The sequence below is a fragment of the uncultured Tateyamaria sp. genome, assembly GCF_947504105.1.
GTDB lineage: Bacteria > Pseudomonadota > Alphaproteobacteria > Rhodobacterales > Rhodobacteraceae > Tateyamaria.
Map to the genome: position 1 here is coordinate 57,672 of NZ_CANNGP010000001.1, position 54,603 is coordinate 112,274.

The following is a 54,603-nucleotide window of genomic DNA, read 5'->3' on the forward strand; positions in this document are numbered from 1 at the left end:
ACAATAACGTAGACAAGGTCAGCCAGCAGAACGAGCCGCAGCGACAGTGCATTTGCGCCCTGGTCAAGCGGTCCAAGAACAAGAAACGTCGCAAGCGCGAGCACCGGCCCCAAGAGCACAAGACCCAAGGTTGCTGCGTTGCGCACCCGTCTGCGTCGCCGCAGACGGCCCAGCGTCAACCACCAGCTGGTGCGTGTTCCGGATGCCACGTGGCCCGCCCTCGATGATGTGGCACCGATGGTGCCGTACCGCCATATCCAGTGATCCGGGGGACAAGTGCGCCCCATCGGCCACGGGTTGTGTGGCAGTATTACATCAATTTGCGGCGGCGTGTCACCTCAATATCCAAATCTGTAATTTTCTTGCGCAACGTATTTCGGTTGATGCCCAGCAGGTCCGCGCATTTCGCTTGGTTTCCACCCGTTGCGTCGAGGGCAATCTCTATCAGCGGAGCTTCGACTTCGCGCAGAATGCGTTGGTACAGGCCGGGGGGCGGAAGCATGTTGCCGTGCAGGTCGAAGTACCGTTTGAGGTGGCGACCGACAGAAGCCCCGAGCTTTTCCGTATCGCCCGCGCTGCGGATCGGTTCGAGTTCGGGCTGGCTGCCCAAGACCTGTTCCACCTCGGAAGCCGAAATTTCGAGCGCGCGGCTGGTCAGCCCAAGCCGCCGAACCGCGTTTTCCAACTGCCGGACGTTTCCAGGCCAGGAATATGTACGGAAAATTTCGGCCGCTGCTTCTGACAACACCCGGCGCGGCTGGCCAGTCTTTTCACCTCGGACCAGGAAGTGGTCGGCCAGAAGCGGGATATCATCGACCCGTTCGCGCAGGGCCGGCACGTTCAGCGTGGCACCGGAAAGGCGGTAGTACAGGTCCTTGCGCACCTGTCCTGCCTCCATCGCCGCGGTCAGGTCCGTTTGCGAGGTGGCGAGGAACCGCGGGACATATTCACCGGGCGTGTCCATCATGCGCACGATACGCGCCTGGATTTCCTCAGGGATATCACCGATTTCATCGATCAGGAGCGTGCCGCCCTTGACCCGCGCCAGAACACGGGCGGGCCCTTCGAGGTCTCGCAGTTCGGCTGCCGTCACAGTGACAAAGGGCAGCGTGCGTCTGTCGGAGAAGTCGTGGATCGCCCGCGCGATCAGCGATTTGCCCGTGCCGCTTTCACCCCAGATCAGCACCGGCAGGTCTGTGTTCATCACCCGCGCCACAACGCGGTAGAGCGCCTGCATGATTGCCGTGCGCCCGACGAGGGGCAATTCGTCCGGGCGGTCCGTGCCCCCTTCGCGCGTCGGGGCATGTGCCTTCTGTTCAAGCGCCTTGGCCGTGCGTTTCATCAGATCAGGCAGGTCGAACGGTTTCGGCAGATAATCGTAGGCTTCCGCCTCGGCCGCCTGAATTGCCGTCATGATGGTGTTTTGCGCGCTGATCACGATCACGGGCAAACCGGGCCTGTCTTCACTGATCTTGGGCAGCATTTCGAGGCCATTGCCGTCGGGCATCATCACGTCCGAAATCACGACGTCGCCCTTGCCCTCGCCCACCCAGCGCATCAGCGTGGTCAGGCTGGAGGTCGCGTGCACCTTGCACCCGGCGCGGGTCAGCGCCTGGGTCAGAACGGTGCGGATCGTGCGGTCGTCATCAGCGACAAGAACGGTGCCATCCATATGCTAGTCCTTTGTTTGGTCAGGGCCCGGTTGGGCAGATTTTGGGGCGCGCGGCAGCGACAGGCGGAACACTGTCTTGCCGGGCACAGAGGTGACTGAAATCCAGCCGCCGTGGTCCGAGATGATCTTGGAGACGAGGGCAAGGCCAAGGCCGGTGCCGTTTTCCTTGCCCGACACGAAGGGGTCGAAGATGTCGGCGGCGATGGCATCAGGCAAGCCCGGGCCGTCGTCGATGATCTCGACCTGCAGGGGCAAGGATTGGCCCGCGCCATCGGCCCGGCGCAAGCGGTAGGAATGTTCGAAATAGCTGTGCAGGCGAATGGTGCCACCGCCGTCTCCTGCTGCCTCTGAGGCGTTTTTCAGCAAGTTCAGGACCACCTGAAGCAACTTGTCCGGATCGCCACAGGCCAATGGCAGCGATGGGTCATAGTCTTCGATGATTTTCATCTGGGCGCCGAAGCCCAGCAGCGCCGAGCGGCGCGCGCGGTCCAGCACGTCGTGTATGTTCACTGCCTTAAGGTCGGGGGGCGAGAGATTGCCGAACTGTTCGACCTGTTCGAGCAGCTTCACGATGCGCCGTCCTTCTTCCACGATCAGATCGGTCAACTCCAGATCCTCGGGCTTGAGGTTCATGCTGAGCAGCTGCGCCGCCCCCGTGATGCCCGCCAGAGGGTTCTTGATTTCATGCGCAAGCATCTCGGCCATCCCGATGGCAGACTTGGCCGCGGACTTGACCGAATGGTTCTGCGTCATCCGGCCCGACAGTTCGCGGGGTGAAATCATCAGGACCATGTGATCCGGTGCACCGATCAGCGGGGCGATTTGCAGCGCGCATTGCAGCGGTGCACGTTGTCCATGGCCGACATCTACATCGTTGACGAACAGCGGTGTGCCGTTCTTGCGGGCGCGGGCAAGGCTTTCTTCAAGCGGCGCATCGACCGCCAATTCATCCCATAGCGGCAGACCTTTCATCGTCTTGACCGACGAATTGAAGAACCCCTCGGCCGCCGAGTTGATGTCTACGATCTCGTCTTGCGGCCCGATGATGATGACCGGCACGGGCAGCGAGGCCCAGAGATCGCCTGCCCCGGTCATGCGGCAGCCATCCCCGTTTCGGCGCACAGCGCACGCGGCAGCAGATCCATCGTGGCCCCCGGTGTCTTGGCCGTCAGAACAGCGCGACGCAGGTCGGCAGATGTGCCAGCGGTGTCCATGAACCAGCCCAGATGCTTGCGCGCCACGCGCAGCCCCAGCAGATCGCCATAAAAGCGCAGCATCTCGTCATAGTGGGCCATCACCATCTCGGCAAAGGCATCCCCCTTGGGCACAGTTGGCGCCGGGGCTCCATAGAGCGCGTGCGCAACTTCAGCCAACAACCAAGGTTTGCCCTGCGCACCGCGCCCGATCATCACACCATGTGCGCCAGACTGATCCAAAGCTTGCTTTGCCGTGGGAGCGTCCACGATATCGCCATTGGCTATCACCGGAATATTCACCGCATCGACCACCGCTCGGATCGCTGCCCAGTTGGCGCAGCCCTTGTAGAACTGGCACCGTGTGCGGCCATGGATCACGATTTGCCGGATGCCTGCGGCCTCGGCCCGTGCAGCAATGTCCGGCGCATTCATCAGCGCATCATCCCAACCCAAACGGGTTTTAAGTGTCACCGGGATATCGACCGCATTCACGACCGCTTCGATCAACGTCAGGGCGTGATCCGGGTCGCGCATCAGGGCAGAGCCGGAATAACCATTCACAACCTTCTTGGCGGGGCAGCCCATGTTGATGTCTATGACACGCGCGCCCTGACCGGCGACCATACGGGCCGCTTCGGCCATCGGGGCCGCCTCTCGTCCCGCGAGCTGCACGGCTGTTCCGTCGGCACCGAGGCCGAGTTCGGCTTTTTCGCGGCTGCCCGGGCGCGCGTTCAGCATATCGTGGCTTGCCACCATCTCGGACACGACCATGCCCGCCCCGAACCGGGCTACGAGAGACCGGAACGGAAGATCGGTGATTCCGGCCATCGGGGCCAGCATCACGGGTGCTGTCATGTCGAGGGGGCCTGTGACCATACGATCTGCCTAATCCTTGTGCGATACTGTGTGGTATCTCAGGCGCAGGGTTTTCTCAATCAACCCAACACTGTTTCGGTCCCACTGCACAGTGGGTTGCCTAAAATTTAAGCAACACCTCTGGTCATGGACAGGCCGCACGTCACCGCCTAGAGATCGGGTATGACGTGGAAAGACAAAGAATGACGCGCGCCGCAGCGGTGATTGTGGCCGCGGGCCGCGGTGTGCGGGCCGGAGGCGATGTGCCCAAGCAATGGCGCAACCTAGCGGGGCGCCCTGTTGTGGCATATACGCTGGGCGCCTTTGTCGAACATCCGGGTATTTCGCAGGTGGTGCTGGTTTTGCATCCCGATGATGCAGACCGAGTGACTGAAGTTGCAGCCGATGACGCAACGGTTGTGTATGGCGGCGCGGACCGTGCCGCATCCGTTGCAAATGGTTTGGCAGCCGTCGCCAATTCAGAGGTCGTATTGATCCACGACGTCGCACGCCCCCTGGTCACAGCTACAACTATTACAGCAGTGCTGGATGCCTTGGAACAAAATGCCGGTGCGGCCCCGGCGCTGCCTGTCACCGATGCCCTATGGACCGGGAACGACGGTTTGGTAACGGGTATGCAGCGCCGCGAAGGTTTGTACCGGGCGCAGACACCACAGGGTTTTCATCTTGAAGCGATCCGCGCTGCACATGCCGCCCACCCCGGCGGCGCAGCGGATGACGTGGAGGTTGCCCGCGCGCACGGTTTGACTGTTGCCATCGTACCCGGCGACGAGGACAATCTGAAAATCACTTTGCCTGCGGATTTCGCGCGGGCGGAACGGATCTTGCGAGGGCGCGATGGACATTAGACTGGGCAACGGATTCGATGTGCATGCCTTTGGCCCCGGCGATCATGTGACGTTGTGCGGCGTTCAGGTCCCACACAATCGGGGGCTTGTCGGTCATTCCGATGCGGATGTGGGCCTGCACACGGTCACCGACGCGATCTATGGCGCGCTGGCGCAGGGTGACATCGGGCAGCATTTCCCCCCATCGGATCCACAATGGAAAGGGGCCGCAAGTGACATATTTCTCAGCCATGCAGTGGGTATGGCGCGCGACATGGGGTTCGATATTTCCAATGTCGACTGCACGCTCATCTGTGAAGCGCCCAAGATCGGGCCACACGCTGCGCAGATGCGGGCCGTGATGGCCAAGATCATGGGGCTGGATGCGAACCGCGTATCGGTCAAGGCAACCACGTCAGAGCGCCTGGGCTTTACCGGGCGGAGCGAAGGCATCGCCTGCATCGCCACAGCCGCATTGGTCAAGCCATGATTGCCCGTATTCTGAGCACTGTCTGTTTCGTGGGATATCTGCGCCCTGCGCCCGGGACATGGGGATCGTTTGTGGCACTACCCCTGGGGTGGGCACTACATCAGCTCGGTGGCTTTCCGGTGCTGGCATTGGCAGCTGGAGCGTATTTCGTCGCAGCTTGGTGGGCCACGGCGCAGATGACTGCGGACGGGAGTGATCACGATCCGTCCGAGATTGTCGCTGACGAGGTTGTGGGCCAGTGGATAGCATTGTTCCCGCTAAGCTATGCGGCGTGGGATCGTGGTTTGGACATTCTGGTCATGTGGCCCGGTTGGATCGCTGCCTTTGTCTTGTTTCGCCTGTTCGATATCTGGAAACCGTGGCTTGTGGGATGGGCTGATCGGCGTGGCGATGCGCTGGGTGTGATGCTTGATGACGTAATCGCCGGAGTGTTCGCCGCAATCGGCGTGCTGGTTCTGGCCGCATTGGCACATGGGGTTCTGATGACATGAGTTTCACATCAGAAGTTATTGATTTAGCTAAAAAACACGAGGTAATGATCGCAACTGCGGAAAGCTGCACGGGGGGCATGGTATCAGCTGCTTTGACAGACATCCCGGGCGCGTCTGCCGTGGTGGAACGGGCTTTCGTCACCTATAGCAACCAAGCGAAGATGGATATGCTAGGCGTGGCGGCTGCCACACTGGAGGCTCATGGCGCCGTCAGCGAGGACGTCGCCGCCGAGATGGCAACAGGTGCGCTAACACGTGCGCCCGTGCAACTGGCCGTGTCGATCACAGGCATCGCCGGACCAGGCGGATCTGAGTTCAAACCCGAGGGACGGGTGTGTTTTGGCGTTGCCGATGCGACGGGCGTGAGTACCGAGACCGTGGACTTTGGTGCGCGGGGCCGCGACAGCGTGCGCGCTGCGGCGCGGGATCACGCACTGACGCTGTTGAAGAGCGCCCTTGATACAGCCTAAGGCTACCTTTTAAATTTGCACATTTTTTATGCGATATGGCCATTGGTGCGCCTAAAAACAGTGCAATGCACCAAATGCCCGCAGAATTGGCGCGCCTGACCAAACACGCCTCTTTTTTTTGCATCACCTGTCAGCCACAGGACCGCGCATATAAAAATTCCGGAGGGGACAATGAACGGAGCCGATACCGCCTGGATCATCGTGGCAACCGCACTGGTGCTGCTGATGACGTTGCCGGGCCTTGCGCTATTCTACGGGGGCCTTGTGCGCGCCCGCAACGTGTTGAGCGTTTTCATGCACTGCTACGCCATTGCGTGCCTGATGAGCATCCTGTGGTTCGTGGCGGGGTATTCCATTGCCTTCGGAGGCGGTGAAAGCGGCCTTTGGGGCGGCTTTGACAAACTGCTGCTGAGCGGTGTGGATGCTGACAGCCTGTCGGACACCTTGCCCGAGGTGTTGTTCTTTGCCTTCCAGATGACTTTTGCCATCATTACACCTGCCCTGATCGTCGGTGCCTATGTGGAACGTATCGGCTTTGGTTTTGTCCTGCTGTTTTCGGCCCTGTGGATGCTCTTGTGCTACGCGCCCGTCGTGCACTGGGTGTGGGGTGGCGGCATGCTGGCTGATGGTGGCATCTTTGGCGACGTTGGGGTCAAGGATTTTGCCGGTGGTATCGTTGTGCACGAAACTGCGGGTATTGCAGCCCTTGTGCTGGCTGTCTTTCTCGGTGCGCGCAAGAACCACACCACACCACCACACAATCCCGGGATGGTGATGATGGGCGCTGCCCTGCTGTGGGTCGGTTGGTTCGGCTTCAATGGCGGATCGCAACTGGCCGCTGACGGTGGCGCCGCCATGGCCCTGACCGTCACCCACATCTCGGCCGCGATGGCATCGCTGACCTGGGCGCTGTGGGAAAGGATCAAGTTCGGCAAGGCGTCCCTTGTTGGTATGGTCACCGGGACCATTGCAGGACTTGCTTCGATCACACCCGCGTCCGGCTTTGTCGGCCCTGTCGAGGCGATGATCATCGGTGCTGTCGCGGGCATTCTGTGTCAGGAAGCCGTGAACCTGATCCGCAATGTGGTCAAGATCGACGACACGCTGGACGTGTTCGCCGTTCACGGTGTTGGCGGCATCTTTGGCACCATCATGATCGCCGTCTTCGGCGCGGGCAGCTGGGCTGCGCAGCTCGGGTCGCTGGTCATTGTCGGTGTCTTCACGCTGGTCGTCACCATTGTGCTGATCTTCGTGGTGCGTGCCATCACACCGCTGCGCGTGGATGAAGAGACTGAGGTGAATGGCCTCGACCTCGCTGTGCATGGCGAGCGGGCTTATGACGTCAGCAGCTGAGCGAAAGCTGACAGGTCATCGTCTTTGATGGCCTGCGCAATCTGATCCGCCCGTGCGCCCACCAGCGCGCGGGCTTTTTCGTGGATGCGGTTGGCGCGGGTCTCAAACGGAAGAGGCGTGTCGAGGTCATGGAAACGCTCCGCCCCATCCACGATCACACGCGCCTGCATTTCGGTCAGGTCATCGACAGGCGACACGGTCACCCGCCCCCGCCACGACACAAGTTGAGGATCTTGCGCACAGGCATCGGTAAAAGCGCTGATGTTGCCCGTATCCATGCCATACGCTGTCATGGCCAGAACATGGGCGTAGGAGAATTTGGCCCCAAGACCGGTATCAGGCGCAGCTTGATTGCAGACGGTCATCCACCTTGGATGGGTATGCACCTCAACCCTCGTCGCATCACGCAGCGGAACGTCACGCACCGCTTCAAGAGTGGCATGCAGCCCATGACAACAGGCGTGGAACTTGTGGCTGACAGCGCCCATGCGCCACGCAAACGGTACCTCTGCCCCTGCCCCGTGATGCGTGTCACCAAAACCAAGCGCGCCTGCCAGACCGTCAGGGGCCGCGGTCATGCCCGCTTGGGCCCACAACGCCGCCTCGACACCCGCACGCGCCGCCAGACCCGCGTTCAGCGGTTTGCCCATTGTCCCGAATTGCGACTTCAGCCCAGACGCCATTGTCGAACATAGCCCGATTGCGTGCCGCATCTTGTCGTTGTCAAGGCCCAGAAGCCGCGCCGCTGCCATCGTCGCACCGAAGGCTCCCGCCGTGGCGGTCTGATGAAAACCGACCTGGTAGTGATCCCTGCCCAGCCATAACCCAACCGCAACAGACGCTTCCGCACCCACGAGCGCCGCATCAACCATGTCTCTTATTGACGCACCTCGCATCTGAGTCACCGCCAGCGCAGCCGGGATCACCGCAACGGACGGGTGTCCAATATGGGCAAAATGCGTGTCATCGTAGTCCAGCGCATGAGATAGCGTACCATTGACCAACGCTGCCTCAGCCACCGCTCCACCACGTCCGTCAAAACGTGTTGCAGGTCCCCCCGTGGCCAGCGTCGCAGCCCAAGCATCAAACGCCCCATCACGATGCCCCGCCATACCGCAGGCGGCCCAGTCCAATAGGGACAAACGCATCACCGCGCGCACATCCTCCGGCGGTTCAGCCTGCGCGTAGGCCAGAAGCAGCGTGGTAATGTCCATACTTCCCTGTTTCAAAAAATCCTCCCCGAAGGGCCGCGTTCAACCGGGTCGGTGCTATCCATAAAGCGCGGCCGCACGCCGCTCGAACGCCCTGACAATGCGCTGCATCGCCTCGTTGAATACAACGCCAATAATCCCTTGCAGAATGGCGTTCCTGAACTCGAAGTCCACGAAAAAGGAAACGTCGCATCCGCCTTCGGCATCTGCGAAAGCCCAATTGGATTTCATGTGGCGAAAGGGACCATCCAGATATTCCGTATCAATCTTCTTATCGTCGGGATGCAGCACGACGCGAGAACCGAACCGCTCGCGGAACACCTTGAAACTAATGACAAGATCCGCCTCCATCACCTGACTGTCCCCTTGCTGCGTGACTGTACGCACGCGCGCTGCGGCACACCACGGGAGGAACTGAGGATATTCGCCCACATCTGCCACCAGATCATACATCTGTTGTGCGGTGTAAGGCAGGAAGCGGGTTTCGGAATGTGTGGGCATTGCGGTAAAGGTGACCTTGGACGAGCGTTGCGCAGGGATGTGTCGCGGTTGTCATGCAAAATCAAGGGGAAGCGCATGTCAGAGCGGCCATATGTCATAGACCGTATGATCTCGGCCAAGGCGATTGCCGCCCGGATCGAGACTCTGTGCGGCGAAATTCAGGACGAGTTTTCAGGCACCGACAAGCTGGTGGTCGTGGGACTGCTGCGGGGCTCATTCGTGTTCATTGCCGATCTTGTGCGCGAACTGGACTTGCCCATCGAGGTGGATTTTCTTGAGGCGTCATCTTATGGAGACGGGATGGAGAGCAGTCGAGAAGTGCGCATTCTCAAGGATTTACGCGGCACAATTGAAGGACGTGATGTGCTTGTGGTCGAGGACATTGTCGACACCGGATACACCATGCAGCACGTGATCCGCCTGCTGAAGGGACGCGAACCGGCAAAGCTGCGCACCATCGCCCTTCTTGACAAGCCCACCCGCCGTGAAGTCGAGGTCAAGGCCGATTGGACAGGTTTCGAAATTCCGGATGAGTTTGTTGTTGGCTACGGCATCGACTATGCGCAGCGCAATCGTAACCTGCCCTTTATCGGCAAGGTGCGGTTCACTTGAACAACCGCACGACGCTTTCGCGTTGAACGTTGCCGTTCAACACCTCTGTCGACAACGCGTATCGTGTCGGCTCATTTCGGGACGTGGCAGAAATCGCGTCAATTGCATCACGCAAATGGGCAATAGCCACCTCTTGGGTGCGCGTATCCAAGCAGGAAATCAGCGCCTCCAGCCTTTGGATAGTTCCAGTTGAGTCTCGCATGGGGCGCACTCCCACGTGTGTGTTAATCCCTTTGATATGTGTGCCAATCCAGAGATGTGTCAAGCGAATTTGACACACGTCCAGGTGGTACGCCGTCCCGACCCCACATCTTGCAACATTCGGGAAAACCAGGTCACATAAATGGGTTGCGTGAGGTGGAGGCCCGACGGCCAACTTTGCTGGCAGATGACCAGAGGGCCTGTGTCATAAACACCTAACGCGACAGGATCAGCCGACGTTACGCCGACCGTCAGGCGAACTTTGCCTGCCGGGCCGCGCGAAGCTGGGCGAAGTCATCGCCTGCGTGATATGACGACCGCGTCAACGGCGTGGCAGACACCATCAGGAAGCCTTTGCCATAAGCGGCCTTTTCGTAGGATGCGAATTCGTCCGGGTGGACAAAGCGATCCACGTGGTGGTGTTTTGGCGTGGGTTGCAGGTACTGGCCGATCGTCAGGAAGTCGATGTCGGCTGCTCGCATGTCTTCCATCACCTGGATCACCGATTGCCGATCTTCCCCAAGCCCCACCATGATCCCTGACTTGGTAAACATGGTCGGATCCAGTTCCTTGACCCGTTGCAGAAGGCGCAGGCTGTGGAAGTAACGGGCGCCGGGACGCACTTCGGGATAGAGGCCCGGTACCGTTTCAAGGTTGTGATTGAACACATCGGGCCGCGCTTCGACCACTGCCTCGAGCACCGAAGGGTCGCATCGGATGAAATCTGGTGTCAGGATTTCGATTGTCGTATCGGGGCTGCGGTGCCGGATGGCCCGGATGGTCTGCGCAAAGTGGTCCGCCCCGCCGTCTTCGATGTCGTCGCGGTCCACTGATGTGATGACCACGTGGTTCAGCCCCAGTTTTTCCACCGCATGGGCCACACGGCCCGGCTCAAACGCATCAAGCGCCTCGGGCGGCTTGCCGGTTGCTATGTTGCAGAATGTGCAGGCGCGGGTGCAGATCTCACCCATGATCATCATGGTTGCGTGACCCTGGCTCCAGCACTCACCCACATTCGGGCAGCCCGCTTCCTCGCACACGGTGACAAGACCATTGTCGCGCATGATCTTGTGCGTGTCCTTATACCCTTGGCTGACCGGAGCCTTGACCCGTATCCAATCCGGTTTTTTAGGCTGCGGATTGTCCGGCCGCCGCGCTTTTTCCGGGTGTCGCTGTTCGGGTATTTTCAGGTCGCGCATGGATCTCTGCCAAATGGTTCAGCGTTAAACTTGTTTCTAACATAGATAATCCACCAAAGAATACCACGTGGCGCATGGCCGCTATGCAGCACACAAGAAAAGTGCCTGGTTCCCCCTGTCCTTGTCGTACTTCAAAACCGATGCCGCAGGCCAAGTACAAAGCCTGTCGAACCAGCATCGACTTCAAACACTCCGTAGCCATCGGAGCGGTGATGCACACGGAGAAAGGCAGTCCTGTCCGGGTCTGGCGTCGCAAATTCAATCTCGGCCATCCAATGGACGAAAAAGCGCTGGGATGCACCATTGCGATCAATCTCGACCTGTGGGACCTGCGAGGCATAGGACAATCCCAGACCCGCTCCAACCGACCTGAGCGGCGCCCCTTGATCCGGCACGTAACGCAGGACGACGGGAACGCTCAGTTCAAGATGATCCTGTCGACCAAAATGTGCCGCCAACTGTGCTTCGATCCCATAGCGAAAGCGACTGGCGCCGATTCGGCGGTCCCACCCCAGCGCGCCTCCGATCATATAGGAGTCAGCAAATTCCACCTGTTGCGGACGCAGCGCGTCGTGCCACCTGTTTTTGGTTAGCGTACCGACAAAACCCGAGACGTATCTCTGCTGCTCGGCTTGCGTGGCGGACACACGACAGATCACAAGGAACAAGACCGCCAGCATTGCGCGGGCGTGCACATAGCGCGCCCTCGGTGATTGATGCATCCAAAACCTCCGTCGCAAGAACGTTCAAAGTTTTTGACGATGCATTCATGCTTCACCGTCTGCAGAAGTTGATCGACCCGTGCACGGGGTCGGTCGAGTCACAGCTGAACTGAAACAAAAAAATGGCGCCGCGGGGAGGAGCGCGGCGCCATTTCGGGAAACAGGGGCGGTTTTCAGCCGATCATGCCGCCACCGGGTCCCATCGTTTCATCATAGTGCTGTTTCAGGCGCATCAGGCCGATGCGCAGCACTATCTTTCCGGAGCGTGCTGACCAGCCCAATTGTTTTTCCGCGCTTTCGAGACCCTCCAGGTAGCAGCAGCAGCGCAGAACGACATCTGAAAGCCCGGGCCCCAGATCGCGCAGGGCCGCCGCGACGCGGCTACGCGCACCTTCCGGACCGTTGCCCACCCCGCTGTCCATCGCAAACCCACCGCGTCCACCGCCGGTCAGAAAACGATCCCAGTTCTGGGCCACGCGAGGGCCCATCTGCGCAAGTTCAAAGTCTTCGCGCAGGCGTTCGCCCGCCGTGACAAGGTCATCCGACAAAAAAGGCTGCCCATCCTTGTCACGGCGCCGCGCCAGCGCCGTAAGCGGCGATTCCGCAAGGTTGTAGCGTACCTTGCGTGGCTGGCCCGTGTCTGTGTCACGCACCGTACGCTCACCCCACTGACGGTGTTGGTCTGCAAAAGGTGTCGCGGCCTCGGCAAAGCCGGGTCGCGCCTCTTCTACCTCTCCCATCATCTCGGACAAGGCCGCGCGGCCACCGGGAGTGATACGGTAGCGCGTGATGCGTCCAGTACTTTCCGCACTGATCCAGTCCTGCAGGGCCATCGCCTCGGCTATCTTGCGGTCGACAACGGCAGTGCGCGTGCTGCTACCTGTCACGCCATCGCGTACGACGACCGCCTTTTCCATATCAACCGCGACCGCCAGTACCGCCCCCGTTTCACACAGCCGCCGCAGAATACGAACGGAATCCTGTGTCATCATGGTGGTGTCTGGACCGTGGTCCCGAGCAAGAGCATTTTGCATTTCCGGATCATCCTTCATGGGCTGAGGTGCAGCCGACGAACGTTTCCGCCCCAGAGAAGCCCCCAATTTGCGCAGCACCGCATCCACCAGGGGATCATCCCGGCGGGTTTCAAACCGCCGGATCTGGCGGAGCACGGTCGAGGCGTGGCAGCCCGATTTGCGCGCCAATTCACGGATTGGCAAACCGGCTTCTGTGTGTGCGAGGTAGTGTACGGCACCGTCTGGAACCCAGGCAGGCAGGTTCAGGTCCGTCGAGCAGAGTGCATCGCTGTGGCGCATGGCAGTTGTACATCCTTCTTCCCGTTTGGGCCCCGGATGTCATTTGTTTGCATCGGGTTATCCACAAAAACATCCACACAACCTAGAGCTGCATTGCTTACTGGATCGTTAACATTCGTCGATATCCGCAGCATTGTTTCCAAAAGATAAACAGTTGCTAAACGAACGTGCGCGCTCCACTTGGCACACGCAACACCCGCTCAGGTTGTGCAATGGTCCTTCTGCTTTCACCCGACGGGGATCGGGTCGACGCCACTCATAGGAGACCGGAAATGCAAGATATTCTGACCATGCTAAGCGCACTTCGCCGTCCACGCCTGTTGATGCGTGCCGCACGAATCGGAGCAGAGGACTACCGTCGCAACGCGCATTTGCCACGTCTTTTGGGGTATGGGCAGTTGCCACGCCACGGGGCCGCTCTCATGTGCCTGATGGAAATTGAAGGTGAGCTGAATGCCCAGCGCGTTAACGACGATTCGTCTTATAGCCTACTGCGTCACATCGACATTCTGATCGCTATTGTGGGCGAAGCGCGCACCTTGCGGGCCGCACAAGGCGAGCCCGCAAGCTGATCACATGAAGCTGTCAGGCTCAGCCGCTTTCTTCTCGGCCACGTAAGCATCCAGCGCCTCGCGTATTGCGGGGTCCATGGCGGGTTGCTGATAATCTGCCAGCAGCTTCTGAACACGAAGCGTGGCCAGCGCGGCTGTATCCCGCGCGCCCTCGTCTTCCCATGTCTCGAACGGCTTGTAGTCCAGCAGGTCCGACTTCCAGAACGCTGACTTGAAGTTCGCCTGTGTGTGGGCACAGCCCAGATAGTGCCCACCTGGGCCCACCTCACGTATGGCATCCATCGCTTGCGCGTTTTCGTCAACCTGAACGCCCGCTGCCAAGTGGTGCAGCGTACCCAGTTGATCCGCATCCATCACGAACTTTTCGTAAGAACTGACAAGTCCGCCCTCGAGCCAACCGCATGAGTGCAGCATGAAGTTCACGCCGGCCAGCAGCCCCATGTTCAGAGAGTTCGCCGTTTCATATGCCGCCTGCGCATCCGGGAGTTTCGAGCCACAGAACGATCCGGCGGACCGGAACGGCAAACCAAGCCGCCGCGCCAGTTGCCCAGCGCCGTACGTGATGTGCGCCGCTTCCGGTGTGCCAAAGGTCGGCGCACCCGAGTTCATGTCGATGGAAGTTACAAAAGCCCCCATGATCACCGGCGCTCCGGCCTTGCACAGCTGCGAATAAGCGATGCCGGCAAGCACCTCGGCGAGTACCTGTGTCAGCGTGCCCGCAACCGAGACCGGTGCCATGGCTCCGCCTACGATGAAGGGCGAAATGATGCAGGCCTGGTTCGCTTGGGCATAGACCTCAAGCGCGCCCATCATCACGTCGTCGAAGGTCATGGGCGAGTTGATGTTGATGAGTGAAGTCATCACCGTGTTGTCCCGGACGAAGTCCTTGCCGAACAGGATTTCGGACATCTCGACCGAATCGCGGGCACGGCTGGGTTCGGTCACCGATCCCATGTAGGGTTTGTCAGACAGCGTCATGTGGGCATACAGCATGTCGAGGTGCCGCTTGTTCACTGCAACGTCCGTTGGCTCACATACCGTACCGCCGGAATGGTGAAGCCACTTTGACATGTAGCCCAGCTTCACGAAGTTGCGGAAATCTTCCATCGTTGCATAGCGCCGACCGCCATCGGCATCGCGGACAAAGGGCGGCCCATAGACAGGGGCCAGAACAAGGTTCCGGCCCCCGACCTCAACCGTCCGGGCCGGGTTTCGCGCGTGCTGGGTGTAGGAGGAAGGCGCCGTTTCGCACAGTTTGCGCGCCAGACCACGCGGGATGCGCACCCGTTCACCGTCTACATCGGCACCTGCATCCCGCCAGCGTTGCAAGGCGGCAGGATTGTCAGGGAAGTTCACACCGATCTCTTCCAGTACTTTTTCCGCGTTGTGCTCGATGATTTCGAGCGCCTCTTCTGTCAGCACTTCGAAGTTGGGAATGTTACGTTCGATGAACTTCGCGGTCTCGAAGGAAACAGCACTGCGTTCCGCCCGCCGCGCGGCTCCGCCGCCGCCGCGCCCTCTTCTGCGTGTCGGTGCCTCTTCCATGCCGCATCCCCTTTCCACGTGAATTGATGCAAAGGTGATTACCTTATCCCACACCCCATCGCGCGCAGTTAGCGGCCCCCAAGGGAAAAAAGCGACATGCCCGCAGCTTCTGACCAAAAATGCCGGGGCGTCCGGTCCGAGGGCAGGTCCAACGCTTGCCACCCAACCGTCACACGCCTATTGCACGCGTATGACCGAACAGACCCACGACCGCCTCCTTATCATCGACTTCGGCAGCCAGGTGACGCAACTGATTGCGCGCCGCCTGCGCGAGCTGGATGTCTATTGTGAAATCCACCCCTACCAGAACGTCAGTTCTGACCTCATTCGGGATATGGCGCCCAAAGCCGTCATCCTGTCTGGTGGGCCAGACAGCGTCACACGCGAAGGATCCCCCCGTGCGCCGGAAGCCCTGTTTGAAATGGGCATCCCAATCCTTGGCATCTGCTACGGCCAGCAGGTGATGATGCAGCAGCTGGGCGGTCTGGTCGAAGGCGGCAAAATCTCGGGTGGCGGCGGCACGGCTGAATTCGGTCGTGCCTTTGTCACGCCAGAGGGGCAGCTTGACCTGCTCGACGATTGGTTCGCGAATGGCAAGGAGCAGGTCTGGATGAGCCATGGCGACCACGTGTCAAGGCTTGCCCCCGGGTTCGAAGTCTACGGCACATCCCCGAATGCACCCTATGCCATCACCGCTGACAACACGCGTCACTTTTATGCGGTGCAGTTCCACCCCGAGGTGCACCACACGCCCAAGGGTGCCAAGCTGTACGAGAACTTTGTAAAGCTGGCAGGGTTTTCCGGCGACTGGACCATGGGGGCCTATCGCGAGGAAGCTGTACAGCGCATCCGCGAGCAGGTTGGCGATAAGAAAGTGATCTGCGGTCTGTCCGGGGGCGTTGACAGTTCTGTTGCCGCCGCGCTAATCCACGAGGCTATCGGCGATCAGCTGACATGTGTCTTCGTCGACCATGGTCTTTTGCGGAAGGACGAAGCCCAAGAGGTCGTGGGCATGTTCCGGGATCATATGAACCTTCAAGTGATCCACGCTGATGAGGCTGAGCTTTTCCTTGGTGAACTGGAAGGACAATCCGACCCCGAAACCAAGCGCAAGATCATCGGGCGCCTGTTCATCGATGTCTTTCAAAAATACGCAAATGACATCGAGGGGGCGGCGTTTCTGGCGCAGGGCACACTCTACCCTGATGTCATTGAGAGCGTCAGCTTTTCTGGCGGCCCCTCTGTCACGATCAAATCGCATCACAACGTGGGCGGTTTGCCGGAAAAGATGGGCCTCAAACTCGTCGAACCGCTGCGCGAACTGTTCAAGGATGAAGTGCGCGCGCTTGGGCGTGAACTTGGCCTTCCCGATCACTTCATTGGGCGCCACCCCTTCCCCGGCCCCGGCCTCGCCATCCGTTGCCCCGGAGAGATCACGCGCGCCAAACTGGATATTCTACGCGAGGCGGATGCCGTCTATATCGACCAGATTCGCAAACACGGGCTGTATGACGAAATCTGGCAAGCCTTCTGTGCCATCCTGCCGGTCCGCACGGTCGGCGTGATGGGCGACGGACGGACCTATGATTATGCTTGTGCACTGCGCGCGGTTACTTCCGTCGATGGGATGACGGCAGACTACTATCCCTTCACGCATGAATTCCTTGGTGAAACGGCGACACGCATCATCAATGAAGTCCCGGGGATCAACCGGGTCACCTATGACATCACGTCGAAACCTCCAGGCACCATTGAATGGGAGTAACACTGGACGGGTTTCTACGCTGTGCATCGGAAGCAGAGGCGACACGTGTGCGCGCCGCGCTGCCAGAGCACGTGCGCCTGACACGGGCCGAACACGGCTGTATCCGGTTTGACGTCTTGCCCACGGACGATCCAATGGTTTGGACCGTGTCCGAAGAGTTTACCGATCCCGCGGCCTTTGACGCGCACCAGTCTCGTGCCTCCAAATCTGTCTGGGCAAAAGAAACAGCAGGTATTGCCCGCGAGTACACAGTCAAAGGCATGCCATGAGCCCGGTCTTCAAGGCGGCGCTTTGGATGACAGGATCCATTGCGTCCTTTTCGACCATGGCCGTGGCCGGTCGCGAGGTTTCCACAAGCCTCGATACGTTCGAGATCATGATGTATCGCAGCGTTGTCGGCGTGGTGGTGGTTTGCGCACTCGCATTGGCGACGGGCGCATGGCGCAGTATCAAGACGGACCGCCTTGGCACACATCTGTTTCGCAACGTGGCGCATTTCACGGGCCAGAACCTCTGGTTCTACGCCGTCACAATCATCCCCCTTGCCCAGGTCTTTGCGCTTGAATTCACGTCGCCCATCTGGGTCATAGTGCTGAGCCCGCTGATCTTGGGTGAACGGTTAACGCGCGTGCGCGCGCTGACTGCCATCATGGGCTTTATCGGCATCTTGATCGTCGCGCGCCCCGACATGGCCGGGATCAATGCAGGGGTAATCACCGCCGCATCCTCGGCCATCTTCTTTGCGCTCACGATCATGCTGACCAAACGCCTGACCCGGCACGAGCGGATCGCATCGATCCTGTTCTGGCTCACATCCATGCAGCTTGTCATGGGAATCACCATGGCGGGTTATGATGGCGACATTGCCTTGCCCGACCTTCAAACCGGGCCATGGGTGTTCCTGATCGGCTGTGCCGGCCTGTTGGCGCATTATTGCCTAACCAACGCACTCTCAATCGCGCCCGCAACAGTGGTGGTTCCGATCGACTTTATCCGCCTGCCAACCATCGCGTTGATCGGAATGCTCGCATATGGCGAAGTCATTGATATTTGGGTATTTGTTGGCGCTGCGGTCATCTTTGCGGGCAATTACGTGAACATTCTGGTCGAATCGCGGCAGTCCAAAACGATGTGACCCGAATGTCACAAACTTATGACGCTCCGTCACGAGGCCCGATCTGCCCTAGCGTCAATATTGACGCACACCCCTTGAAAACGGCTTATACACGACCAAAGCGCACCCACTCGACACCCACATGTGCGCTGTTTTGGGAGGAAATAGTATGAAAACCCGTCTTTTGACGGTTGCGGCGCTTCTGGCGTCCACCGCATCCGCACACGCCGTTGGCCTTGACCGGTCCGCTCGCCCAACGGCCTTCATCTTTGAAGATGGAAACAAACTGCAGTTCTCAGCAGGTTTTGGTAATCCGAGCATCGAGGGAACCGATGCTGCAAACGTTCAAACAGGTAACATCGGTGACGATTTCACTATTTGGGGCGTTGCCGTCAGATACGAGTTGAACGACAAATTGTCATTCGGCCTTATGGTAGACGAACCCTACGGTGCAGATATCCTTTACGGCCCTGAGTCGGCTGTTCTGGGTGGCACTGCGGCAACAGTAGATTCGAACGCAATCACTGCCTTTGCCCGGTACAAGTTCAACGACCGCTTTTCCGTACATGGTGGCCTGGTGTACCAAAGTGTGAACGCAAACGTGACGCTAAGCGGTGCCGGATACGGTGGATTGAGCGGCTACAATGCAAGGTTCAGCAACGACAGCGCACTTGGCTACATGGTTGGTGCAGCCTTCGAAATCCCGGATATCGCGCTGCGCGTCGCTCTGACTTACCACTCCGAGATTGACCATGATCTGGATACCTCTGAAACTGGCCCGGCAGTTTCTGCGCCATTCCCATTTGGCTTGGGTGCGGACAGTGTTGAATCCGTAACGCAGGTGACTACCCCCGAAACCGTTCGTTTGGATTTCCAAAGCGGTGTTGCACCGAATACTTTGGTGTTCGGGCATGTGCGCTTTTCCCACTATAGCGCGACGAGGGTTTCGCCTACCGGCCTGCAACAAATAACCCGCAACCCGGACGCATCTTTGACAGACCTTGAGAATGCGTGGGACGCCGCGATTGGCGTTGGCCGGCGTTTCAACGACAAATGGGCCGGTAGTTTGTCCGTTGGTTGGGAGCAAAAAGGTGAAGATGATCTGGTCTCGCCACTGGGTTCCACAAACGGGGCAGTTTATCTGGCCGTCGGCGCATCATACCAGGCAACCGACCAAGTCGAAATCAGTGGCGGTATTCGTTACACAGACTTCGGAAACGCAACTCCAAATGTTGGAGGCACCCCCGTCGGATCCTTCTCTGGCGATTCCGCTATTTCGGCGGGCCTGAGGATACAATACAGCTTCTAGCAGTTGTTTCTGAGTAAATACCAAACCCCGCCCCTTCGGGCGGGGTTTTTCTTTGCGCAAGTTTTGGGTCGTGGCAACGAGGCGCGTCTGACAGGGTGCCGATATGACAGCACAAAAAACCCTCTCAGGACGCGCGTGGTCAGAACTATTGCTTCTCGGTTTGATCTGGGGCGCGTCCTTTCTGTCCATCCGCATCGCGCTGGACGAAATCGCCCCCCTGACCAGCATAGCACATCGCACATTCTGGGCCATGTGCGCCCTGTGGCTTGTGGTCTGGGCAATGCGCCTGCCTGTGCCACGCAATCCGCGCGTCTGGGTTGCGTTTCTGGGCATGGGTGTTCTGAATAACGTCATCCCCTTCGGCCTCATGGCTTGGGGGCAGCTGTATATTGAAACCGGTCTTACCTCGATCCTGAACGCGGCCACGGCCATTTTTGGGGTGGTTGTAGCTGCGCTTTTCTTCGCGGATGAGCGGATCACGGGGCGCAAGGCCATTGGCGTGGCCCTTGGTTTCTTTGGTGTAGCGACGGCCATTGGGCTCGAAAACTTCAAATCCTTCGATCTGCGCAGCCTGGCTCAATTGGCCATCGTTGCCGGTACAGTCAGCTATGCTTTTGCAGGCGCGTGGGCCCGGCACTTTCTGGGTAGTTTGAGCCCCCAGGTCGCGGCGGCAGGAATGTTGACCGGATCCAGTCTGGTGACAGTGCCACTGGCGTGGGCAGTCGACGGACCGATCAGTCTTAACCTTCAAACTGACACGCTGCTCGCCATTGCGTACTACGCAATCATTGCAACCGCGGGCGCCTACCTGCTCTACTATCGCGTGCTGGCCATGGCCGGATCCGGCAACCTGATGTTGGTCACACTTGTCATTCCCCCTGTTGCGATCGTTTTGGGTTCGGTGGTGCGGGACGAAGCACTGAACCCAAACGCATTCATAGGCTTTGCCCTGCTGGCCCTTGGCCTTGCCATCATCGATGGTCGTATCCTTACCTTATTGCAACGCAGGAACGTTGACCGCCCCAAGCCCCACAGCTAGGACAGCCCAAACCGGAAAACGGCACGGGGACTATGACGACAATGCTTTATCGCGATGCGGACAGCTGGCGGGCCGCCCCGTCCAAACGTGTGCTTGTTTATGGCATGTCAGGCTTGGGCAAGACTCATATGTCCACGACCCTGCGCGACAGCGGCAACTGGTTTCACTACTCGATCGATTACAGGATCGGGACACGGTACATGGGCGAGCGCATCACGGACAATGCCAAGGCCGAGGCGATGAAGGTGCCATTTTTGCGGGACCTGTTGATGTCCGACAGCATCTATATCGGTTCGAACATCACCTTCCATAACCTCAGCCCTGTCTCGACCTACCTGGGCAAGCCCGGCGATCCTGCAAAGGGCGGACTGCCCATCGCCGAGTATCGCAAGAGGCAGGAACAGTTCCGTCTGTCCGAGATTGCAGCACTGAGCGACACCGGTTACTTCGCCGAACGGGCGCAGCAGCTTTATGGCTACCCCAACTTCATCTGCGATACGGGCGGGTCGATCTGCGAATGGGTGAACCCCGATGATGACAACGATCCTTTGATGACCACGCTTAGCTCTGTCGCCTTGCCCATCTGGATCAAGGGAGATGAAGCCCACACAGCCGCCTTGATCGCCCGCTTTGACCGCGCCCCAAAACCAATGGCCTACCAGCCAGAATTTCTGCTGGAGTGCTGGCAGACCTATCTGAGCGAAACAGGGCTGGCCGAAGACAAGGTAGACCCGGATGCGTTCGTACGCTGGACCTATGCACGCGCCCTGGCCCACCGCCAACCAAGATATGAAGCGATGGCACGCTGGGGCGTGACCGTTACCGCGGACGACGTTGCTGCCCTGCGCTCGGAAGGCGAATTTGTGGACCTTGTCGCTCGGCAACTGTCCAACCGGAAGACGTAGTTTCGACTGCTGGATCGCGGTGACCAAGATGCTGGTGCCTCTGTATTGCGGGATTGTCGGCGTCACCTCGCCGTCAACGTTTGGTTACCAAAGCCTACACATCTGGAAACCCGGGCCATCTACCGCTATCTGATCGCGACCAAAGCGAAAGATCCGAGCCATGCCTATCAAGTTACCATCGACCCTGCCCGCCTATGACGTTCTGACGAACGAGGGCGTGATGGTGATGGACGAGGAACTGGCCAGCCATCAGGATATCCGCCCACTCAAGATCGGGCTACTCAATCTGATGCCCAAAAAGATCCAGACCGAAACGCAGTTTGCCCGGCTGATTGGGGCAACGCCGCTGCAGATCGAGCTGACGCTGATCCGCATGTCAGATCACGAGACAAAGAACACCGCTGCCGAACACATGGAAAGCTTCTACCGCCCCTTTCAAGAGGTGAAGACCCAGAAGTTTGACGGGCTAATCATCACGGGTGCGCCGATCGAACACCTCGATTTCGAAGATGTCGATTACTGGAGCGAGCTGGAAGAGGTCATGGATTGGACCCAGACCAACGTGCATTCCACCTTTGGCGTGTGCTGGGGTGGTATGGCGATGCTGCATCACTTCCACAAGGTGCCCAAGCACCTGCTTGGGTCGAAACTGTTTGGGGCCTACCGCCACGCAAACCTATCACCTGCCTCACCCTATCTGCGCGGGTTTTCGGACGATTGCGTCGTCCCGGTGTCCCGCTGGACAGAGGTACGTGCCCCGGAAGTCGCGGCCGCCGGCCTGCCCATTTTGCTTGGATCGGACCTGACCGGTCCGTGTCTGATCGAGGATCCGGCGCACCGCGCGCTCTATATCCTGAACCACTTCGAATATGACAGCGACACGCTGAAACAGGAATATGATCGCGATCTGGCCAGTGTGCAGGTCGAGGGCGCAGAGATTGCCCTGCCCGTTGGCTATTTCCCCAGCGACGACCCCACGCAGATGCCCGCCAACCGTTGGCGCAGCCATGCGCATCTTCTGTATGGCAATTGGCTGTCCGAGATTTATCTCACCACCCCGTACGATATGAATCGGATCGGGCAGGATCGCACCGATCTGCGGGGGTAAGGAAATGAAGACGTTGTTGGTTCTGTTGGTCGTGCTGACCATTGTCGGCATTGGCACCGTGCAATTCTTGGCCCAGAAACGTGAACGCGATGCGGCGGCGCACTATCCGCCTCAGGGTATGTTGATCGATATCGACGGAGTGACCGTGCATGCCGAACAAATGGGCCAGGGTCCCGACCTTGTGCTGGTGCATGGTGCCTCGGGCAGCACGCGTGATTTCACGTTTGCCTTCGCCGATCTGCTGAAGGACCGCTACCGGATCACGATATTGGACCGTCCCGGCCTTGGCTGGACCGACCGTGCCGCACCGCAATATAATCGGGTCTGGAGCAATGCCCACGAAGATCCAATCACGCAGGCGCGGCTTTTGCGTGCCGCCACACAGCAACTGGGTGTCGAGAACCCGATTGTTCTTGGCCATTCCTTTGGTGGCATCGTGGCGCTCGCATGGGCGGTCGAGTTCGACGATCTGGCTGGTGTCGTATCTGTTGCGGGCGTTGCAAATCCCTGGCCAGGCAAGCTGGGCTGGACTTACACCATCGGCGGAACTGCTGCAGGCGGTGCGCTGGTGATTCCTCTGCTTTCAGCGTTTGTGCCGCAAACCTATGTCGACGCCACTGTCGCCAGCATCTTCGAGCCCCAAAGCGCGCCAGACGGATATCTGGTCCATGTCGGGTCAGCCATGACCTTGCGCCGCAATGCAATGCGCGCCAACACGCGTCAAGTGAACTGGCTGCGCCCGCATGTTGTCGATCTGTCCGCGCGCTATGGTGAGATTGCCGAACCGGTCGAGGTCGTGCACGGCGACGCAGACACGATCGTTCCGTTGGACGTGCATTCCATCAAACTGCCCGACCAGATTGGCAGCGCAAACCTGACGGTTCTGCCCGGTGTGGGACATATGCCGCACCATACCCACGCGGGTGAAGTTATTGCCGCAATTGACCGTATCGCAGACCGTGCGGGTTTGCGTTAACCGTCCGTCTCGCCCATATTACATGTTAAGAGCAGTAACTTGGGGTCTCGGACCATGAGCCTTCCCTTTGATGGCGCAATCAGTGAATTTTTCGAGACCGGTGCGCCCGATGATATTCGGGACAAGATCCGCACCGCGGACAAGGACGACATCCTGACACCCACCTACCCGCACGACGAGCGAATGGGCAAAAAGGCGTATGAGCGCCAGATGGATGCGCTACAGATCGAACTGGTCAAGATGCAGAACTGGGTGTCGAACACCGGCGCCCGTGTTGCCTGCATTTTCGAAGGCCGCGACGCGGCTGGCAAAGGCGGCACGATCAAGCGCTTCCGCGAAAACCTGAACCCGCGGGGTGCCCGCGTCGTAGCCCTGTCAAAACCAACTGAGACGGAGGCGTCGGAATGGTATTTTCAGCGCTACATCCGCCAGATGCCCGCGGGGGGGGAGATCACCTGTTTCGACCGCAGCTGGTACAATCGCGGCGTTGTCGAACACGTGTTCGACTTCTGCACGCCAAAACAGCGGGAACACTTCTTTGTACAGGTGAACCCGTTTGAATCCATGTTGGTGGATGACGGTATTCACGTCTTCAAGTTCTGGCTAAACGTCTGCCGCGGTGAACAGTTGCGTCGAATGATGCAGCGTGAACGTGATCCGCTCAAGCAATGGAAGCTCAGCTGGATTGATGTTGAGGGCCTGAACAAGTGGGATGCCTACACCAGTGCAATCCGGGAAACCCTTGATCGCAGCAATACCAGCCATGCACCATGGACCGTGGTCAGGTCAGATGACAAGAAACGTGCGCGTTTGAATGCGATACGTACCGTTCTGCACGGCCTTGATTACACGAACAAAGACCCACAAGCCATTGGTAAGATAGAAAAAGAAATCTGTGGCGGATCGGATATCTGGGATGCCTAAACGCGGCTACCACCACGGTAATCTGCGCCAGGCCCTGATCGAAGCTGCCCTGCAGTTGATCGAACACAAGGGCCCCACCGGGTTCACGCTGTCCGAGGCGGCCAAGCAGGCGGGCGTAACCCCAGCCGCTGTCTATCGTCATTATGAAGGGCGTGAGGATCTGATCGCGGAATGCGCACGCCAGGGCTATGGGATTTTTGCAGATCTGATGGAGCACGCGTACCAGTCAGGGCAACCGTCGGCACTGGCGGCTTTCGAAGCCACCGGGCGTGCCTATCTTGCCTTTGCCCGTCGTTTTCCCGGCCACTACATTGCCATGTTCGAAAGTGGTATTTCGACCAATCGCACACCCGAACTGGCGGATGTGGTCACACGTGCGAACCACGTATTGGAAAAGGCGGCTGCGGATCTCTCCGAGCATATCCCAGAGGACAAGCGCCCACCCGCGTCGATGTTCTCGGCCCATATCTGGGCTTTGAGCCACGGGGTGGTTGAACTGTTTGCACGCAACTCACCCGGCACAACATCGCCCTTCCCGCCCGAGGATTTGCTGGAAACCGGGATCGGTATCTACCTACGTGGGCTTGGCCTGATCCGGCCGGACAGCTAAGGCGTCGCTTTTACGCCAACAAGAGCAACGCCTGCAAGCAAGCCTATTCCGCTGGCTCGTTGGTGTGCCGGGCCTCTTTCTCGGCAGCGTATTTGGCCTGTGCCGTCTCGACAGCTTTCATGTGAATGTCCGCCAGTTCTGGGCGCAGCTTTTGCGCACGCATGGCTGCATTCATGGTGGACAGATGCTGGCCCTGGAAATGTGGGAACACTTCACGCGTGATCAGGTCGTAGGACTTTTTGGTCGCTTCGAAATTGGCCCAATTGTGCGCGAGCATCAGGTAAGCACCAAAGCCACCATTCGACTGTTTCCAGAGCCGATCAATTTGCGCTTTGCACATTTCCGGTGTGCCGATGGCACCAAAGCCGCTGTCGTTGATGAAGTCGATCATCTCTTTTGCGTTCTGCCCTGGCATCGACATTTGCGGGAACGCCGCGATTTCCTGGAAATAGTTGAACCAGTGTTCAATCCCGTATTCCACGTCGCGCCGCGCCTGTTCTGCAGTCTCGGCAATGTGGCACAACCCCACCAGGCGCCATTTTGAGCGGTCGGGTGTGTGGCCGTGATGTTTGGCCTCCTCCTCAATCACATCCCAATGCAGGGCCAACGCGTCGAATCCGGCAGCCGTTGTGGCCCCGATCGAGATCAGGCCGGTGCCGTATTTACCGGCCAGTTTCGGTCCGGTGGGCGAGGCAACCGCAGCCGTCGCAAGGTCTAAGTTAGAATAGGGCCGCAGATGCAGGCGCGCGTCTTTCAACACCCACCTGTCATTTTCAAAATTGACAGGCTCATCCAAACGCAGCAGCCGGGTGATGACATCCAGGCCATCAGCAAGCAAGCCACGGGTGTCCTTCTGGCTGAGACCGATCATTGCCGCATCGGTGGGCAGTGACCCGGGCCCAAGGCCAAGCATCGCACGTCCGCGGGTAAGGTGATCAAGCTGCACGATCTTTTCAGCCACCCACAAGGGGTTGTGATAGCTGACCGATACAACACCCGTGCCCAGCTTGATCCGGCGGGTACGAGGTGCTGCCGTTGCGATCATGAGCTCGGGGCTGGCCGAAATTTCGGAACCGGCAGAGTGGTGTTCACCAAACCAGGCCTCGTCATAGTCGCACCGATCGAGCCATTGAACCAATTCAAGATCCTGTTCGAGCGCGAGTGTCGGATTGATGCCCGGCTTGTGAAACGGGGCAAGAAAGATGCCAAAGCGCATCCGGTCCATGGTGTTTCCTCCCAGATAGAATTTTGGTGACGTTGGGTCAGCGTACGGCAGTGTACCTTCCTCGCAAAACCAATTCTGGGTTGTAGGCCGACTTTCGCGAGCCACAACCACGGTGCGGGTGTACGCCGGACGCAACCATTATCGGCGGGCAGCGCCACTGTGTTACTGCTCAAATTGGCACGACTTCAGGTTCTGATCAGCAATGCTCTGCCGGCAAAGCACGCGTGCTTCGGCCAGCCCTTGCCCGACACAGTAGTTTTACAAAGCTGTCACTCACCTGTCGTGAAACAGCGATCAAAGCTGCATGCATGAAAGAGCGCTTGGACCCGTTGGTAGCTGAACGCGCCCCATGGCTGTTCCGCTCCGGAACAGTCAATCGATTTGCGCGGCGCACACTAATGTCTCTGTTGCGCTATGATCGGACAATTGATCTGGCATCGGATTTGCAGCACCAAAAGGCCAATGCATTGATGCTGCACGTCGGAGATTTACTGGCGCAAGATGTGAAGGTGGCGGGTTTACACAATGTGCCACGGACCGGATCGGCCATCGTCGTCGCAAACCACCCGACCGGCATTGCAGACGGTATCATGCTGCATCATGCGCTGGCCCCCTTGCGCCCGGATATGTTCTTTTACGCAAATGCCGACATTCTGCGCGTGTTGCCACAATTGTCCGAAATGATTGCGCCAGTTGAGTGGCGCAAGGACAAGCGGTGTTACAGCAGGACGCGCACAACGATGACCTATACCCGCGAGGCCGTGGCGCGGGACCGATTGGGCATCATATTTCCTTCGGGCCGCTTGGCAAAACGGCGAGGCTTGCGGCTGTACGAGCGTCCGTAGATGGCGTCGGCCGCCATGATTGCCCGGAAATACGATTTACCGGTGATCCCGATCCATATCCATGCCAGCAATTCCGCGCTGTTCTACATTCTGGATCTCATCCACCCGACCTTGCGCGACATCACCCTGTTTCACGAGACACTGAACAAGGACCAACAGCCGTTTCGGATCACGGTGGGCGCGCCCATTCCAGCCGCCAGTCTGCCCCGCAACTCGGAAGACGGCATTGCGCTGTTGCGCCGAGAGCCCCTTATGCTCGGAGTCGACCCGACCGGAAGTGTTGAAGTGCGCCCGCGTTGGTACGTTGCGCGCAAGGCGACAGCACAGGTTTATTAAAACCAAAAAAGCCGCCCCGAAGGACGGCTTTTCCAGTGATTTGATCGCCAGCTTAACGCTTGGAGAACTGGAAGCTCTTACGCGCTTTGGCTTTACCGTATTTCTTACGCTCGACCACACGGCTGTCGCGGGTCAGGAAGCCCGCGGCTTTCAGCGCACCGCGCAGGGCGGGATCATAGAGCTGCAGCGCTTTCGAGATGCCGTGCTTGACTGCGCCGGCTTGACCCGACAGGCCGCCGCCCTTGACGGTAGCAGTCACGTCGAACTGGTCCTCGACACCCGCAACCTGGAAAGGCTGGCGCAGGATCATCTGCAGCACGGGGCGTGCAAAGTAGGTGTTCAGCTCTTTGCCGTTTACGGTGACCTTGCCGGAACCGGGCTTGATCCAAACACGGGCAACCGCATCTTTCCGTTTGCCGGTGGCGTAGGCGCGGCCAAACTCGTCACGGACGGGTTCGCGTGGCGTCATTTCGACTTCGACCGGGGCAGCGTCGCCAGCAACGGCTTGCAGGTCTTCGAGTGTGTTGATTTCGTCAGCCATCTTCAAGCGCTCCGGGTGTTTTTCTTGTTCATGGACTTCACGTCCAGAACTTCGGGGCTTTGTGCCTCATGCGGGTGCTCGGCACCGGCATAGACACGCAGGTTGGTCATAATCTGGCGGCTCAGACGGTTGCCGGGCAGCATCCGCTTGACGGCCAGGGTCACCACGCGTTCGGGATGCGCACCTTCAAGGATCTGTTCCTTGGTGCGCGACTTGATCCCGCCGGGGTGGCCGGTGTGCCAGTAGTGATGTTCCTGGCGCTTGTTGCCAGTCAACTGGATCTTGTCCGCGTTGATGATGATCACGTTGTCGCCACAGTCCATGTGGGGTGTGAACGACGGCTTGTGCTTGCCACGCAGACGCATGGCGACGATCGAAGCAAGGCGGCCCAGAACAACGCCCTCGGCGTCGATCAGGATCCATTTCTTGTCGATGTCCGCAGGTGTTGCGGTATAGGTTTTCATATGAGTGAATCCCTTGAAGGGTGGAATTTCGGATTGCGTGGTTATACAGCAGGGCAAATCTGCGTCAACGGCAGTAGGACGGTTTTAATCGAGCAGAATCATGTACTTGAAAATAAGGTATCAAAATACCCCATGCTGCAACTTGGATATTCGATATTGTGTTGATGGAACTGGCCGCACCTGCCCTTGCGGCTTTGGCTCTGTTGGTCTGTGCCACCGCTATCGGTACGCCCGCCATGCGCAAACTGATCACCGTCTATGAAGCCAAGCATGAACTGAAGCATGGGTCAGCTGGCTGGCTGCGATCGATCCGAGGTTGGTCGATGGTTGCATTCTGGCTGATGACCACTTGGTTCGTCGCCACCATCATTGGGGATTGGGCTTTGAATGGCGATCTCGGGGGGGCAATCGATCGCGGATGGCTGCGCCTGCGTATTTTGCTTGAGATTGCCATGGCCATCATGGAGTCCGACTGATGCACGACCTCAGCGCCGCGCAGTCCGAACTGCAATGCGCCAATTGCGCCGGGCAGTGTGTATATGACCCTGCGCAACAAGCATTGGTCTGCACCAGCTGCGCGACTCGGTTCGGGCTGGAGACCGACAATGATGATCGCGCCGCGCAAGAGTTCGATTTCGATCCCGACGCGTCAGAGGACGACGTGCCCGTCGTAGCCGAGACGCGCGCCCACCATTGCCAGACCTGCGGCGGAGACGTTGTATTTGTAGGCCAGACCTTGTCCGAGAGGTGCGCATATTGCGACGGACCGGTGATCCTGGCGACAAGTGACACAGGATACCAGACCAAGGCGCTGATCCCGTTTCGCGTCCCCGAATGCGATGCTCAAGCCGCCGCAGTGGGCTGGGTTGCAAGGCGGTGGGCCGCGCCATCCGACCTGAAGACTGTTGTGGCCAAAGCACGCGTGGCCGGGCTTTACGTCCCGTTCTGGACCTTCGACAGCAACGAAGCAGTGAACTATTGGGCCAAGTACAAGGTGCGCCGAAACAAGCGGACAGTTGTGCGGAAAACCTCCGGCGCGCTGCGCATCACCTTTGATGATCTGCTGGTCCCCGCCTCGCCCCATGTCACGCCACTGATCCGCGACGGCATCCTGCACGATTTTGAACCACGTCGCCTGCGTCCCTACCGCCCCGGTTATCTGGCCGGATTCGGAGCGGAGCGTCACCACCAATCCGTGGCCGAGGGGCTGGCGGAGAACGCCGATGACAAGGACCTGCTGATCCGCAACCGGATCAAGGGACATGTCGGAAAGTCAGGCGTACACGACGTACGTTACATCACCGACACGAGCGGCGTCCGATACAGGCGCATTCTATTGCCTGTCTGGATCTTGCATTACCAATACAAGGGCAAAGCCATGAAGGTCGTTGTTTGCGGAATGCAGGGACGCACCTATGGTGAACGTCCGTTTTCGTGGTCAAAGCTTGCGGGCTATGCAGCAGCTTTGTCGGCGCTGACCATTGTTTTTGGCCTCGGGTGGGGTGCTGGCGGACTGCTTTAGACCCCGATCTGATCTGGTGGGTTGTCGAGCAGGTCGCGCAACCGCTCGATTGCGGCTTCGAAGGATTGCAGGCTGACTCCGGCGTTGATGGCGATGCGCACAGCGTGCGGCGTGCGGGCGTCACGGCAGGCGTAGTCTTCGGCTGCGCGTATACCGACGCCCTGCTGGGACGCCGCCTGCACAAATGCACCAGCGCGCCAGCCCTCGGGCAACCGCAGCCACAGGAATGGCACGTCCTTGCGCCACACGATGTCATATCCGCCCAGAACATTGACTGCCCGCTGCACATACGTACCGATGCCCTTACGTGCGCTCGCCATGAGGTCGGGCAGTTCGGGATGCACAAGCAACAACGCGAACAGGTCCGTCATTGGCGTTGCCAGACCGAAAAAGGAATACTCTGCCGTGCGCCGCAGGACATTGGCGCGCCCCTTTGGCGCCACGGCAATGCCAAGGCGCAAGGCAGGTGTGATGGATTTCGAGATCGACGAAATGTACCAAGTCCGCTCCGGTACAATCATGCGGTAGCCTGGCGCCTGCGCCTGCCCCAGCCTGTAACAATCATCTTCAAGGATCTGCAGATCATGGCGCCGAGCGACGTCGGCAAGCTCCTCGCGCCGGGCCTGCGGGGTGAAACCGCATGTGGGATTGTGCACTTCGGGCGAGGTGCAAAAGACTTGTGCATCATGTCCCTTGGCTGCAGTTTCTAGTGCCTCCGGAATGACACCATGCGCGTCCATTGCGACGGGCACTGCGTCCGCACGCAGCAACTCGGCGGCCCGTCGAAAGCCCGGATAGGCCAGATCTTCGACCAGGATTGCCGGGCGTCGCCCCTTGAGAAGAGCCTGAAGGATCAAGAGAATCGCATTCTGCCCGCCATTCGCCAAAACGATGTCATCCGGTCCAAAAGATCCAATTGGCGCCCCTGCCAGCCACGCCGCCGAGGCCGTGCGCGCCTGCGCGCCGCCTGCCCGCGTCGGGTAATGCATGACGCCGGACGGAGGGTCTTGGGCCACATTGGCCAGAAGCCTGCGGATCAGGGTCGCCTGTCCGACACTTGGAAGATGGGGAGAGAACAGGTTGACGTTCCAGGTCTGAGCTTCGGCATTGTGCGTCGCGCTATCTACCTCTAGCGGGACGTCGGCATAAAGCGGCCCCTTTTCATCGGGTTGCGCCACGAAGGTGCCTCGCCCGACCTCTGCCGTCAGGGTCCCGTCATCAGTCAAAAGCGTGTAGGCGCGCGCCACCGTGCCGGGGGTAATCCCTAGGCTCCACGCCAAATCCCGGACAGGCGGCAGCTTGTCCCCCGGCGTCAAATCATGATCGGAAATGCGTTGACGGATGACGTGCATCACCGCCTTGTATTTCGGTCCCTGCCCATCCAGCAGTTCCGGTGACCAAATTGTACCCATTACAATGTTTCCGTAGCGTTACTTGCTTTCGCATTGTATCATTAAACCATGGCAATACCGCCACATTGTGTCAATACAATTTAGGAGATTCCCATGACACATCACACGCAAACGCCCGCCTCGCACCTGGCTTACCTGACTGCGCAAAACCGCATTCCGGCGACCTCGGTTGTCGCGCTGCGCATTGCTGTGATGCTGTCGAAATGGGCAGAGCGTCGTCGTAGCCGCCTGGCTTTGCGCCAGTTGGATCCACACTTGCTGCGCGACGTGGGACTGACACCCGCCGAGGCTGACTACGAGTCCTGGCGCGTGTTCTGGCGGGCGTGACATCCCCGTGGCACCTGCCAGACCTCTTCCTTACGGCCGGGCTTGTCCCGGCCGTTTTTTAAGCTTGCAAGTCAACGCCTTGAGGCGGAATAGCATAGGTCAAGCTCGCCCGCGCAACGGGCTTATCATCCCCCTCTGAAAACAGAAGCGCATCCGTTACAGATAACTGCTTGCCAAGCTTCAACAGGCGCCCACGGGCGATCAGGTCAACGCCCGCCTTGGGTTTACGCATGAAATCAATGGAGCAGTTGGTTGTCACGGCAAGTGCCCGCGGCCCGATACGCGCCAGCGTCACCATGTAGGCGGTCACATCCGCCAACCCGAACATCGCTGGTCCAGAGATTGTGCCACCCGGCCGCAAATGCCGCTCTTGTACCAAGAGGCGCAATACGACCCCCTCTTCCGTCACCTCTTCGACATGGAATTCGCCCGCAACTTCCAAAAACACCTTTTGCAGGAACGCGTTCATCTCAGACGCGGTCATCACAACTGTCATGCTTTTCCTTCCCTTATCCCTGCCCTAGGGTGAGACGCAAAGACGCTGGAGGGCAAGATGGCAATTCTGGAACGTGAGGTCACGGGCGCCGTGGTACATTTGCGCATGAACGCGCCCGACAGGTTGAACGCACTGTCCGACGAGATGATTGCCGAAGTGCATGGTGCCCTCGACGACGTGGCCAACGATAGCTCTGTGCGGGCCGTGGTGCTGTCAGGCGCAGGCAAAGCATTTTGTGCGGGACATGACCTGAAACAGATGACAGCCGGGCGTCAGGCGGTCGATGGCGGCACAGCCTATTTCAAGGATTTGTTCGATCGCTGCGCTGCGATGATGGCGCGCGTCCAGTCCCTACCCCAGCCAGTCATTGCGCAAGTTCACGGCATCGCGACTGCGGCCGGGTGCCAACTGGTGGCAACATGTGACCTGGCTGTTGCTGCACATGGGACACGGTTTGGTGTCAATGGCGTGAATATCGGTCTCTTCTGCTCAACTCCCATGGTGGCGCTGAGCCGAAACATTCCACGCAAACAGGCGTTCGAGATGTTAACCACGGGCGAGTTCATCGAAGCCGCGCGCGCCGTCGAGCTGGGTCTTGTTAACCATGCCGTGCCGATAGAAGAACTGCCAGATACAGCGCACCGCCTTGCCACCCGGATCGCCGACAAGCTTGGCAGCGCGGTCAAAGTCGGCAAGCAGGCGTTCTATGAACAACTGCAGATGCCGATAGGCCAAGCCTATGCGTATACAGGCGAAGTGATGGTGACCAACATGATGAACCCGGATACTATCGAAGGCATTGACGCGTTTATTGAAAAGCGTCCACCGGACTGGTCGCAATAACCCTGCAAAAGCGGATAAAATCCGATACGACTTTTGGTTGTTTCCAAATCGTGCACCGACTATTTCCAAGTTACGACTGGCAATTTGGGCGGAAATGAGGCACAAATTGGACACGGTTAACAAACCGATGACGATTTTGGGTCGCCGAGTGCGGAAGGTCCCTCCAGGTCAGCCTCTCTCTGACCGACCATCCCCGCAGCGGCGACCCCAAAAGCCTTCCTGAAAAATCCAAGATACTTCCCGAGCCACCGATAGGCGCCTTTCCTTAAGTGACCGGTCCGCAATTACCGGGTGGTGCCACGATTACAGGATCCTCGGGGCCACATGGCTCGCCGCTGATCGGATAGCGATCAGGCTCCTCACATGCTTGCAGCGCAAGGAGCGCCGAAACCACAAAACCTAGTCTGAGAAGTGTCATTTTTCTGTCCTGTGTTGTTGTACCTCCTGCTTAAATACGGCCAGATACGCTCGCATTGATCTTTGTCAAACTCCGCGGCCACCAGCACATGGATTGCGTGCTCGTCCCGCATGCCCTACATCCCCGCCATGACACAGATCCTTCACATCGTTGGCGGCGGCATGGCCGGGTCAGAAGCGGCCTGGCAGGCGGCAAGTATGGGCGTTCAGGTGGTGATCCACGAAATGCGGCCAAATGTGGCAACATTTGCGCATCAGACGGGGCTGCTTGGCGAAATGGTCTGCTCAAACTCGTTCCGGTCGGATGACAGCGAACAAAACGCTGTTGGCCTTCTGCATTGGGAAATGCGCCAAGCCAACGGGTTAATCATGCAAACTGCGGACAAACATCGTTTGCCGGCAGGTGGGGCGCTGGCGGTGGATCGCGATCCCTTTGCGCAAACAGTGACTGATACTCTGATGGCGCACCCGAACATTTCGGTCGAATACGGAGAGATCGCCGCCCTGCCCGATGACGGCCACTGGATCATCGCCACGGGCCCGCTAACATCGACGGCATTGGGTCAAGCAATTGCAGATGAGACCGGCGCAGAAGCACTGGCCTTTTTCGACGCCATTGCCCCCATCGTCTATTTCGACTCGATCAACATGGACAAGGCGTGGATGCAATCGCGCTATGACAAGGGCGAGACCGAGGAAGAGCGAACCGCCTATCTCAACTGCCCCATGACCAAGGACCAGTACGACAATTTCATCGATGCCCTGCTGGCCGCCGACAAGACAGAGTTCCACGAGGGCGAAACAGCTGGCTACTTTGATGGCTGTCTGCCCATTGAAGTGATGGCCGAGCGCGGCCGCGAAACACTGCGGCATGGCCCGATGAAGCCCGTGGGCCTGACCAATCCACACCAACCTGACGTCAAGGCGCACGCCGTCGTACAACTGCGGCGCGACAACAAGCTTGGCACGCTCTATAATATCGTCGGCTTCCAGACCAAGATGAGGTATGGCGCGCAGGCCGATGTTTTCAAAAGCATTCCAGGCCTTGAGGACGCGCGTTTCGCACGTCTCGGCGGGATTCACCGTAATACGTTCCTGAACTCACCCACATTGCTGACGGCCGATATGCGTTTGAAATCGCGCCCCAACGTCCGCTTTGCCGGACAGATTACCGGGGTCGAGGGATATGTCGAATCCGCGGCCATGGGTCTACTGGCGGGCCGCGCAGCGGCTACCGAACTCCTTGGTGGATCGCTAGACATGCCACCGCCCACCACAGCCATGGGCGCGTTGATCACACACATCACAGGTGGCGCGGAGGCCAAGACGTTCCAGCCGATGAACGTCAACTTCGGCCTGTTTCCTCCGGTCGAAGGGCTGCGGGGCGGTCGGCGTGGACGCAAGGACCGCTACAAGGCCTACACGGATCGGGCCAAGGCCGATTGGCAAGCCTGGCTCGCCCCACAGGCCGTCGCAGCCTAGACACTGGACGGACGCGGCAGTGACCAGTTATCCTACTGGCATGACGAAATTTCTGGACAGGGCCTACCAGGCGCGCGACGCGACCTCGACCCGGGCGCTCTATGATAATTGGGCCGCCAGCTACGAGGCCGAGGTGGCCGAGAACGGCTATGCCACGCCGGGCCGCTGCGCAGATGCGTTGAAGAAGTATGTATCCGATGTCTCTGCCCCGATCCTCGACTTTGGCTGTGGTACGGGGCTTTCCGGCCTTGCGCTGAAGCTTGCCGGGTTTCAAGCCATTGATGGCGTAGACCTCTCTGCCGAGATGCTTGAGGGTGCGCGGGCCAAGGGTGTTTACCGGCATCTTGACCAGATTGAAGCAGATAGTGGGTTGCCACGAAATGGCTATGCAGCCATGGCAGCGATCGGGGTCATCGGCGCCGGGGCCGCACCGATCGATGTTCTTCACACGCTGATGCGCGCGCTGCCCAAGGGCGGCAAACTGGTGTTCTCTTTCAATGACCACGCGCTGGAAGATCCCGCAAACGAAGGCGGTATCGCCGCGTGGACCGACTGCGGCGCGGCGCGCTTACTGTTCAAGGAACACGGCGATCACTTGCCTGGCATCGACTTGAACTCAACCGTATACGTGCTTGAAAAAGCGTGACCTTTACAAACCGGTTTGCACCATCCCCGACGGGACCTTTGCACCTTGGGCATGCGTATTCCGCGATGATCGCGCACGACATGGCGCGGGCTGAGAATGGTGTTTTCCTGCTGCGGATTGAGGACATCGATCAATCGCGCGCGCGCCCTGAATGGGAGGCCCAGATATATGACGATCTGCGCTGGCTGGGTATCGGCTGGGATGGGACAATACTGCGCCAATCAGACAACTTGCCCGCTTATGGCCGGGCACTTGATGAACTCTGGGATCGCGGTCTGATTTATCCCTGCACATGCAACCGCAAGGACATTCTGGCAGCGGTGTCGGCCCCACAAGAAGGCGCCCTGCTGGTCGGTCCGGATGGTGTTGTTTACCCCGGGACCTGCCGCAATCGTACACCTCTGCCCCGTCACACGACGCCGAGGCCAGACAACACCGCCCTACGTCTTGATTTGGGGCAGACACAGTTCGCCAGAAAAGAGTTCGATCACCGGATCACGCCAGACAAACCCCATGACAGACTTGCTGTGTCATTCATGGAAACCGGCTCTGGTCCAGACTGCCAAACAGGGCAGATCGACGTCTACTTGCATGATATGCAACACGGGATCGGGGACGTAGTCTTGGCGCGCAAGGACATGGGGACATCCTATCATCTCAGTGTGGTTCTGGATGACGCGGCTCAGGGCATTACACATGTGGTACGTGGCCAGGATCTTTTTGACGCGACCGCCATCCATGTCTTGCTCCAACGTCTGCTGGACCTCCCCACCCCCATATACCACCACCACCGCTTGATCCGAGACGACGCAGGCAAACGGCTCGCAAAGCGCGACGACGCGCGCGCCATCTCGAAATACCGAGCCGAGGGCGCCACTCCGAACGACATCAGGCAGATGGTTGGCCTTCATCCTGTCCAGTGAGCGGACGCTAACCCATCGGTGCCATCAACTCGATCTCGGCCCCATCGGTCACATCCGTGTAAAAACAGGTGCGCCGCCCTGTATGGCAAGCGGGTCCTGACTGATTAACCTGCATCAACAGACAATCGCGATCACAATCCACGCGTAGCGACACCAGCACTTGCACGTTGCCAGAGGTTTCGCCCTTCACCCAGAAGGCCTGACGCGAGCGCGACCAATAGGTGACACGGCCCGTCTCCAAGGTGTGCGCCACAGCTTCGGCATTCATCCACGCCATCATCAGCACCTCGTGACTGTTGGCATCCTGCGCAATGGCAGGGACCAGTCCCTGGTCGTTGTATTTCAGGCTGTTGGGATCGAAATCCGACATGGCAAAACCTTTTGCATCTGTGTCCGAGCCGCTTATGTAGGGGGAAACGACACACGACACCAGAGCGGAGGGGCCATGCCCGCCGATACCGACCTGATCAAGCTTTATTCCAGCCGCATTCTTGGGCTGGCTGCTGATATCCCACACCATGTACGGCTGGCCGATCCTCAGGCTACGGTCAAGAAACGATCGCCCCTTTGCGGCTCCACCGTGACCATCGATGTAGCGGTGGAAGACGGACGTATCACTGCCTTTGGTCAGGACGTCAAAGCATGCGCCTTGGGACAGGCTGCGGCTGCCGTCACAGGCGGGGCAGTCATAGGCTGCACACTGGACGAAGTGCTCGCTGCGCGCGATGCCTTGCGCGCAATGTTGAAATCAGGCGGCCCAGTCCCGCCCGCCCCGTTTGACGGGTTCGAAGTGTTGGAACCTGCGCGCGACTACAAGAATCGACATGCGTCAATCCTGTTGAGTATCGAAGCCACGGCCGAGGCTATGGAACAGGCATTACAGTCAGATTGTGCCTGACATCGGCTCTGGGCACAGCTCGACGAGTTCGGTAGCAACTCTGTGTCTCTGCTAAACCAGTTGAGGTTCCAAGGAGCCTGGACCGCCCATATTTCAAAAGCATCTATCCCCCGACATCACCACGATTTTGCGCACTCGAACGGGTGAATGCCCTGAGACATGGCATGGCGCCTGGACTGAACGGGAGCGTTTGCACCGCACTCGCAAAAAAAAGCGCCGCACATCCGGGCGGATGGCGGCGCGAGGAAAGCGTCTCTTGCGTGGGACAGATCCAAACCCCGCGGGAAACGGGGCGCGTTCAGGCGGCAGGCAGAGCCGGTGAAACGCGGGACAGCACCTGGGACGGGCGCGGTATGGGATCAAGCAAGATCGCAGGCAGAAACTCAGATCAAAGACGGCAGGTGCAGCCCCACAACCAGCATCACAGTCAGGGCAGCAGCGCCCGCAGCATCCTGAAGCAACGTGGCTTCGGCGCGGGAGGCGATATCCTTGATTTGGCGCAACGTGGTCATATCGGCATCTCCATCTTCGAGTTGCCTCTTTGTTCTCATATTCTTAACGATGTGTAAAGAACTTTTTGAGAACATTTGCGAACTTTTCGGAACAAAACGCCTAACCCACTGAAATCAAACGGATCGCTTCGTCCTGCCTCATAAGCCACAACAGAACGCGCGCCGCCTGTCCCCGTGGGGACAAAAGCTCTGGGTCTTCATTCAGCAACTTACGCGCATCCGATTGCGCAACAGCCATCAATCCCGCCTGTCGATCCAGATCCGCGATCTGGAATCGCGGCACCCCGGATTGCGCTGTGCCGATCAGATCGCCATGCCCGCGCATTTGCAAATCAGTCTCCGCAATACGAAACCCGTCTTCAGTCTCCCGCAGTACTTCCAGCCGCTTTTGCCCGGCATCTGACAACGGGGATTGATAGAGAAGCAGGCAGGTCGATGCCGCCTCTCCCCGCCCCACGCGGCCCCGCAACTGGTGCAACTGGGCCAGACCGAATGTCTCTGCGCGCTCGATCACCATGATCGTGGCGTTGGGGATGTTCACGCCAACCTCGATCACCGTAGTAGCGACCAGCACGCCGGTTTCTCCCGCCTGGAACCGGGCCATGGCCGCATCTTTTTCAGCGGGTGGCATCTGACCATGCACCAGCCCCACGCGCCCCTCGCCCAAAATGGCACGCAGGCGCTTGAACCGTTCTTCGGCAGCGGTCAGATCGACGGCTTCGCTCTCCTCGACCAAGGGACAGACCCAGTAGCACTGCCGTCCTTCGTCCATCGCGGCTTGCAATCGGCCAACCACCTCGTCCATCCGTCCCGTGCTGACCATGGCGGTCTTGATCGGTTTGCGTCCGGGCGGCTTTTCGTCAAGCACAGACACGTCCATATCGCCATATTGCGCAAGTGCCAGCGAACGCGGGATCGGCGTTGCGGTCATCACCAGCACATCTGCTGACGCACCTTTTTTACCTAGGGCCAAACGCTGCCGCACACCAAAGCGGTGCTGTTCATCCACGATAGCCAGCCTCAAGTCACGAAACACGACGTCGTCCTGAAAGACGGCATGTGTGCCCACCAGTATTTGAATGTCACCCCGCGCAAGGGCCGACAACTTGGCACGGCGCTCCGCCCCCTTGTCCCGCCCGGTCAGAAGCTCAAGCACCACGCCCGCGTCTTCGGCCAGGGGTTGCAATCCTTCCAAGTGCTGCCGTGCCAGAATCTCCGTAGGGGCCATCATCACACCCTGCCCGCCCGCTTCCACGGCAATTAGGAGCGCCATGAACGCCACCAGCGTCTTGCCTGCCCCCACATCCCCTTGCAAAAGACGATTCATGCGGGTGGACCGAGCCATGTCATCGGCAATCTCTGCAATGGCGCGTTCTTGTGCCCCCGTGGGTGCGTAGGGCAGCGCTGCGCGCACGCGGGCTTGATGCCTTTCCGTGCCTTTGGACACCAGCCCAACTGTCTTGCGCTCGGAGGCGCGCGCAAGTGCAAGTGTAAGTTGATGCGCCATTAACTCGTCATAGGCCAATCGTGTCTTTGCAACGGTATCCGGAGAAAGGTCACCCTGCGCCAGCGGCGTGTGCACGGCTGTCATTGCAGCAGCAAAATCAGGCCAGCGTTCTTGCTCAACTTGCCCCGGGTCAATCCACTCCGCCAATTGCGGCACACGGGTCAAGGCCGAGCGGGAGGCCTTGAACATCGTTTTTTGCGTGACCCCTGCCGTCAGAGGATACACCGGTTCGTAGGATGGAATATCCCCGATCTCGGCCTCGGGCAGGATGTGATCGGGGTGCACCATGTTGGCAATGCCATCGAACAGCTCGACCTTGCCCGATACGACCCGCGTGCTGCCTGTCGGCAAAACCTTACTCAGGTAGTCGCTGCGCCCGTGGAAAAAGACCAGTTGAAAGCTGGTCTGCGCATCCTCCACATGAATGCGATACGCCCCCCCTCGATTGCGGGCCGGATGATGCGCCCCCACAGTTACCTTGACCGTCAGCGTCTTCGGCAGTGCGGCCCCCTCAACCGTATCGCGCAACGCCCGGTCAACACCCGTGTGCGGCAAGGTGAACAGAAGGTCGCGCGGCGTGGTGATGCCCATTTGGCCCATATTCTGCGCCGTCTTCGGCCCGACACCCTCCAGGGCTTCAAGATCGGCAAACAGCGGGAATAGGATTTCGGGGCGACTCATGCCGTGCCAATCAGGTCCAGCCAACCATCTTCGTCGATGGTTTCAATGCCCAGATCCGCTGCTTTCTTCGCTTTCGACCCCGCCCCGGGACCAGCCACCAACAAGTCGGTCTTCGCGCTGACCGAGCCGGACACCTTGGCACCCAACGCTTCGGCCCGGGCTTTTGCCTCGGCGCGTGTCATCTTTTCGAGCGTCCCAGTGAAGACAACCGTCTTGCCAGCAACCGGACTGTCAGCAGTGTCGGGGCGCACCGCCTCTTCAATGTTCAGGTGCGCAACAAGGCGATCAATGCTGGCCAGTTCGGCCTGCTGGTTGAAGGTTGTTGCAAGTGATCCCGCCATAACCGCTCCGACACCATCAATACTGATCAGATCTTCCCATGCGTCATTGCCGTCTTCAGCGGTGCGCATCGCCACACTGAACGCCTCCCACATGCCATAGTGCGTGGCCAGCAGGTTGGCCGCCGCCTCGCCCACATGGCGGATCCCGAGGGCAAAGATCATACGCCCGAGTCCGATGTTGCGCCGCTCATCTATGGCATCAAACAGGTTTGTTGCCGATTTCTCGCCCCAGCCTTCGCGGTTTTTGAGTTGCTGCAGGCCTGTGCCGTAGCGATCGCGCAAGGTAAAGATGTCAGCCGGTTCCGCGATCCATTTGTCGGCGTGGAATTGTTCCACCTGCTTTGCACCCAGCCCGTCGATGTCAAAGGCGGCACGACTGACGAAATGTTTAAGCTTTTCGACCGCTTGCGCCGGGCAGATCAATCCACCCGTACAACGTCGCACGGCATCACCGGGCTCGCGCACTGCCTCGCTGTTACATTCGGGGCACCGGGTCGGCATGACATACGGCTGCGCATCCTTGGGCCGTTTTGACAGGTCCACATCTGCGACTTTTGGGATCACATCACCCGCGCGATACACCTGCACCCAATCGCCGACGCGGATGTCTTTGCCATCGCGAATCTGTTCACCCTTGTTGTCGCGGCCAGCAATGTAGTCTTCGTTGTGCAAGGTCGCGTTCGATACCACAACGCCGCCAACTGTGACGGGTGTCAGCCGGGCCACGGGGCTGAGTGCGCCAGTGCGACCCACCTGGATGTCGATAGCATCCAGCCGGGTCCAGGCCAGTTCCGCGGGGAACTTGTGGGCAATCGCCCATCGCGGCGTCGTGGACCGGAACCCGAGCCGCGATTGCAAACCCAGATCATTCACCTTGTAGACAACCCCGTCGATGTCATAGCCGAGCGTCGCGCGCTCCTGTTCGATTACCCGATAATGGCTGATCATCTCATCCGGCCCATCACACAGACGGGTAAGTGGATTTGTCTGGAACCCAAGGGCGTGCAGACGCTCAATCGCCCCCATTTGCGTATCCGCGAGCGGATCGGACAGCGCGCCCCAGGCGTAGGCAAAGAATCGAAGCGGTCGGGCGCGCGTGATGTTGGCATCCAGTTGACGCAATGACCCGGCTGCAGCGTTGCGCGGATTGGCAAAGGATTTTTGACCTGCGGCAGCCTGCCTGTCGTTCAGCGCTTCGAAGTCCGGATGCGACATGTACACCTCGCCCCGCACTTCCAAGACAGCCGGAGCGCCCTTGAGCTGATCAGGAATGTCCTCGATCGTACGCGCATTGGCTGTCACGTTTTCACCCACGGCGCCGTCACCGCGCGTTGCAGCCTGCACAAGAACCCCGTCTTCATAGCGCAAGGACAAGGACAAGCCGTCGATCTTCGGTTCTGCCGTGTACGTCAGTGACACATCGGACGTGAGGCCCAAATATTTGCGAATGCGGGCGTCGAACTCGGAAACATCGGCATCGTCAAACGCATTTGAGAGCGACAGCATGGCGACAGCGTGAGTGACCTTGGAAAACCCGTCGGCCACGGGTGCGCCGACTTGTTCACTGGGGCTGTCATCGCGCTTCAGATCAGGAAAACGGGCCTCGATCTCGGCATTGCGGCGCTTGAAAGCATCATATTCCGCGTCGCTGATGTCTGGTGCGTCGTCGGTATGATAGGCCAAGTTGGCCCGTGCCAAAATGTCTGCAAGACGCGCAAGTTCTTCCTTGGCCCCGTCCCGGGTTAGCGCGTCGATCTTGATGGTGTCCGTCACAAAGCATCCCCTGCCGTTGTCGCGCCAAGAGATAAGAGCCGAAGCGCAGGCGGTCCAGTCATTGATGCAAAACCAAGCGCGTGAAACGAAAAAGGGCCGCCACACCAATATGTGCGGCGGCCCTTCTTCGGAGGGTTGTAGCTGCCTCTAAGCGCCTATGGCCATTGGCGTGTTGTCCGTCATCTCCGATGGTTCGGGATCGCGCAGCACGTATCCACGGCCCCAGACGGTTTCGATATAATTCTGACCACCCGTTGCATTGCTGAGCTTCTTGCGCAGTTTGCAGATAAACACATCAATGATCTTGAGTTCCGGTTCATCCATCCCGCCATAAAGATGGTTCAGGAACATCTCTTTCGTCAGCGTGGTGCCCTTGCGCAGGCTGAGCAGCTCAAGCATCTGGTATTCCTTGCCGGTCAGATGCACCGTCTTGTTATCAACGCTGACCGTCTTGGCATCCAAGTTCACCGAGATATCGCCGGTGTCGATGACCGACTGCGAATGTCCCTTGGACCGGCGGATGATTGCATGAATACGTGCCACCAACTCTTCTCGGTGAAATGGCTTTGTCAGGTAGTCATCGGCGCCAAAGCCGAACCCTTTAATCTTGTTTTCGGTATCATCCGCGCCGGACAAGATCAGGATCGGTGTTTCGACACGTGCCAGACGCAGCTGGCGTAGTACCTCGTGACCATTCATATCAGGCAGGTCAAGATCGAGAAGGATTAGGTCGTAATCATAGAGCTTGGCCAGATCGATTCCCTCTTCCCCCAGGTCTGTCGCATAGACGTTCAGGTTCGCATGGGTCAGCATCAGTTCAATGCTTTTCGAGGTTGTCGGGTCGTCTTCTACAAGCAATACGCGCATTCTTCGGATCTCCACACAAGGGCGTTCGGGTGTTGAACTGAACGTGAACCGAAAAGGTTAACCACACGTTACCCTTGATGCAGTCGTATAATAACAACCTAAAGTTGTCTATATTTTTGTAACGTTGTTGCCTTCAACGCCTCCTCTCCGTGCGTCGAAACGGCGCGAATCCATTCATGGAATTCTTCTTCGCTTAACCCGTAGCGGTCGAGTGCAGCCTCCTGCGTGAGAAGGCCATAAAGCACACCGCGCACGACAGCCGCTTTGCGTGACGCGACCCACCGCCGTGTCGTGGCAGGAGGTAGATCCGCCTGCGTCAACACAGTTCCATCCGGCAGGGTTACAGCTCGTGGACCATCCACTTTCTTCAAATACATCACACACCGCTCATTATTCATGTTTGAGCAGAGCTTGGAGCGATTGCGTTTAATGCGCCGTTAAACGGGGCCTTGAGACTATTTCGGATTTTCATATATATGCGCCCAATCCCCTCGGAGATCTCCCATGCTTGACCAAAGCGGTCCGCTCAACTCATTGGGCTTTGCCAAAGCCCCAACTGACACTCGTGTCGTCGTCGCCATGTCTGGCGGCGTGGACAGTTCTGTTGTTGCGGCCGAACTGAAAAGCCAAGGCTATGATGTAGTGGGCGTGACATTGCAGCTTTACGATCACGGTGCAGCCCTTGCCAAAAAAGGCGCCTGCTGCGCGGGGCGCGACATCCATGATGCGCGCCGGGTGGCCGAAGAGATGAGCTTTCCCCACTATGTTCTCGACTACGAAAACGTATTTCGTGACGCGGTGATCGACGAATTTGCCGATAGCTATTTGGGTGGCGCCACGCCTGTGCCTTGCATTCGCTGCAACGAACGGGTGAAATTCAAGGATCTGCTTGAAACTGCTAAGGATCTCGAGGCTGACTGCATGGCAACCGGCCACTATATCCAACGCAAAATGGGTGCGCACGGGCCAGAGCTTCATTCTGCTGCGGACGCAGGTCGTGACCAAAGCTATTTCCTGTTTTCAACCACCGCGGAACAGCTGGACTACCTGCGTTTTCCACTGGGTCACCTTCCGTCCAAAGACGACACGCGCGCCTTGGCCGCAAAATACGGGTTGGGCGTAGCCGACAAGCCTGACAGCCAGGACATCTGTTTCGTGCCAAATGGCGATTACGCCTCTGTCATCCGCAAGCTGCGGCCCGAAGCGGCGGCGCCGGGTGACATTGTCGATCACAACGGACGCGTCCTGGGCAATCATGAGGGTGTGATCAACTACACGATTGGGCAACGGCGCGGTCTGGGCATCGGCGGCTTGGCAGACCCGCTTTTTGTCGTGAAGCTGGACGCTGAAAATCGGCAAGTTGTTGTCGGGCCAAAAGAGATGTTGGCCACCCGCACCATTCCCGTACGCGAAGTGAATTGGCTGGGTGACACCCGATTCGACAGCAAGGATGAATGGCATGTGGCCGTCAAAGTCCGATCCACCCGTCCGCCAACCGACGCTGTCATCCGCCCAATCAGTGCAACCGAAGCCACTGTAGAGCTTGCGGCAGCAGAAGCGGGCGTGTCCCCCGGGCAGGCCTGTGTGTTCTATGACCGCGACGGCAGTCGAATTTTTGGTGGTGGTTGGATCCACAAAGGATAGCCCCGTTGCCTTGTCAGAGGACGTTGCTTCCGGTTAACTGAACACATGTTCATATTTTAACGGGGAATGGCTCGCATGAAACTCGACACAACCATGGCGGTCGTCACTGGCGGTGCGTCCGGACTTGGCGAAGCGACAGCGCGCCATTTCTCGGCACAGGGTGCGCGTGTGACACTGCTGGATCGGGATGCGCACCGTGGCCCGGAAGTCGCAAAAGAGATTGGCGGGCACTTTGCAAAAACCGATGTGACTGACGAGGCTTCTGTCGCCGCAGCGATAAACCTGGCTCGGGACAAGATGGGTGGGATCAACGCGGCGGTGAATTGCGCCGGTATCGCTGTAGGCATCAAGACGGTGGGCCGCGACGGCCCGCACCCTCTTCCCGCCTTTCAAAAGACGATCGACATCAATCTGGTCGGCAGCTTCAATGTCGCGCGTCTGTCCGCTGCCGCCATGGCCGACAACGTTCCCGAATCGGACGGTGCACGTGGCGTGATCATCAACACCGCTTCCATTGCAGCCTTTGACGGGCAGAAAGGGCAAGCCGCCTATGCCGCATCGAAGGGTGGCGTTGTGGGGATGACATTGCCGATGGCACGCGATCTTGCAGCGTCGGGGGTGCGGGTGATGACGATTGCGCCGGGTATCTTCAAGACACCAATGCTTGCGGGCCTGCCCGAGGATGTGCAGGCCGCGCTGGCCGCCGATGTGCCCAACCCGCCCCGTTTGGGTGATCCGAACGAATATGCGCGGCTGGCAGCCTTTATCGTCGAGATGGGATATCTGAATGGCGAGGTCATCCGACTGGATGGCGCGCTGCGGATGCGCTGATGCCAACCGAGCGGGAAAAGATGGATGCTCGTGACTGGTACACCTGTCTTGATGACACGTTGGAAGAGTTGCGAATGGTGGCGTTGAACGCCGTACACGCGCACAACCATTTGCCGCCATCAGAACGCCGGACGCTCAGCGTGCCGCTGCGTGGGCTTTTTGCCGATGCGGGCAAGGATTGCCTGATCGAAGCACCCTTTCATTGTTCATATGGTCGCAACATCCACCTTGGGACCGAGGTGTTCATCAATAGTGGTTGCGTGATCCTCGACAGCGCACCGGTTCGGATTGGGGATGGCACCATGATTGGCACAGGCGCACAGATCCTGTGTGCGGATCACCATCGCGACCCGGTCAAGCGGCGGGCCGGTATAGAACGGGCCTTGCCCGTAACGATTGGTGCGGATGTCTGGATCGGGGCCGGTGCGATCATCATGCCGGGCGTCACGCTCAAAGACCGGGTGATCGTGGGCGCTGGTGCTGTTGTGACCAAAGACGTTTCACAGGGTGAAACTGTCGTGGGCGTCCCTGCCCGCCCGGCCTAGGCGTCGGCCTTTTCCTCGAGTGTCAGCCACTCCTCTTCTGCCGCATCCAGCTTTTCCTGCCGCTCGGCAAGCGCCTCGGTCGCCTTGCGGAACTTGACCGGCTCGCGGGCGTAGAGATCGGGATCGGACAGCAACTCTTGCAGCTTGGCCATCTCGGCCTCGAGCCGCTCAATCTCGGCTGGCAGGGCTTCGAGCCGGTGCTTCTCTGTAAAGGACAGGCCAGCCTTCATTTCTTGCTTTGACTTGGGCGCGATCGCCCCCGTTTTCCTTACGGTTTCAACGGGTTGAGCCGTCTCTCTGGGACCGCGCTGGGATTGATAATCACTCCAGCCACCGGCATATACGGTGGCCTTGCCATCACCTTCCATCGCGATCGTCGTCACGGCCACGCGGTCAAGGAAATCCCGGTCGTGACTGACCAGCAACACGGTCCCGTCGTATTGACCAAGCAAGTCCTGCAAGAGATCCAGCGTCTCGACATCCAGATCGTTGGTGGGTTCGTCGAGCACCAGCACATTGGACTGCCGCGCCATGATGCGCGCAAGCAGCAGACGCGCCTTTCCCCCCCCTGAAAGAGACCGGACAGGCGCACGGGCCTGCGCTTCGTCAAACAGGAATTCCTTTAGGTATCCAACGACATGCTTCGGATTGCCACGCACCATGACCTGATCGGCCTTGCCGCTGACACGCATGTCCGGATCACTTGTCAGACTGTCCCAAAGGCTCGCATCCGGGTCGAGCTTCGACCGAGCCTGATCAAAGACAGCCAATTCCAGATTGGTGCCCATTGTGACCGTGCCGGTGTCGGGCGCCACCTCACCGATCAGCATCTTGAGCAAAGTGGTCTTGCCCACGCCGTTCGGGCCGACAAAGGCGATGCGATCGCCGCGCTGCACCTTGAGCGAGAATGGTTCGAGGATCACCTGCCCATCGTACGACTTTGAAATACCATTTGCTTCCAGAACCTTGCGACCAGACTTGGGCCCTGCATCCAAGGCCATGGCTGCCGCCCCTTGGCGCTTGATCTGGGACGCCCGTTCCCAGCGCAAATCCTGCAGCGCACGCACCCGACCCATGTTGCGTTTGCGGCGGGCACTGATGCCTTCGACAGCCCACCGCGCCTCCGCCTTGATCTTGCGGTTCAGTTTGTGGCGGGCAGTGTCTTCTTCATCCCAGACCGTGTCGCGCCACGCTTCAAAGGCGTCAAAACCTTTTTCTTGACGGCGCACACTTCCCCTGTCTATCCAAAGGGTTGCACGGGTAAGTTCACGCAAAAACGCACGGTCATGAGAGATGAGGACGAAACCGGCGCGCGTGGTCTTCAACTCGGTCTCGAGCCAGGCAATGGCTTCGATATCGAGATGGTTCGTAGGCTCGTCCAACAGCATAAGATCAGGCGCTTCGGCCATGAGCCGCGCCAGCGCGGCCCGGCGGCGCTCCCCGCCCGAGGCGGTGTTCACAGGGCGCGCCGGGTCGAACTTCAGCCCTTCACCTGCACGTTCGACTTTGTAGAGATCGGAGGGCTCCAAGCCGTGGATCGCAAAGTCGCCGAGTGTGGAAAACCCTGCCATTTCAGGATCTTGCTCCATGTATCCCACGCTCACTCCGGGCCCAGGCACGACCTCTCCCTTATCCGGCTCGACAAGCCCACCCATCACTTTCATGAGCGTCGACTTGCCCGATCCATTGCGGCCGACAAGGGCGACACGATCACCGGGTTGGACGACCAAAGACAAGTCATCAAAGATCGGATCGCCGCCGAATGTGAGCGAGATATCGGAGAGCTGAAGCAGAGGAACACGAGCCATATCCGGGCAGCTAGTGGGTCAATCCGGGGGCGTCAACCGGGGTGTCACCCCCCGTGCAGCATCCGTACACCCCCTGTGCACCCCCAACGCGCGCTGAAATGCCTTGGTGCGCAACAGGGGCAGACCGCCTTGACTTATAAGCACTTTGGTCTCGACGTGCTGAAATCAGCCGACGACCGCGCGTAGCAGCTTTTTTCGCGCTGGAGGAATGGACCCGATTTCGACCCCGGTAAAAACGTGCAGCGTGTTCATCTTGTCATCAACCACCGCATGGTCGCTGACCCACCCGCCCATCATCAGATAGGTCCGCAGCAAGGGCGGCATGCGCAGCATCGCCTTTTTCGCATCCGGCTTGCGGCGCAGACGCGCGGCATATTTGAAGACTTTTGGCGCCTTGACCCGCGGCAACCAGCGTTTGGGGGCAAGGTGGCGGGCCTTGAGCATCGCGAAGGCATCCAGATATTCTGCCGTCTCGGTGCCCGAGAACGACGAACAGCCAAAAAGCAGTTCGACCCCTTCGTCATCCACATATGCGGTCATTGCCCCCCAAGCGACACGCAGGATGTCCGGGTCCGCCGCAGCGGGATCGACACAAAAACGGCCCATCTCGACCATCTTGCCATCAAAAGCTTCCAGCGCAGTGAGTTCATAGTACTGGGCCGAATAGCTGTGCGAGATTGTGGCCCCGGTGAGAGGCAGCATCCGGAAGCAGCAGACAAGCGCGTCATCCGCGATTCGGTGGATCAAGATATGCTTGCACCGGTCATCAAAGACATCCGCATCCGACACCAGCCCAAAACAACGGGCGCGCAACCTCTTGGCAGCTTCGATGTCAGCAAGGCCCTCGGCTTGCCGCGCCACATACCGCCCTTTTTTCAACCTGATCATCGGTTCAGCCTCCTGCCCAAGCCATATGTTGCCCCGATAACATGGAGCACATGACGTGCGGATGAACCCAAAAGATCAGAGGACGCCCTGTGGCCCGATGCGGCCGATATTGCCCAAAAGCTGACGCAAGAAGCTGGTGTCGGTTACACCGCTTTCGGTCACACGACGCGACAGAGCAACCACACGTCCGTCTTCAAGGCCAAAGCGTTCGATGTTCTGCAACACACCATCGGCATCGAAAGTAATTGCTAAAACCTGACGTTCTACAACTTCTGGGCGGCGTGGCCCGAATGTGCGCACCTTGCTGCGAATATAGAAGTAATCCCCGCCTTCTAGAACACCGCCTGCTGTTGGTGGTCCAACCACATCTTCGACCGATGCGCGTGTGTCGATGCCGACGACGAGTTCCGCAAGATCTTCCTCGGGTGGGACATATCCGTGATTGCGGAACGTGGGCGAGCATCCCGCGACACCAAGCGAGACGATCAGGGCAAGCCCTGCAGCGGATAGTGGTGTAAAGGTCGCCATCTGACCCCCCTTGTTATAAGCCACCCCTTGCTCAGGGCGCGTGGTGCTTTTATCTCGACTTACTCAAGCTTTGGCCTTGGTTCAAGAAACGAAAGCGATCCATGTCACAGACGCCCCCTTCCACCACTGCGCTACGCGTCAGTGGTTTGGCGCAAAACGCCTCAACACCGTTCCAGATTTTGCCGGATGCCAAAGCAATGGCAGCCTTGGCGGACGCATTGGAGTTGAGCGGACTGCGCAAGTTGCGGTTCGAAGGGCAGATCGAAGCCCATGGTGCAACAGATTGGCTGCTGACCGGCACGCTTGGCGCAACGGTCACGCAGCCCTGTGCAGTGACGCTGAAGCCAGTGACCACGCGGATCGATTTGCCTGTTCGCCGTCTGTATGTGCGCGACTATGAAGAGATCGATACGCCGGAGGCAGAAATGCCAGAAGATGACGAAGTTGAACGCCTAGGCAACTGGATCGACCCCGAGACCGTCATGATCGAATCCCTGAGCCTTGCCATCCCGGATTTCCCACGGGCCGACGGTGCCGAGTTGGGTGAGATGGTGCTGACCGAACCGGGTGTTGCGCCCCTGACAGACGAAGCTGCCAAACCCTTTGCCGGTCTGGAGGATCTGAAGTCGCAGTTGAGCGACGAAAAAGACGACTGATTTGCCCTTGCGTCCCGGCCAAGGATGCGTATTTTGCCGCCCTCACGAGATTTTGGGTTGGACATGGCGTGGCGCTTTGCCTAAACGCTGCTCAACCCGTACTTGGAAGACCAAACACCCGATCCGGGACCACGAAACACCTCGCATCCGCGCACGATACGCGGCGCTGCCCGAACCAAAGGCCCACTTCAATGGCTGTACAACAGAATAAAGTGTCGAAATCGCGCCGCAACAACCGCCGCGCCCACGACAGCTTGACCCCCGCCAACCCCAACGAATGCCCCAACTGCGGTGAGCTGAAGCGCCCGCACCATATTTGCGCGGCATGCGGTCATTACGACGACAACGAGATCGTCGCCATGACCGAAGAGGTTGATCTGGAAGACGACGCGGCCTGAGTGGCGTCACAGGCGACAAGGCAAGACAGCGCGCAATGACGGCCCCTTCCACAGACCCGGCCGACGCGGCAGCAGAGCTTGCCTTTCCCATTATTCTTTCGGTCGACACGATGGGCGGGGACATGGGCCCCGCCGCAGTCGTGTCCGGCTGTTCGACATCTGCGAAAAAGAATCCAAAGCTGGGCTTTATCCTGCATGGTCCGCGGGAAGAGCTGGAAACGCTGATTGGCCGCCGCAAAAATCTTGTGGGTCGATGCGTGATCCGTGACGCCGCGGGCGTTGTGACAATGGACGACAAACCCAGTCACGTGGTGCGCAATGGCAAGGGCACCTCGATGTGGTCCGCCATCGAATCTGTGCGCGCGGGCGATGCGGACGTGGCTGTGAGTTGCGGAAACACCGGCGCGTTGATGGCATTATCGATGATCCGCCTGCGCAAGCTGCCGGGTGTGAACCGCCCCGCCATTGCAGTCCTGTGGCCCAGCCGGAACCCGCAAGGCTTCAACGTGATGCTGGACGTAGGCGCAGATGTGCGCGCCGACGCAGATGATTTGCTGCGCTATGCTCTGATGGGCGCGTCCTATGCCCGGAATGGCATGGACCTGCCCCGTCCTCGAATCGGCCTGCTAAACGTAGGTACCGAGGAACATAAGGGCCGCGCGGAGCTGAAAGAGGCATACGAACTGATTGGTGCACAGGCCGATGCCGCAGAGTTTGATTTCGTGGGCTTTGTCGAAGGTGGTGACATTCAGGGCGAGGTTGCAGATGTGATCGTCACGGATGGTTTTACCGGAAACGTCGCCATCAAGACCGGCGAAGGCACTGCCAGCCTGATCGGTGATCTTCTGCGGGAAGCGTTCAAGTTCACCCCCCTGTCGCGCCTGGCCTATCTGCTGGCCTTTACGTCGATGCGACGGCTGCGCAAACGCATTGATCCGCGCCGTGTGAATGGCGGTGTTTTCCTTGGTTTGAACGGAACGGTTGTCAAATCGCACGGCGGAGCAGATGCTACGGGTGTTTCGGCGGCCATAAAACTGGCAGCCCAATTGTCCGAACAAGGCTTTAACGACAAGCTCGCCGCCCGGGTCGCCCGGGCCACGCAGCGGGCAGAGGAGAGCAATAGATGACGCTTCGTGCGGTGGTCCGTGGCGTGGGGCATTACCTGCCCGAACGCGTGGTCGAGAATGCCGAATTCGAGGCAACGCTCGACACATCCGATGAATGGATTCGATCCCGTTCGGGGATCGAGCGGCGCCACTTTGCAACCGAAGACGATACGACATCGTCCATGGCGACAGCAGCGGCGCAGGCCGCTCTTACGGATGCCGAGTTGGTTGCAGACGATATTGACGCAATTGTGCTGGCCACATCGACCGCAGACCTGACCTTTCCCTCTGCCGCAACGATGGTGCAGGCCAAGCTGGGGATGACCGGCGGATTTGCGTTCGATGTGCAAGCGGTATGCGCTGGCTTTGTCTATGCCTTGTCAAACGCCAATGCCCTCATCGTATCAGGTCAGGCCAAACGTGTGTTGGTCATCGGGGCCGAGACCTTTTCCAAGATCATGGACTGGACCGACCGCAGCACATGTGTGCTGTTCGGCGACGGCGCAGGCGCGTTGGTTCTTGAAGCCGGTGAAGGCACGGGCACTGCCGCAGATCGTGGGATTTTGGCAACGGACCTGAATTCCGACGGACGGCACCGAGACCTATTGTACGTCGATGGGGGCGTCAGCACGGGCACGAGCGGGTACCTACGCATGCAGGGCAACCAGGTGTTCCGTCATGCCGTGGAAAAATTGGCGGCCACGGCCGAAACGGCCATGGAACGCGCGGGTGTGACAGCAGATGACGTCAACTGGGTTGTGCCGCACCAAGCCAATATCCGCATCATTCAGGGCACCGCCAAGAAGATGGGAATCGAAATGGACCGTGTCGTCGTAACGGTTCAGGATCATGGCAACACCTCTGCTGCCTCAATCCCCCTGGCTTTGTCGGTGGGCCGCGCGAACGGGCAGATCAAGGATGGCGATCTTGTGGTGACTGAAGCCATTGGCGGCGGCCTGGCTTGGGGCGCAGTCGTGCTGCGCTGGTAGCTGATTTAGCAGCGCGCATTACCAACAGAATCACCTTACAGAATCCTACACCCGCCGGAACGTCTGGCGCACGGTACAAACGGTGCCGTTCAGGCCAGCGACACCCGCAATGCCTGAGGCCTGACACCGAGTGTGTCCAAGAACGCATCGGTGAGTCTATGCTGCGTTTCAAAGCCCGTCACAAAGGCGATTTCGCTCAAATCGAAACGCGTATCGATCAAAAGTCGTACCGCCATATCAACGCGCAACCATGTCAGGAAATGCATCGGCGGCATGCCGGCATGTGCCTTGAAGGCGCGACGAAACGCATGTTTGCGCATTGGGCCAAGCGCACAGATCATCTCTTCGGTGATGTGTTCATCGATGCGCGCACGCATCCATGAGACGATCCGATCGTACGTCTTTTTACTCAATGACTGCCCCCGTCGTTCACGTGTCCGAATGCCACCACCTGCAGCACAGGGATCAGAAGCGGGTGAGATTGAGGAAATGTGTGAAATGTCGTTCAATACGGCAGCTTGATGCGGCACGGTTTCTCCTCCCGATGCGTAATCATAGGTTGAATTTACACGAGATCGGTTGCCCCGTCTTTCGTGATCTGGTGCCTGTTTTTCGGCATCGCAACTTTTCCGCGGATTTTCGCCTACCTTCGGGATACGATAGCGTTTGGCCGACTCTTCGCGACAACAACCAGCGGAAATGCAGGAAAAGCGGACCTGACCGGCTATAAAATGTACATCCGGTGTCATGGCCAAGGTCTTGATATTGACTCGGAATTTCCCCCCGCCCTATGCTTCGCCAAAGGGGAGAGCTTATGACTGATAAGACTTTGACGCGCATGGATTTGAGCGAAGCCGTATTTCGCGAGGTTGGATTGTCGCGGAATGAAAGTGCGCAACTGGTAGAAAGCGTGCTGGATCACATGTCGGATGCGCTTGTGCGTGGCGAGCAAGTCAAGATTTCTTCCTTCGGGACATTCTCTGTGCGGGACAAGTCTGCCCGCGTAGGTCGAAACCCAAAAACAGGAGAAGAGGTGCCGATCAACCCACGCCGTGTCCTGACCTTCCGGCCCTCGCATCTGATGAAAGATCGCGTGGCCGTGGGCAACAAGTCCTGAACAGATGACCAAGTCCGCGGACGCCTTTCGCACAATTTCGGAAGTTGCCGAGTGGTTGGGCGTTCAAACCCATGTACTGCGCTTCTGGGAAAGCAAGTTCACGCAAGTCAAACCGGTCAAACGTGCGGGTGGCAGGCGATACTATCGCCCAAGCGACATGCTGCTGCTGGGTGGTATCCGCAAGCTACTGCATGAAGACGGGCTTACCATCAAAGGCGTGCAGAAGATTCTTCGCGAAGAAGGCATGGCGTATGTCGCTGACCTGTCGCCGCCGCTAGATGCAGAAACGGACGCTCAATTGGACGCGGACCTGACCGCACGTATGGACGAAGATGTCGAGCCGCAGCCGGTGGAGGCAGACGTCTTGCCGTTTGAGGCGCCATCAGAACCAACTGCAGCGTCTACCTTGGCGGACGACATATCAGAGGACGTCGAACCGAACCCGGAAGCACCGGAGGCTGAACCAACGGACGTCCCTCTGCCCTCTTTCCTGAAAACGCCGACACCCGCATCCGACACAGTCGAGCCAGACGTGGACGACCACCCCGGTCTGCCCTACCCGCCGCTTGTCGAGGACGTCCTGGCGCCGGAACAAGAAGACATAGCAGACAAGGATGCCCCGGCCCTGACGGAGGACCTTTCAGATGCAGAGCCGGAAGAACAACTTTCGGCCTCTGCATCGGACGATACATCTCAGGACGATACTGCTGCTCCGCCAGAGACAGTAGCTGAGGCTGAGGCTGAGGCATCAGAATCGGAGACGGAACAAGCACAGGCGCCTGAGGACGGGAGCGGGGAGATCAAGCAGGACGCGGAGCCTGTTGCAACGCTGCCGTCGTTCCTGTCGGACTACTCTGGAACCACGGAAACCGAAGATGAGCCGGACGCGGCCCAAGCGCAGGACACTGAACCTGCGGCGGCAACACCAAGCCCACGGATTGTCAACGTTCCCGATGATCCTGCGCCCGATAGCATTCCCGTCTCTCCGTCCGCATTGAGTAAAACAGCAAGCCTGACACATCTAAGCGATGCGC

60 protein-coding genes and 1 pseudogene (2 of these 61 running past the window's edge) are annotated in these 54,603 nt (G+C 59.0%); 35 read left to right on the plus strand and 26 right to left on the minus strand.

Annotated features, from left to right (window positions below; genetic code table 11):
- The 4 genes from Q1A75_RS00250 to dusB form a co-directional block, all read right to left on the minus strand.
- Nucleotides 1-179: the start of a PAS domain-containing sensor histidine kinase gene (locus Q1A75_RS00250; RefSeq protein ID WP_299638637.1), read on the minus strand. The gene continues 2,032 nt to the left of window position 1, outside the view; 179 of the gene's 2,211 nt are visible here — the first part of the coding sequence; it begins with the start codon at nt 177-179; its stop codon lies off the left edge, out of view.
- Nucleotides 180-310: 131 nt separating this feature from the next.
- The gene (locus Q1A75_RS00255; protein WP_299546426.1) at nt 311-1,672 is read right to left on the minus strand and encodes a response regulator; all 1,362 of its coding nucleotides are present in this window, start codon (nt 1,670-1,672) and stop codon (nt 311-313) included.
- Nucleotides 1,673-1,675: 3 nt separating this feature from the next.
- Nucleotides 1,676-2,767 (minus strand): ATP-binding protein, encoded by a 1,092-nt coding sequence (locus Q1A75_RS00260; protein ID WP_299546428.1) that lies wholly within the window; start codon nt 2,765-2,767, stop codon nt 1,676-1,678.
- Nucleotides 2,764-3,723: a tRNA dihydrouridine synthase DusB gene (gene dusB, locus Q1A75_RS00265; protein WP_299546430.1), complete on the minus strand. Its 960-nt coding sequence runs from the start codon at nt 3,721-3,723 to the stop codon at nt 2,764-2,766. Before dusB ends, Q1A75_RS00260 begins: the two co-directional genes overlap by 4 nt.
- A gap of 203 nt (nt 3,724-3,926) precedes the next feature.
- Here dusB and ispD point away from each other — a divergent pair, with 203 nt between their 5' ends.
- The 5 genes from ispD to Q1A75_RS00290 all read left to right on the plus strand — a co-directional run bounded on the left by ispD (nt 3,927) and on the right by Q1A75_RS00290 (nt 7,375).
- Nucleotides 3,927-4,592: a 2-C-methyl-D-erythritol 4-phosphate cytidylyltransferase gene (gene ispD, locus Q1A75_RS00270; protein WP_299546432.1), complete on the plus strand. Its 666-nt coding sequence runs from the start codon at nt 3,927-3,929 to the stop codon at nt 4,590-4,592.
- A complete protein-coding gene (ispF, locus tag Q1A75_RS00275; RefSeq protein ID WP_299546434.1) occupies nt 4,582-5,061 on the plus strand; it encodes a 2-C-methyl-D-erythritol 2,4-cyclodiphosphate synthase in 480 nt (159 codons plus the stop codon). Before ispD ends, ispF begins: the two co-directional genes overlap by 11 nt.
- A complete protein-coding gene (locus Q1A75_RS00280) occupies nt 5,058-5,552 on the plus strand; it encodes a phosphatidylglycerophosphatase A (RefSeq protein ID WP_299546436.1) in 495 nt (164 codons plus the stop codon). Before ispF ends, Q1A75_RS00280 begins: the two co-directional genes overlap by 4 nt.
- Nucleotides 5,549-6,022 (plus strand): CinA family protein, encoded by a 474-nt coding sequence (locus Q1A75_RS00285; protein ID WP_299546438.1) that lies wholly within the window; start codon nt 5,549-5,551, stop codon nt 6,020-6,022. The genes Q1A75_RS00280 and Q1A75_RS00285 overlap by 4 nt, the downstream gene beginning before the upstream one ends.
- Before the next feature lie 171 nt (nt 6,023-6,193).
- Nucleotides 6,194-7,375: an ammonium transporter gene (locus Q1A75_RS00290; RefSeq protein ID WP_299546440.1), complete on the plus strand. Its 1,182-nt coding sequence runs from the start codon at nt 6,194-6,196 to the stop codon at nt 7,373-7,375.
- Here the strand turns inward: Q1A75_RS00290 and Q1A75_RS00295 are convergent.
- The gene (locus tag Q1A75_RS00295) at nt 7,357-8,589 is read right to left on the minus strand and encodes an MmgE/PrpD family protein (RefSeq protein ID WP_299546442.1); all 1,233 of its coding nucleotides are present in this window, start codon (nt 8,587-8,589) and stop codon (nt 7,357-7,359) included. The two genes, Q1A75_RS00290 and Q1A75_RS00295, sit on opposite strands and share 19 nt — an antisense overlap.
- A gap of 54 nt (nt 8,590-8,643) precedes the next feature.
- Nucleotides 8,644-9,087: a type II toxin-antitoxin system RatA family toxin gene (locus Q1A75_RS00300; RefSeq protein ID WP_299546444.1), complete on the minus strand. Its 444-nt coding sequence runs from the start codon at nt 9,085-9,087 to the stop codon at nt 8,644-8,646.
- A 75-nt stretch (nt 9,088-9,162) separates the two neighbouring features.
- Between Q1A75_RS00300 and hpt the strand changes: the two genes are divergently transcribed.
- Nucleotides 9,163-9,699, plus strand: a complete 537-nt coding sequence (gene hpt, locus Q1A75_RS00305) for a hypoxanthine phosphoribosyltransferase (protein ID WP_299546446.1) — start codon at nt 9,163-9,165, stop codon at nt 9,697-9,699.
- On the opposite strand, the gene Q1A75_RS00310 is transcribed toward hpt, so the two are convergent.
- From Q1A75_RS00310 to Q1A75_RS00325, 4 genes are all read right to left on the minus strand, one after another.
- Complete coding sequence (locus Q1A75_RS00310) at nt 9,692-9,901, minus strand: hypothetical protein (RefSeq protein ID WP_299546448.1); 210 nt, start codon at nt 9,899-9,901, stop codon at nt 9,692-9,694. The two genes, hpt and Q1A75_RS00310, sit on opposite strands and share 8 nt — an antisense overlap.
- A gap of 250 nt (nt 9,902-10,151) precedes the next feature.
- Nucleotides 10,152-11,099 (minus strand): lipoyl synthase, encoded by a 948-nt coding sequence (gene lipA / locus Q1A75_RS00315; RefSeq protein ID WP_299546450.1) that lies wholly within the window; start codon nt 11,097-11,099, stop codon nt 10,152-10,154.
- Between the two features lie 131 nt (nt 11,100-11,230).
- Nucleotides 11,231-11,821 (minus strand): hypothetical protein, encoded by a 591-nt coding sequence (locus Q1A75_RS00320; protein ID WP_299546452.1) that lies wholly within the window; start codon nt 11,819-11,821, stop codon nt 11,231-11,233.
- Nucleotides 11,822-11,994: 173 nt separating this feature from the next.
- Nucleotides 11,995-13,134: a DUF6456 domain-containing protein gene (locus tag Q1A75_RS00325; protein WP_299546454.1), complete on the minus strand. Its 1,140-nt coding sequence runs from the start codon at nt 13,132-13,134 to the stop codon at nt 11,995-11,997.
- A gap of 272 nt (nt 13,135-13,406) precedes the next feature.
- On the opposite strand from Q1A75_RS00325, the gene Q1A75_RS00330 reads away from it, so the two are divergent.
- Entirely contained in the window at nt 13,407-13,706 is a 300-nt protein-coding gene (locus tag Q1A75_RS00330) for a DUF6477 family protein (RefSeq protein WP_299546456.1), read from the plus strand.
- Here the strand turns inward: Q1A75_RS00330 and Q1A75_RS00335 are convergent, their stop codons facing one another.
- Nucleotides 13,707-15,251 (minus strand): trimethylamine methyltransferase family protein, encoded by a 1,545-nt coding sequence (locus Q1A75_RS00335; protein ID WP_299546458.1) that lies wholly within the window; start codon nt 15,249-15,251, stop codon nt 13,707-13,709. It abuts the gene before it with no gap.
- 190 nt (nt 15,252-15,441) lie between these two features.
- On the opposite strand from Q1A75_RS00335, the gene guaA reads away from it, so the two are divergent.
- From guaA to Q1A75_RS00385, 10 genes are all read left to right on the plus strand, one after another.
- Nucleotides 15,442-17,016, plus strand: coding sequence for a glutamine-hydrolyzing GMP synthase (gene guaA / locus Q1A75_RS00340; protein ID WP_299546460.1), 1,575 nt, complete (start codon nt 15,442-15,444; stop codon nt 17,014-17,016).
- On the plus strand, nt 17,007-17,285 hold the full coding sequence (locus Q1A75_RS00345) for an antibiotic biosynthesis monooxygenase (RefSeq protein WP_299546462.1): 279 nt from the start codon (nt 17,007-17,009) through the stop codon (nt 17,283-17,285). The genes guaA and Q1A75_RS00345 overlap by 10 nt, the downstream gene beginning before the upstream one ends.
- On the plus strand, nt 17,282-18,151 hold the full coding sequence (locus Q1A75_RS00350; RefSeq protein WP_299546464.1) for a DMT family transporter: 870 nt from the start codon (nt 17,282-17,284) through the stop codon (nt 18,149-18,151). Before Q1A75_RS00345 ends, Q1A75_RS00350 begins: the two co-directional genes overlap by 4 nt.
- A 148-nt stretch (nt 18,152-18,299) precedes the next feature.
- Nucleotides 18,300-19,439 (plus strand): outer membrane protein transport protein, encoded by a 1,140-nt coding sequence (locus Q1A75_RS00355; protein WP_299546466.1) that lies wholly within the window; start codon nt 18,300-18,302, stop codon nt 19,437-19,439.
- A gap of 103 nt (nt 19,440-19,542) precedes the next feature.
- Nucleotides 19,543-20,478 carry a DMT family transporter gene (locus Q1A75_RS00360; protein WP_299546468.1) on the plus strand — a complete coding sequence of 312 codons (936 nt, stop codon included), beginning with the start codon at nt 19,543-19,545 and terminating at the stop codon, nt 20,476-20,478.
- Between the two features lie 41 nt (nt 20,479-20,519).
- Nucleotides 20,520-21,383, plus strand: a complete 864-nt coding sequence (locus tag Q1A75_RS00365; RefSeq protein ID WP_299546493.1) for an ATPase — start codon at nt 20,520-20,522, stop codon at nt 21,381-21,383.
- 160 nt (nt 21,384-21,543) lie between these two features.
- Nucleotides 21,544-22,491, plus strand: a complete 948-nt coding sequence (gene metA, locus Q1A75_RS00370; protein WP_299546470.1) for a homoserine O-succinyltransferase — start codon at nt 21,544-21,546, stop codon at nt 22,489-22,491.
- A gap of 4 nt (nt 22,492-22,495) precedes the next feature.
- Nucleotides 22,496-23,467: an alpha/beta hydrolase gene (locus tag Q1A75_RS00375; RefSeq protein WP_299546472.1), complete on the plus strand. Its 972-nt coding sequence runs from the start codon at nt 22,496-22,498 to the stop codon at nt 23,465-23,467.
- A 54-nt stretch (nt 23,468-23,521) separates the two neighbouring features.
- Nucleotides 23,522-24,391 (plus strand): polyphosphate kinase 2, encoded by an 870-nt coding sequence (gene ppk2, locus Q1A75_RS00380; protein ID WP_299546474.1) that lies wholly within the window; start codon nt 23,522-23,524, stop codon nt 24,389-24,391.
- On the plus strand, nt 24,384-25,001 hold the full coding sequence (locus Q1A75_RS00385) for a TetR/AcrR family transcriptional regulator (RefSeq protein ID WP_299546476.1): 618 nt from the start codon (nt 24,384-24,386) through the stop codon (nt 24,999-25,001). Before ppk2 ends, Q1A75_RS00385 begins: the two co-directional genes overlap by 8 nt.
- A 43-nt stretch (nt 25,002-25,044) precedes the next feature.
- On the opposite strand, the gene Q1A75_RS00390 is transcribed toward Q1A75_RS00385, so the two are convergent.
- On the minus strand, nt 25,045-26,226 hold the full coding sequence (locus Q1A75_RS00390) for an LLM class flavin-dependent oxidoreductase (RefSeq protein ID WP_299546478.1): 1,182 nt from the start codon (nt 26,224-26,226) through the stop codon (nt 25,045-25,047).
- Nucleotides 26,227-26,534: 308 nt separating this feature from the next.
- On the opposite strand from Q1A75_RS00390, the pseudogene Q1A75_RS00395 reads away from it, so the two are divergent.
- A pseudogene (locus Q1A75_RS00395) lies at nt 26,535-27,407 on the plus strand (1-acyl-sn-glycerol-3-phosphate acyltransferase).
- Nucleotides 27,408-27,459: 52 nt separating this feature from the next.
- On the opposite strand, the gene rpsI reads toward Q1A75_RS00395, so the two are convergent.
- Entirely contained in the window at nt 27,460-27,948 is a 489-nt protein-coding gene (gene rpsI / locus Q1A75_RS00400) for a 30S ribosomal protein S9 (RefSeq protein ID WP_299546480.1), read from the minus strand.
- Nucleotides 27,949-27,950: 2 nt separating this feature from the next.
- Complete coding sequence (rplM, locus tag Q1A75_RS00405) at nt 27,951-28,412, minus strand: 50S ribosomal protein L13 (protein WP_189370545.1); 462 nt, start codon at nt 28,410-28,412, stop codon at nt 27,951-27,953.
- Between the two features lie 164 nt (nt 28,413-28,576).
- On the opposite strand from rplM, the gene Q1A75_RS00410 reads away from it, so the two are divergent.
- Both Q1A75_RS00410 and Q1A75_RS00415 read left to right on the plus strand, forming a co-directional pair.
- On the plus strand, nt 28,577-28,888 hold the full coding sequence (locus Q1A75_RS00410) for a hypothetical protein (RefSeq protein ID WP_299546482.1): 312 nt from the start codon (nt 28,577-28,579) through the stop codon (nt 28,886-28,888).
- A complete protein-coding gene (locus Q1A75_RS00415) occupies nt 28,888-29,934 on the plus strand; it encodes a hypothetical protein (protein WP_299546483.1) in 1,047 nt (348 codons plus the stop codon). The genes Q1A75_RS00410 and Q1A75_RS00415 overlap by 1 nt, the downstream gene beginning before the upstream one ends.
- Here the strand turns inward: Q1A75_RS00415 and Q1A75_RS00420 are convergent.
- Nucleotides 29,931-31,346 (minus strand): PLP-dependent aminotransferase family protein, encoded by a 1,416-nt coding sequence (locus tag Q1A75_RS00420; protein ID WP_299546484.1) that lies wholly within the window; start codon nt 31,344-31,346, stop codon nt 29,931-29,933. The two genes, Q1A75_RS00415 and Q1A75_RS00420, sit on opposite strands and share 4 nt — an antisense overlap.
- Nucleotides 31,347-31,439: 93 nt before the next feature.
- Between Q1A75_RS00420 and Q1A75_RS00425 the strand changes: the two genes are divergently transcribed.
- Nucleotides 31,440-31,673 carry a DUF1127 domain-containing protein gene (locus Q1A75_RS00425; protein ID WP_299546486.1) on the plus strand — a complete coding sequence of 78 codons (234 nt, stop codon included), beginning with the start codon at nt 31,440-31,442 and terminating at the stop codon, nt 31,671-31,673.
- Nucleotides 31,674-31,731: 58 nt separating this feature from the next.
- Here the strand turns inward: Q1A75_RS00425 and Q1A75_RS00430 are convergent, their stop codons facing one another.
- Nucleotides 31,732-32,169, minus strand: coding sequence for a PaaI family thioesterase (locus Q1A75_RS00430; protein WP_299546488.1), 438 nt, complete (start codon nt 32,167-32,169; stop codon nt 31,732-31,734).
- Nucleotides 32,170-32,226: 57 nt separating this feature from the next.
- Between Q1A75_RS00430 and Q1A75_RS00435 the strand changes: the two genes are divergently transcribed.
- The 4 genes from Q1A75_RS00435 (at nt 32,227) to gluQRS (ending at nt 36,480) form a co-directional block, all read left to right on the plus strand.
- A complete protein-coding gene (locus Q1A75_RS00435) occupies nt 32,227-33,012 on the plus strand; it encodes an enoyl-CoA hydratase (protein ID WP_299546490.1) in 786 nt (261 codons plus the stop codon).
- A gap of 546 nt (nt 33,013-33,558) precedes the next feature.
- Nucleotides 33,559-34,911 carry a methylenetetrahydrofolate--tRNA-(uracil(54)-C(5))-methyltransferase (FADH(2)-oxidizing) TrmFO gene (trmFO, locus tag Q1A75_RS00440; RefSeq protein ID WP_299546492.1) on the plus strand — a complete coding sequence of 451 codons (1,353 nt, stop codon included), beginning with the start codon at nt 33,559-33,561 and terminating at the stop codon, nt 34,909-34,911.
- 40 nt (nt 34,912-34,951) lie between these two features.
- Nucleotides 34,952-35,557 carry a methyltransferase domain-containing protein gene (locus tag Q1A75_RS00445; protein WP_299591793.1) on the plus strand — a complete coding sequence of 202 codons (606 nt, stop codon included), beginning with the start codon at nt 34,952-34,954 and terminating at the stop codon, nt 35,555-35,557.
- Nucleotides 35,554-36,480: a tRNA glutamyl-Q(34) synthetase GluQRS gene (gene gluQRS, locus Q1A75_RS00450; RefSeq protein ID WP_299552851.1), complete on the plus strand. Its 927-nt coding sequence runs from the start codon at nt 35,554-35,556 to the stop codon at nt 36,478-36,480. The genes Q1A75_RS00445 and gluQRS overlap by 4 nt, the downstream gene beginning before the upstream one ends.
- Nucleotides 36,481-36,487: 7 nt before the next feature.
- On the opposite strand, the gene hisI is transcribed toward gluQRS, so the two are convergent.
- Nucleotides 36,488-36,850, minus strand: a complete 363-nt coding sequence (hisI, locus tag Q1A75_RS00455) for a phosphoribosyl-AMP cyclohydrolase (protein ID WP_299552848.1) — start codon at nt 36,848-36,850, stop codon at nt 36,488-36,490.
- A 75-nt stretch (nt 36,851-36,925) separates the two neighbouring features.
- Between hisI and Q1A75_RS00460 the strand changes: the two genes are divergently transcribed.
- Nucleotides 36,926-37,378 carry an iron-sulfur cluster assembly scaffold protein gene (locus Q1A75_RS00460; protein WP_299552845.1) on the plus strand — a complete coding sequence of 151 codons (453 nt, stop codon included), beginning with the start codon at nt 36,926-36,928 and terminating at the stop codon, nt 37,376-37,378.
- A gap of 383 nt (nt 37,379-37,761) precedes the next feature.
- On the opposite strand, the gene Q1A75_RS00465 is transcribed toward Q1A75_RS00460, so the two are convergent.
- The 5 genes from Q1A75_RS00465 to Q1A75_RS00485 all read right to left on the minus strand — a co-directional run bounded on the left by Q1A75_RS00465 (nt 37,762) and on the right by Q1A75_RS00485 (nt 43,436).
- Nucleotides 37,762-37,890, minus strand: coding sequence for a hypothetical protein (locus Q1A75_RS00465; RefSeq protein ID WP_299552842.1), 129 nt, complete (start codon nt 37,888-37,890; stop codon nt 37,762-37,764).
- A gap of 100 nt (nt 37,891-37,990) precedes the next feature.
- The gene (gene recG, locus Q1A75_RS00470) at nt 37,991-40,078 is read right to left on the minus strand and encodes an ATP-dependent DNA helicase RecG (protein WP_299552839.1); all 2,088 of its coding nucleotides are present in this window, start codon (nt 40,076-40,078) and stop codon (nt 37,991-37,993) included.
- Nucleotides 40,075-42,192, minus strand: a complete 2,118-nt coding sequence (gene ligA / locus Q1A75_RS00475; protein ID WP_299552835.1) for an NAD-dependent DNA ligase LigA — start codon at nt 42,190-42,192, stop codon at nt 40,075-40,077. The genes recG and ligA overlap by 4 nt, the downstream gene beginning before the upstream one ends.
- Before the next feature lie 147 nt (nt 42,193-42,339).
- Entirely contained in the window at nt 42,340-43,059 is a 720-nt protein-coding gene (gene ctrA, locus Q1A75_RS00480) for a response regulator transcription factor CtrA (RefSeq protein ID WP_299552832.1), read from the minus strand.
- Between the two features lie 98 nt (nt 43,060-43,157).
- Nucleotides 43,158-43,436, minus strand: a complete 279-nt coding sequence (locus Q1A75_RS00485) for a DUF1153 domain-containing protein (protein WP_299552829.1) — start codon at nt 43,434-43,436, stop codon at nt 43,158-43,160.
- 127 nt (nt 43,437-43,563) lie between these two features.
- On the opposite strand from Q1A75_RS00485, the gene mnmA reads away from it, so the two are divergent.
- From mnmA to Q1A75_RS00500, 3 genes are all read left to right on the plus strand, one after another.
- On the plus strand, nt 43,564-44,703 hold the full coding sequence (gene mnmA, locus Q1A75_RS00490) for a tRNA 2-thiouridine(34) synthase MnmA (RefSeq protein ID WP_299552826.1): 1,140 nt from the start codon (nt 43,564-43,566) through the stop codon (nt 44,701-44,703).
- Nucleotides 44,704-44,778: 75 nt separating this feature from the next.
- Nucleotides 44,779-45,534: a 3-hydroxyacyl-CoA dehydrogenase gene (locus tag Q1A75_RS00495; protein ID WP_299552823.1), complete on the plus strand. Its 756-nt coding sequence runs from the start codon at nt 44,779-44,781 to the stop codon at nt 45,532-45,534.
- On the plus strand, nt 45,534-46,079 hold the full coding sequence (locus Q1A75_RS00500) for a sugar O-acetyltransferase (protein WP_366142155.1): 546 nt from the start codon (nt 45,534-45,536) through the stop codon (nt 46,077-46,079). The genes Q1A75_RS00495 and Q1A75_RS00500 overlap by 1 nt, the downstream gene beginning before the upstream one ends.
- Here Q1A75_RS00500 and Q1A75_RS00505 read toward each other — a convergent pair.
- The 3 genes from Q1A75_RS00505 to bamE form a co-directional block, all read right to left on the minus strand.
- A complete protein-coding gene (locus Q1A75_RS00505) occupies nt 46,076-47,887 on the minus strand; it encodes an ATP-binding cassette domain-containing protein (RefSeq protein ID WP_299552820.1) in 1,812 nt (603 codons plus the stop codon). The two genes, Q1A75_RS00500 and Q1A75_RS00505, sit on opposite strands and share 4 nt — an antisense overlap.
- A gap of 165 nt (nt 47,888-48,052) precedes the next feature.
- A complete protein-coding gene (locus tag Q1A75_RS00510) occupies nt 48,053-48,775 on the minus strand; it encodes a GNAT family N-acetyltransferase (RefSeq protein ID WP_299552817.1) in 723 nt (240 codons plus the stop codon).
- Between the two features lie 75 nt (nt 48,776-48,850).
- Entirely contained in the window at nt 48,851-49,303 is a 453-nt protein-coding gene (gene bamE, locus Q1A75_RS00515; protein WP_299552814.1) for an outer membrane protein assembly factor BamE, read from the minus strand.
- A 101-nt stretch (nt 49,304-49,404) separates the two neighbouring features.
- Here bamE and Q1A75_RS00520 point away from each other — a divergent pair, with 101 nt between their 5' ends.
- The 4 genes from Q1A75_RS00520 (at nt 49,405) to Q1A75_RS00535 (ending at nt 52,452) form a co-directional block, all read left to right on the plus strand.
- Nucleotides 49,405-49,959, plus strand: a complete 555-nt coding sequence (locus tag Q1A75_RS00520; protein WP_299552811.1) for a DUF177 domain-containing protein — start codon at nt 49,405-49,407, stop codon at nt 49,957-49,959.
- Between the two features lie 191 nt (nt 49,960-50,150).
- Nucleotides 50,151-50,357 carry a 50S ribosomal protein L32 gene (rpmF, locus tag Q1A75_RS00525; protein WP_299042248.1) on the plus strand — a complete coding sequence of 69 codons (207 nt, stop codon included), beginning with the start codon at nt 50,151-50,153 and terminating at the stop codon, nt 50,355-50,357.
- Between the two features lie 35 nt (nt 50,358-50,392).
- Entirely contained in the window at nt 50,393-51,484 is a 1,092-nt protein-coding gene (plsX, locus tag Q1A75_RS00530) for a phosphate acyltransferase PlsX (protein WP_299199736.1), read from the plus strand.
- Nucleotides 51,481-52,452 carry a beta-ketoacyl-ACP synthase III gene (locus tag Q1A75_RS00535; RefSeq protein WP_299552807.1) on the plus strand — a complete coding sequence of 324 codons (972 nt, stop codon included), beginning with the start codon at nt 51,481-51,483 and terminating at the stop codon, nt 52,450-52,452. The genes plsX and Q1A75_RS00535 overlap by 4 nt, the downstream gene beginning before the upstream one ends.
- 89 nt (nt 52,453-52,541) lie before the next feature.
- On the opposite strand, the gene Q1A75_RS00540 is transcribed toward Q1A75_RS00535, so the two are convergent.
- On the minus strand, nt 52,542-53,201 hold the full coding sequence (locus Q1A75_RS00540) for an AraC family transcriptional regulator (RefSeq protein ID WP_299552804.1): 660 nt from the start codon (nt 53,199-53,201) through the stop codon (nt 52,542-52,544).
- Nucleotides 53,202-53,266: 65 nt separating this feature from the next.
- Here Q1A75_RS00540 and ihfA point away from each other — a divergent pair, with 65 nt between their 5' ends.
- Both ihfA and Q1A75_RS00550 read left to right on the plus strand, forming a co-directional pair.
- Nucleotides 53,267-53,569 (plus strand): integration host factor subunit alpha, encoded by a 303-nt coding sequence (gene ihfA / locus Q1A75_RS00545; protein WP_189370518.1) that lies wholly within the window; start codon nt 53,267-53,269, stop codon nt 53,567-53,569.
- Between the two features lie 4 nt (nt 53,570-53,573).
- Nucleotides 53,574-54,603, plus strand: partial view of a MerR family transcriptional regulator gene (locus tag Q1A75_RS00550; RefSeq protein WP_299552801.1) — the 5' portion only. 83 nt of this gene lie beyond the right edge of the window; 1,030 of the gene's 1,113 nt are visible here — the first part of the coding sequence; the start codon lies at nt 53,574-53,576; its stop codon lies beyond the right edge, outside the window.

Bases quoted from the DNA above. Each gene is read 5' to 3' on its own strand.
- Q1A75_RS00360 (WP_299546468.1), top strand. From the start codon at position 19,543: ATGACAGCACAAAAAACCCTCTCAGGACGCGCGTGGTCAGAACTATTG.
- Q1A75_RS00320 (WP_299546452.1), bottom strand. From the start codon at position 11,821: ATGCATCAATCACCGAGGGCGCGCTATGTGCACGCCCGCGCAATGCTG.
- ppk2 (WP_299546474.1), top strand. From the start codon at position 23,522: ATGAGCCTTCCCTTTGATGGCGCAATCAGTGAATTTTTCGAGACCGGT.
- Q1A75_RS00415 (WP_299546483.1), top strand. From the start codon at position 28,888: ATGCACGACCTCAGCGCCGCGCAGTCCGAACTGCAATGCGCCAATTGC.
- Q1A75_RS00330 (WP_299546456.1), top strand. From the start codon at position 13,407: ATGCAAGATATTCTGACCATGCTAAGCGCACTTCGCCGTCCACGCCTG.
- Q1A75_RS00325 (WP_299546454.1), bottom strand. From the start codon at position 13,134: ATGCGCCACAGCGATGCACTCTGCTCGACGGACCTGAACCTGCCTGCC.
- Q1A75_RS00425 (WP_299546486.1), top strand. From the start codon at position 31,440: ATGACACATCACACGCAAACGCCCGCCTCGCACCTGGCTTACCTGACT.
- Q1A75_RS00410 (WP_299546482.1), top strand. From the start codon at position 28,577: ATGGAACTGGCCGCACCTGCCCTTGCGGCTTTGGCTCTGTTGGTCTGT.
- Q1A75_RS00465 (WP_299552842.1), bottom strand. From the start codon at position 37,890: ATGACCACGTTGCGCCAAATCAAGGATATCGCCTCCCGCGCCGAAGCC.
- rplM (WP_189370545.1), bottom strand. From the start codon at position 28,412: ATGAAAACCTATACCGCAACACCTGCGGACATCGACAAGAAATGGATC.
- Q1A75_RS00355 (WP_299546466.1), top strand. From the start codon at position 18,300: ATGAAAACCCGTCTTTTGACGGTTGCGGCGCTTCTGGCGTCCACCGCA.
- ihfA (WP_189370518.1), top strand. From the start codon at position 53,267: ATGACTGATAAGACTTTGACGCGCATGGATTTGAGCGAAGCCGTATTT.
- Q1A75_RS00435 (WP_299546490.1), top strand. From the start codon at position 32,227: ATGGCAATTCTGGAACGTGAGGTCACGGGCGCCGTGGTACATTTGCGC.
- Q1A75_RS00495 (WP_299552823.1), top strand. From the start codon at position 44,779: ATGAAACTCGACACAACCATGGCGGTCGTCACTGGCGGTGCGTCCGGA.
- trmFO (WP_299546492.1), top strand. From the start codon at position 33,559: ATGACACAGATCCTTCACATCGTTGGCGGCGGCATGGCCGGGTCAGAA.
- Q1A75_RS00295 (WP_299546442.1), bottom strand. From the start codon at position 8,589: ATGGACATTACCACGCTGCTTCTGGCCTACGCGCAGGCTGAACCGCCG.
- Q1A75_RS00460 (WP_299552845.1), top strand. From the start codon at position 36,926: ATGCCCGCCGATACCGACCTGATCAAGCTTTATTCCAGCCGCATTCTT.
- Q1A75_RS00345 (WP_299546462.1), top strand. From the start codon at position 17,007: ATGGGAGTAACACTGGACGGGTTTCTACGCTGTGCATCGGAAGCAGAG.
- Q1A75_RS00285 (WP_299546438.1), top strand. From the start codon at position 5,549: ATGAGTTTCACATCAGAAGTTATTGATTTAGCTAAAAAACACGAGGTA.
- plsX (WP_299199736.1), top strand. From the start codon at position 50,393: ATGACGGCCCCTTCCACAGACCCGGCCGACGCGGCAGCAGAGCTTGCC.
- guaA (WP_299546460.1), top strand. From the start codon at position 15,442: ATGACCGAACAGACCCACGACCGCCTCCTTATCATCGACTTCGGCAGC.
- Q1A75_RS00260 (WP_299546428.1), bottom strand. From the start codon at position 2,767: ATGACCGGGGCAGGCGATCTCTGGGCCTCGCTGCCCGTGCCGGTCATC.
- Q1A75_RS00430 (WP_299546488.1), bottom strand. From the start codon at position 32,169: ATGACAGTTGTGATGACCGCGTCTGAGATGAACGCGTTCCTGCAAAAG.
- Q1A75_RS00335 (WP_299546458.1), bottom strand. From the start codon at position 15,251: ATGGAAGAGGCACCGACACGCAGAAGAGGGCGCGGCGGCGGCGGAGCC.
- Q1A75_RS00540 (WP_299552804.1), bottom strand. From the start codon at position 53,201: ATGACACCGGATGTACATTTTATAGCCGGTCAGGTCCGCTTTTCCTGC.
- Q1A75_RS00485 (WP_299552829.1), bottom strand. From the start codon at position 43,436: ATGTATTTGAAGAAAGTGGATGGTCCACGAGCTGTAACCCTGCCGGAT.
- mnmA (WP_299552826.1), top strand. From the start codon at position 43,564: ATGCTTGACCAAAGCGGTCCGCTCAACTCATTGGGCTTTGCCAAAGCC.
- rpsI (WP_299546480.1), bottom strand. From the start codon at position 27,948: ATGGCTGACGAAATCAACACACTCGAAGACCTGCAAGCCGTTGCTGGC.
- Q1A75_RS00390 (WP_299546478.1), bottom strand. From the start codon at position 26,226: ATGGACCGGATGCGCTTTGGCATCTTTCTTGCCCCGTTTCACAAGCCG.
- Q1A75_RS00280 (WP_299546436.1), top strand. From the start codon at position 5,058: ATGATTGCCCGTATTCTGAGCACTGTCTGTTTCGTGGGATATCTGCGC.
- Q1A75_RS00290 (WP_299546440.1), top strand. From the start codon at position 6,194: ATGAACGGAGCCGATACCGCCTGGATCATCGTGGCAACCGCACTGGTG.
- ispF (WP_299546434.1), top strand. From the start codon at position 4,582: ATGGACATTAGACTGGGCAACGGATTCGATGTGCATGCCTTTGGCCCC.
- hpt (WP_299546446.1), top strand. From the start codon at position 9,163: ATGTCAGAGCGGCCATATGTCATAGACCGTATGATCTCGGCCAAGGCG.
- Q1A75_RS00500 (WP_366142155.1), top strand. From the start codon at position 45,534: ATGCCAACCGAGCGGGAAAAGATGGATGCTCGTGACTGGTACACCTGT.
- Q1A75_RS00535 (WP_299552807.1), top strand. From the start codon at position 51,481: ATGACGCTTCGTGCGGTGGTCCGTGGCGTGGGGCATTACCTGCCCGAA.
- Q1A75_RS00255 (WP_299546426.1), bottom strand. From the start codon at position 1,672: ATGGATGGCACCGTTCTTGTCGCTGATGACGACCGCACGATCCGCACC.
- rpmF (WP_299042248.1), top strand. From the start codon at position 50,151: ATGGCTGTACAACAGAATAAAGTGTCGAAATCGCGCCGCAACAACCGC.
- dusB (WP_299546430.1), bottom strand. From the start codon at position 3,723: ATGACAGCACCCGTGATGCTGGCCCCGATGGCCGGAATCACCGATCTT.
- Q1A75_RS00350 (WP_299546464.1), top strand. From the start codon at position 17,282: ATGAGCCCGGTCTTCAAGGCGGCGCTTTGGATGACAGGATCCATTGCG.
- recG (WP_299552839.1), bottom strand. From the start codon at position 40,078: ATGAGTCGCCCCGAAATCCTATTCCCGCTGTTTGCCGATCTTGAAGCC.
- ctrA (WP_299552832.1), bottom strand. From the start codon at position 43,059: ATGCGCGTATTGCTTGTAGAAGACGACCCGACAACCTCGAAAAGCATT.
- bamE (WP_299552814.1), bottom strand. From the start codon at position 49,303: ATGGCGACCTTTACACCACTATCCGCTGCAGGGCTTGCCCTGATCGTC.
- Q1A75_RS00420 (WP_299546484.1), bottom strand. From the start codon at position 31,346: ATGGGTACAATTTGGTCACCGGAACTGCTGGATGGGCAGGGACCGAAA.
- Q1A75_RS00300 (WP_299546444.1), bottom strand. From the start codon at position 9,087: ATGCCCACACATTCCGAAACCCGCTTCCTGCCTTACACCGCACAACAG.
- Q1A75_RS00365 (WP_299546493.1), top strand. From the start codon at position 20,520: ATGCTTTATCGCGATGCGGACAGCTGGCGGGCCGCCCCGTCCAAACGT.
- Q1A75_RS00375 (WP_299546472.1), top strand. From the start codon at position 22,496: ATGAAGACGTTGTTGGTTCTGTTGGTCGTGCTGACCATTGTCGGCATT.
- Q1A75_RS00510 (WP_299552817.1), bottom strand. From the start codon at position 48,775: ATGATCAGGTTGAAAAAAGGGCGGTATGTGGCGCGGCAAGCCGAGGGC.
- hisI (WP_299552848.1), bottom strand. From the start codon at position 36,850: ATGTCGGATTTCGATCCCAACAGCCTGAAATACAACGACCAGGGACTG.
- metA (WP_299546470.1), top strand. From the start codon at position 21,544: ATGCCTATCAAGTTACCATCGACCCTGCCCGCCTATGACGTTCTGACG.
- Q1A75_RS00385 (WP_299546476.1), top strand. From the start codon at position 24,384: ATGCCTAAACGCGGCTACCACCACGGTAATCTGCGCCAGGCCCTGATC.
- Q1A75_RS00520 (WP_299552811.1), top strand. From the start codon at position 49,405: ATGTCACAGACGCCCCCTTCCACCACTGCGCTACGCGTCAGTGGTTTG.
- lipA (WP_299546450.1), bottom strand. From the start codon at position 11,099: ATGCGCGACCTGAAAATACCCGAACAGCGACACCCGGAAAAAGCGCGG.
- Q1A75_RS00445 (WP_299591793.1), top strand. From the start codon at position 34,952: ATGACGAAATTTCTGGACAGGGCCTACCAGGCGCGCGACGCGACCTCG.
- ispD (WP_299546432.1), top strand. From the start codon at position 3,927: ATGACGCGCGCCGCAGCGGTGATTGTGGCCGCGGGCCGCGGTGTGCGG.
- Q1A75_RS00505 (WP_299552820.1), bottom strand. From the start codon at position 47,887: ATGGCTCGTGTTCCTCTGCTTCAGCTCTCCGATATCTCGCTCACATTC.
- Q1A75_RS00310 (WP_299546448.1), bottom strand. From the start codon at position 9,901: ATGCGAGACTCAACTGGAACTATCCAAAGGCTGGAGGCGCTGATTTCC.